Annotated in this window: 37 protein-coding genes and 1 riboswitch (1 of these 38 running past the window's edge); of the genes, 21 read left to right on the forward strand and 16 right to left on the reverse strand. The window is 63.0% G+C overall.

All coding sequences use genetic code 11. The features are described from left to right. A protein-coding gene (locus CQ020_RS18575; RefSeq protein ID WP_105693186.1) for an HAD family hydrolase crosses the window boundary here: on the forward strand, positions 1-694 show its 3' portion. 11 nt of this gene lie to the left of the window's left edge; 694 of the gene's 705 nt are visible here — the last part of the coding sequence; the start codon falls outside the window, past its left edge; the stop codon is at positions 692-694. Between the two features lie 40 nt (positions 695-734). On the opposite strand, the gene CQ020_RS18580 is transcribed toward CQ020_RS18575, so the two are convergent. Both CQ020_RS18580 and CQ020_RS18585 read right to left on the reverse strand, forming a co-directional pair. Beyond that, positions 735-1,118 (reverse strand): hypothetical protein, encoded by a 384-nt coding sequence (locus tag CQ020_RS18580; RefSeq protein WP_105693187.1) that lies wholly within the window; start codon positions 1,116-1,118, stop codon positions 735-737. Between the two features lie 125 nt (positions 1,119-1,243). Further along, complete coding sequence (locus CQ020_RS18585) at positions 1,244-1,855, reverse strand: NADPH-dependent FMN reductase (protein ID WP_105693188.1); 612 nt, start codon at positions 1,853-1,855, stop codon at positions 1,244-1,246. 186 nt (positions 1,856-2,041) lie between these two features. Here CQ020_RS18585 and CQ020_RS18590 point away from each other — a divergent pair, with 186 nt between their 5' ends. From CQ020_RS18590 to CQ020_RS18615, 6 genes are all read left to right on the forward strand, one after another. Beyond that, entirely contained in the window at positions 2,042-3,238 is a 1,197-nt protein-coding gene (locus tag CQ020_RS18590; protein WP_105693189.1) for a Re/Si-specific NAD(P)(+) transhydrogenase subunit alpha, read from the forward strand. Further along, on the forward strand, positions 3,238-3,588 hold the full coding sequence (locus tag CQ020_RS18595) for an NAD(P) transhydrogenase subunit alpha (protein ID WP_105693190.1): 351 nt from the start codon (positions 3,238-3,240) through the stop codon (positions 3,586-3,588). The genes CQ020_RS18590 and CQ020_RS18595 overlap by 1 nt, the downstream gene beginning before the upstream one ends. After that, complete coding sequence (locus tag CQ020_RS18600) at positions 3,585-4,958, forward strand: NAD(P)(+) transhydrogenase (Re/Si-specific) subunit beta (RefSeq protein ID WP_024818679.1); 1,374 nt, start codon at positions 3,585-3,587, stop codon at positions 4,956-4,958. The genes CQ020_RS18595 and CQ020_RS18600 overlap by 4 nt, the downstream gene beginning before the upstream one ends. 239 nt (positions 4,959-5,197) lie before the next feature. Continuing rightward, positions 5,198-6,376 (forward strand): Cmx/CmrA family chloramphenicol efflux MFS transporter, encoded by a 1,179-nt coding sequence (locus CQ020_RS18605; RefSeq protein WP_105693191.1) that lies wholly within the window; start codon positions 5,198-5,200, stop codon positions 6,374-6,376. 181 nt (positions 6,377-6,557) lie between these two features. Beyond that, complete coding sequence (locus tag CQ020_RS18610) at positions 6,558-6,812, forward strand: hypothetical protein (protein WP_258142080.1); 255 nt, start codon at positions 6,558-6,560, stop codon at positions 6,810-6,812. Positions 6,813-6,960: 148 nt separating this feature from the next. Further along, positions 6,961-7,308 carry a hypothetical protein gene (locus tag CQ020_RS18615; protein ID WP_105693192.1) on the forward strand — a complete coding sequence of 116 codons (348 nt, stop codon included), beginning with the start codon at positions 6,961-6,963 and terminating at the stop codon, positions 7,306-7,308. A gap of 95 nt (positions 7,309-7,403) precedes the next feature. Here CQ020_RS18615 and CQ020_RS18620 read toward each other — a convergent pair whose 3' ends face one another. From CQ020_RS18620 to speB, 6 genes are all read right to left on the reverse strand, one after another. Beyond that, positions 7,404-8,315 (reverse strand): amino acid-binding protein, encoded by a 912-nt coding sequence (locus CQ020_RS18620; protein ID WP_105693193.1) that lies wholly within the window; start codon positions 8,313-8,315, stop codon positions 7,404-7,406. A gap of 244 nt (positions 8,316-8,559) precedes the next feature. Further along, a complete protein-coding gene (gene mscL, locus CQ020_RS18625; protein ID WP_105693194.1) occupies positions 8,560-9,024 on the reverse strand; it encodes a large conductance mechanosensitive channel protein MscL in 465 nt (154 codons plus the stop codon). Between the two features lie 182 nt (positions 9,025-9,206). Continuing rightward, positions 9,207-10,499 (reverse strand): D-arabinono-1,4-lactone oxidase, encoded by a 1,293-nt coding sequence (locus CQ020_RS18630; protein ID WP_105693195.1) that lies wholly within the window; start codon positions 10,497-10,499, stop codon positions 9,207-9,209. Between the two features lie 29 nt (positions 10,500-10,528). Further along, positions 10,529-12,058, reverse strand: coding sequence for an aldehyde dehydrogenase family protein (locus tag CQ020_RS18635; RefSeq protein WP_181151952.1), 1,530 nt, complete (start codon positions 12,056-12,058; stop codon positions 10,529-10,531). A gap of 58 nt (positions 12,059-12,116) precedes the next feature. Next, positions 12,117-13,556 (reverse strand): cytosine permease, encoded by a 1,440-nt coding sequence (locus CQ020_RS18640; RefSeq protein WP_105693196.1) that lies wholly within the window; start codon positions 13,554-13,556, stop codon positions 12,117-12,119. Beyond that, a complete protein-coding gene (gene speB / locus CQ020_RS18645; protein WP_181151953.1) occupies positions 13,553-14,575 on the reverse strand; it encodes an agmatinase in 1,023 nt (340 codons plus the stop codon). The genes CQ020_RS18640 and speB overlap by 4 nt, the downstream gene beginning before the upstream one ends. Positions 14,576-14,762: 187 nt before the next feature. Between speB and CQ020_RS18650 the strand changes: the two genes are divergently transcribed. The 12 genes from CQ020_RS18650 to CQ020_RS18705 all read left to right on the forward strand — a co-directional run bounded on the left by CQ020_RS18650 (position 14,763) and on the right by CQ020_RS18705 (position 29,533). Next, positions 14,763-16,277: a PucR family transcriptional regulator gene (locus tag CQ020_RS18650; protein ID WP_105693198.1), complete on the forward strand. Its 1,515-nt coding sequence runs from the start codon at positions 14,763-14,765 to the stop codon at positions 16,275-16,277. 75 nt (positions 16,278-16,352) lie between these two features. Then, positions 16,353-16,451: riboswitch (glycine riboswitch) on the forward strand. A gap of 149 nt (positions 16,452-16,600) precedes the next feature. Further along, positions 16,601-19,471, forward strand: coding sequence for an aminomethyl-transferring glycine dehydrogenase (gene gcvP, locus CQ020_RS18655; protein ID WP_105693219.1), 2,871 nt, complete (start codon positions 16,601-16,603; stop codon positions 19,469-19,471). Positions 19,472-19,482: 11 nt separating this feature from the next. Next, on the forward strand, positions 19,483-20,619 hold the full coding sequence (gene gcvT / locus CQ020_RS18660; protein ID WP_105693199.1) for a glycine cleavage system aminomethyltransferase GcvT: 1,137 nt from the start codon (positions 19,483-19,485) through the stop codon (positions 20,617-20,619). A gap of 207 nt (positions 20,620-20,826) precedes the next feature. Continuing rightward, on the forward strand, positions 20,827-21,210 hold the full coding sequence (gene gcvH / locus CQ020_RS18665; RefSeq protein WP_105693200.1) for a glycine cleavage system protein GcvH: 384 nt from the start codon (positions 20,827-20,829) through the stop codon (positions 21,208-21,210). Beyond that, a complete protein-coding gene (gene glyA / locus CQ020_RS18670; protein ID WP_105693201.1) occupies positions 21,207-22,526 on the forward strand; it encodes a serine hydroxymethyltransferase in 1,320 nt (439 codons plus the stop codon). The genes gcvH and glyA overlap by 4 nt, the downstream gene beginning before the upstream one ends. A 789-nt stretch (positions 22,527-23,315) precedes the next feature. Further along, positions 23,316-24,716 (forward strand): L-serine ammonia-lyase, encoded by a 1,401-nt coding sequence (locus tag CQ020_RS18675; RefSeq protein WP_105693202.1) that lies wholly within the window; start codon positions 23,316-23,318, stop codon positions 24,714-24,716. A gap of 53 nt (positions 24,717-24,769) precedes the next feature. Further along, complete coding sequence (gene lipA / locus CQ020_RS18680; protein WP_024820499.1) at positions 24,770-25,789, forward strand: lipoyl synthase; 1,020 nt, start codon at positions 24,770-24,772, stop codon at positions 25,787-25,789. A 258-nt stretch (positions 25,790-26,047) separates the two neighbouring features. Next, on the forward strand, positions 26,048-27,085 hold the full coding sequence (locus CQ020_RS18685; RefSeq protein ID WP_105693220.1) for an FUSC family protein: 1,038 nt from the start codon (positions 26,048-26,050) through the stop codon (positions 27,083-27,085). Between the two features lie 75 nt (positions 27,086-27,160). Continuing rightward, positions 27,161-27,679 carry a MarR family winged helix-turn-helix transcriptional regulator gene (locus tag CQ020_RS18690; protein WP_105693203.1) on the forward strand — a complete coding sequence of 173 codons (519 nt, stop codon included), beginning with the start codon at positions 27,161-27,163 and terminating at the stop codon, positions 27,677-27,679. An 80-nt stretch (positions 27,680-27,759) separates the two neighbouring features. Further along, positions 27,760-28,170, forward strand: coding sequence for a hypothetical protein (locus CQ020_RS18695; RefSeq protein WP_105693204.1), 411 nt, complete (start codon positions 27,760-27,762; stop codon positions 28,168-28,170). Continuing rightward, positions 28,167-29,198 (forward strand): serine/threonine-protein kinase, encoded by a 1,032-nt coding sequence (locus CQ020_RS18700; RefSeq protein ID WP_105693205.1) that lies wholly within the window; start codon positions 28,167-28,169, stop codon positions 29,196-29,198. The genes CQ020_RS18695 and CQ020_RS18700 overlap by 4 nt, the downstream gene beginning before the upstream one ends. Positions 29,199-29,272: 74 nt before the next feature. Continuing rightward, the gene (locus CQ020_RS18705) at positions 29,273-29,533 is read left to right on the forward strand and encodes a GlsB/YeaQ/YmgE family stress response membrane protein (protein WP_105693206.1); all 261 of its coding nucleotides are present in this window, start codon (positions 29,273-29,275) and stop codon (positions 29,531-29,533) included. Between the two features lie 100 nt (positions 29,534-29,633). Here the strand turns inward: CQ020_RS18705 and CQ020_RS18710 are convergent, their stop codons facing one another. The 4 genes from CQ020_RS18710 to CQ020_RS18725 all read right to left on the reverse strand — a co-directional run bounded on the left by CQ020_RS18710 (position 29,634) and on the right by CQ020_RS18725 (position 37,455). Beyond that, entirely contained in the window at positions 29,634-31,145 is a 1,512-nt protein-coding gene (locus CQ020_RS18710) for a leucyl aminopeptidase (protein ID WP_105693207.1), read from the reverse strand. Continuing rightward, a complete protein-coding gene (locus CQ020_RS18715) occupies positions 31,142-32,866 on the reverse strand; it encodes an MFS transporter (RefSeq protein ID WP_105693208.1) in 1,725 nt (574 codons plus the stop codon). Before CQ020_RS18715 ends, CQ020_RS18710 begins: the two co-directional genes overlap by 4 nt. 31 nt (positions 32,867-32,897) lie before the next feature. Then, positions 32,898-34,718, reverse strand: a complete 1,821-nt coding sequence (locus tag CQ020_RS18720; RefSeq protein ID WP_374955210.1) for an SLC13 family permease — start codon at positions 34,716-34,718, stop codon at positions 32,898-32,900. Positions 34,719-34,818: 100 nt separating this feature from the next. Then, positions 34,819-37,455, reverse strand: a complete 2,637-nt coding sequence (locus tag CQ020_RS18725) for a LuxR C-terminal-related transcriptional regulator (RefSeq protein ID WP_105693221.1) — start codon at positions 37,453-37,455, stop codon at positions 34,819-34,821. A 128-nt stretch (positions 37,456-37,583) separates the two neighbouring features. On the opposite strand from CQ020_RS18725, the gene CQ020_RS18730 reads away from it, so the two are divergent. Continuing rightward, positions 37,584-38,180 carry a DedA family protein gene (locus CQ020_RS18730; protein ID WP_258142083.1) on the forward strand — a complete coding sequence of 199 codons (597 nt, stop codon included), beginning with the start codon at positions 37,584-37,586 and terminating at the stop codon, positions 38,178-38,180. Between the two features lie 164 nt (positions 38,181-38,344). On the opposite strand, the gene cls is transcribed toward CQ020_RS18730, so the two are convergent. From cls to CQ020_RS18745, 3 genes are read right to left on the reverse strand one after another with little or no spacing between them, the layout of a single operon-like run. Then, the gene (gene cls, locus CQ020_RS18735) at positions 38,345-39,832 is read right to left on the reverse strand and encodes a cardiolipin synthase (protein WP_105693210.1); all 1,488 of its coding nucleotides are present in this window, start codon (positions 39,830-39,832) and stop codon (positions 38,345-38,347) included. A 6-nt stretch (positions 39,833-39,838) separates the two neighbouring features. Continuing rightward, positions 39,839-40,903, reverse strand: a complete 1,065-nt coding sequence (locus CQ020_RS18740) for an AI-2E family transporter (RefSeq protein ID WP_105693211.1) — start codon at positions 40,901-40,903, stop codon at positions 39,839-39,841. Positions 40,904-40,947: 44 nt separating this feature from the next. Then, positions 40,948-41,325, reverse strand: coding sequence for a membrane protein (locus tag CQ020_RS18745; protein ID WP_024818649.1), 378 nt, complete (start codon positions 41,323-41,325; stop codon positions 40,948-40,950). A gap of 325 nt (positions 41,326-41,650) precedes the next feature. On the opposite strand from CQ020_RS18745, the gene CQ020_RS18750 reads away from it, so the two are divergent. Further along, complete coding sequence (locus CQ020_RS18750; RefSeq protein ID WP_105693212.1) at positions 41,651-43,078, forward strand: hypothetical protein; 1,428 nt, start codon at positions 41,651-41,653, stop codon at positions 43,076-43,078. A gap of 12 nt (positions 43,079-43,090) precedes the next feature. Here the strand turns inward: CQ020_RS18750 and CQ020_RS18755 are convergent, their stop codons facing one another. Beyond that, positions 43,091-43,846, reverse strand: a complete 756-nt coding sequence (locus CQ020_RS18755) for a ZIP family metal transporter (RefSeq protein ID WP_105693213.1) — start codon at positions 43,844-43,846, stop codon at positions 43,091-43,093. Positions 43,847-44,059: the final 213 nt, after the last annotated feature.

Consider the following 44,059-nt stretch of genomic DNA (forward strand, 5'->3'; position numbering starts at 1 on the left):
TTCAACATCACAAAAGAAGCGCGGAGTCCTCTTTGACGTGGACGGGACGCTCATCGACTCCAGTTACTTCCACGCCTTGGCGTGGTGGCAGGCGTTCCGACGCGAAGGACTGGACATCGAAATGTCCGCCATCCACCGGCGCGTCGGCATGGGCGGCGACAAACTGATCGAAAGCCTGGTCCCTGACTGCCCGGAGGGCATGCAGGAAGAACTGAAGTCCGCACACGGCGCCGTATTCTCAACGTTCTGGCCCACGCTGCGGCCTTTCGAATCAGTCCAGGACCTCCTGGCTGCCTGCTCCCATGCCGGACTGGCCGTGGGGCTGGCATCATCAGCTCAGGACCGCGACCTGGAGGTGAGCCGCCACATCCTGGATGCCGGTTCCTCCATCGACGCATGGACCAGTTCCAACGATGCCAAGGAGAGCAAACCCGCTCCGGACATCCTGCTTGCCTGCCTGGACAAGCTTGGACTCACACCGGAGGGCGCCGTCTTTGTTGGCGATGCAGTCTGGGACGTGAAGGCCGGCGCCGCTATTGGCGTGCCCGTCATTGCCCTCACCTGCGGTGGAATCAGTGAAGCCGAACTGCGCGACGCAGGTGCCGCGGAAGTCTATGACAACCCACGGCACCTGTTGGAGCACCTGGAAGCCAGCATCATCGGCAAGCTGATGACGGGGGAGCGGGACGCCTAACGTCCATCCGGGCGCCGGACGTGGCGTCCAGCGGGCGCATCTAGCGCGGCTCGTCGCTGATGCCCTTGTCCCGCCCGCGCCGGTTCCGCAGGGTCCAAATGATCAGTGCGATGATGATGACCGCCGCGACTCCCGCCAGAACCCAAGGCACGACGTCGGTGCGAGTCTGTTCTTGCTGCTCGGTCTCGCTGGTGCCTGGATTGGCCGGCCCCGTGCCGGCGGGATTTGAGACGTCGGTGGTCGGCTCTGCTGTGGGTGTCGCCGTAGACGGTCCGGAGGGGTTGCTGGGTTCGGGTGATGGGGTGCTGGTGGCGGCTACGCTGCCCTGCGTCACCACGGCTGCGTTCGCTGCAACGGTGGTGGAGAGTGAAGTCCCGGCTAAAAGGGTCACAGCAAGGGTGGTCATGGCCAATCTGCGAAGCATGGTTCCTCCTGGTTATTAGCATGATTTCTCACATAGTAAGCATACTGATCAACCGGAATTATGGATGCTGTTTGGCCGGTGCCGCCGGCCGCTTGTAGGCGTGGCAAGCGGCACCCGACGAAGCGTTACCGCGTGAGCTTGGCGGAATCCGGTTCCGGATCGCCGATGTGGCCAGGCGCGTTGGCCGCGAGGACACGCTGTACAAACGCGCTGTATTCCTCCATGTAGTGCCGCAGAAGCCCGGCCGTTCCTTCGTCCTTAACTGAACCGTCGTCGTCGTACGCGTCTGCGACGAAGCGGATGTAAGCCTCAGGTGCATTCAGCTGCGGCGCGTCCAGGAAGCTCAACACGCTGCGCATGGACGACTGCATCACGGCCGTTCCGATGCCACCTGGCGATGCGCCGATGATTCCGGTGGGCTTGCGCGCGAATGAATTGGTGCCCCACGGGCGTGAACCCCAGTCGATGGCATTCTTCAAGGCGCCCGGAATGGAGCGGTTGTACTCGGGGGAGATGAACAGGATGCCGTCCGACGCGGCGATGGCATCCTTCAAATCCCGCCCAGCCGGTGGGAAATCGGCGTCGTAATCCGAGCTGTACAAGGGAAGGTCTTTGATGGCGATCTCATGGAACTCAAGTTCCGGCGGCGCCACACTGATGAGGGCCTTGGAGAGGACCCGGTTGATGGAATTGCTTGCCAGGCTTCCGACGAAGTAACCGATTTTGAAGGTGTCCATAGTGGCGTTCCTTTCCGACGGCACGGCCGGAACCGGCTCGTCGACGGTGTGGTTGCTGGTTGGTCCCAGCTTCCACCGACCCTAGTGGACTTATGCACATAGCGCAGCCCCTACTCCCGCCCGGCCCCTCGCAGTCATAGACTCATGCCAACTGAGTTCTGGAGGGTTCCGGAAAAGGGGTGGCGGGTGAAGGCAGGCATAGCGCGCGAGGCGCTCGACGGTGAGCGACGTGTTGCCGCAACGCCGGAAACGGTGAAGCAACTGGTGGGGCTGGGACTAGAGGTTGAGCTGGAGTCCGGGGCCGGCCTGGCTTCAGGCCATAGCGACGATGATTATCGGCAGGCAGGCGCCTCCGTAGTACAGTCCCTGGACCTCGGGACCCTGGATGTTTACTGCCACGTGCGCCCCATGGAGCCGTCGACGGCGGCAGCTCTCCGCCGGGGTTCGGTCACCGTCGGCCTGGGGTCGCCGTCCTCGGAGCTGCCCACTGTGCGGGCGCTCGCCGCCAGCGGTATTACCTCTTTTGCCTTGGAACTGGTTCCACGAATATCCCGCGCCCAGTCCATGGATGCGCTCACCTCGCAGGCCCTGGTGGCAGGGTATCGCTGTGTGCTTGAGGCCGCCACGCGGTTGCCCCGGTTCTTCCCGCTGTACATGACGGCAGCGGGGACCATTCCACCCGCCCGTGTGCTGGTGCTCGGGGCCGGGGTGGCCGGCCTGCAGGCTATTGGAACTGCCAAAAGGCTCGGCGCCCGGGTCTCCGCCAACGACATCCGCCCGGCCTCGGCGGACGAAGTCGCATCCATGGGCGGAACGTTCATCAAGCTGGACCTGGAAACCGCAGAAGCATCCGGAGGATATGCCAGGGAGCTTAGTGCTGACCGGGGTGCCCTGCAGCGGGCCCTTTTGGCGCCGCACGTAGCTCAGGCCGACGTCCTGATTACCACTGCTGCCGTACCTGGACGGCGCGCCCCGCTTTTGGTGACGCGCCAGATGGTCCAGGGGATGCGGCCGGGATCCGTGGTGGTGGATCTGGCAGCCGAATCCGGCGGGAACGTTGAAGGAAGCATCCCCGGCCAGGACATCCCCATCCCTACGGGCGACGGCCAAGGCACAGTGACACTCGTGGGCATCAAGGATGCGGCGTCGGCGATGCCCGCTGATGCCTCGCGGCTGTTCGCAAAGAACGTGGCCAACCTCCTGGCCCTCGTGACTCGGGACGGCGCGGTGTCCCCGGACTTCTCGGATGAAGTGGTGGCCGGAACATGCCTGACCCACGACGGCCACGTCCGGCACGCACCCACTGCGGAAGCACTTGCGGCGCTCGCAGGGGAGACTGCGAATCCTGGCAGCGACCGGCCTGGCAGTGAAGGAGCGCGCTGATGGATGGCATGAGTTTGCTGACGATCACTGTCTTGGCGGTGTTCGTGGGTTTTGAAGTCGTTTCCAAGGTCTCCAGCACCTTGCATACGCCGCTCATGTCAGGCGCCAACGCGATCCACGGCATCATTCTGGTGGGCGCCATCATCGTCGCAGGGCAGGCTGCCGACCCTTGGGTGTTGGTGGTGGCACTGCTGGCGGTTGTCCTTGCCACGGCCAACCTCGTGGGCGGTTTCGTGGTGACCGACCGGATGCTGGAGATGTTCCGCGGACGGCAACGGCCGCCGTCGAACGCTGTTGTTCCTGAAGATCGCGGCTCCGTGGAGCCGGTCAAGAAGGAGGGCCGGCAATGACGCTTCTCAATCCCACCTGGACGGCGCTTCTGTACCTCGCCGCGGCGGCCTGCTTCATCCTCGCCCTGAAGGGCCTGAATTCGCCACGGACTGCCCGGCGGGGGAACCTGATTGGGGCATTTGGTGCCCTGCTGGCTGTGGTGACGGTGTTTGTCTCCGTGAAACTGGACAACATTCCTTGGATTCTTGGGGCCATAGCTGTGGGATCGGGCGTCGCTGCGCCGGTGGCCCGCCGGGTGCAAATGACGCAGATGCCCCAGCTCGTGGCCCTCTTCAACGGTGTGGGCGGTGGCGCTGCGGCCCTCGTGGCGTTGCTGGAACTCTCTCATACGGGTGATCCGTGGGTTCGCCTGGCCATCGTCTTCACGCTGCTGGTGGGTGCGGTGTCCTTCGCCGGGTCCGGGGTAACTTTCGCCAAACTTCAAGGGCTCATGACTACCCGGCCCGTGACGTTCCCCGGGCTGCCAGCCCTGATGGCCGTGGTGCTGCTGGCCGCCGTGGGCGCCGGGGTGGTGGTGATCCTGAACGGCTCCTTGGTATTGGCACTGGTCCTGCTGCTTTTGGGTCTTGCTGCCGGAATCCTGTTGGTGCTCCCCGTGGGTGGCGCTGATGTACCGATTGTCATTTCGCTCCTGAATGCCTTCACTGGCCTGGCCGTCGCGGCATCCGGACTGGTGCTGGGCAATGTCCTCCTGGTGGTGGCCGGCACGCTGGTGGGGGCTTCGGGCACCATCCTGACCCGGGCCATGGCTGCCGCGATGGGACGCAGCGTCGCGGGCATCATGTTCGGGGCCTTCAAGGGTGGATCCACCGCGGGCTCGACTGCCGTGAGCGAGCGGCCCGTACGATCCTCCAGCGCGGAAGACGTGGCAGTGTTACTCGGCTATGCGCAGCGGGTGATCATCGTTCCGGGATACGGCCTCGCCGTCGCCCAGGGTCAGCACACTGCCGCTGAGCTTGCCTTGGCCCTGGAAGCACGGGGAATTGAGGTTGACTTTGCTATCCATCCTGTGGCCGGCCGCATGCCGGGCCATATGAACGTGCTCCTTGCGGAGGCCAATGTGCCGTATGAGTCCTTGAAGGAGATGAGCGACATCAACTCCGAGTTCAAGACCACCGATGTGGCCCTGGTGGTGGGCGCCAATGATGTTGTGAACCCCGCGGCCAAGACCACCTCCGGGTCGCCGATCTACGGAATGCCCATTTTGGAAGTCGCTGACGCCCGGCAGGTAGTGTTCCTCAAGCGTTCCATGCGCCCCGGGTTTGCCGGTATAGAGAACGAACTGTTGTATGAGCCCCAAACCACCCTGCTATTTGGTGATGCAAAAGACTCCTTGACCAAGGTCCTGGGGGCGGTGAAGGCGCTCTAGCGGTAGTGTTTGGGACATGTCGAGTCCCGAGTCAGACAAGTCAGGGGTTGCCGGTCACACCGCCAGCCCCTTGAACCACTAGTTGCGACTGAACCACTAGTTGCGACCGAACCACTAGTTGGGTCTGTATCGCTAGTTGCGACGCCCACGTTCTGTGTGGGCGTATGTCTGGCTTATCAGGGGCGCCGGCCGTGGTGACAACAAGAACCATTTGTTGATCTCTCACCTCGGAGTACTCGATGCCTTTTGCTCTCTACATGCTTGCCCTCGCGGTCTTCGTCATGGGCACTTCAGAATTCATGCTCGCGGGATTGCTCCCCGCGATAGCTACCGAACTTGGCGTCCCGGTTGGCACGGCGGGCCTGCTGACCTCGGCGTTCGCGGCCGGCATGGTCATCGGTGCGCCAGTGATGGCGGCCTTTGCCCGCCGCTGGCCACCGCGGCTCACCCTGATCGTCTGCCTTCTGGTGTTCGCGGGAAGCCACGTCCTCGGAGCAATGACACCCGTGTTCTCGATCCTCCTCATCACGCGGGTGCTCAGTGCTTTTGCCAATGCCGGATTCCTCGCCTTGGCCCTGAGCACAGCCACAACGCTCGTGCCAGCGAACCAGAAGGGACGAGCGTTGTCGATCCTCCTTTCCGGCACGACGATCGCAACCGTCGCGGGCGTCCCCGCCGGGGCACTGCTCGGCACAGAGCTGGGTTGGCGAGCCACCTTCTGGGCCATCACCATCCTCTGTGTTCCCGCGCTCCTCGGAGTCATTCGAGGCATCACCAACACTGCAGGCCAAACGGTGGCCGGCGCGTCTTCTCCAAGGCTCCGTGCCGAACTCAGACAGCTGGCGACGCCGCGGCTCATCCTGGCCATGGTGCTCGGAGCGCTGATCAACGGAGGGACCTTTGCGGCATTCACCTTCCTGGCACCCGTCGTGACCCAGACCGCGGGTCTGGCCGAAGGATGGGTGTCCGTGGCCCTGGTGATGTTCGGCATCGGGTCCTTCCTTGGCGTCACCATCGCAGGACGGATGTCAGATCAACGTCCTGGGATGGTGCTCGCAGTCGGTGGACCACTGCTGTTGGCAGGCTGGATCGTGATGGCCTTGGCCGCGTCGCATCCCGCTGCGCTTATGGTCCTCGTCCTCGTCCAGGGCTTCCTGTCCTTCGGCGTCGGCAGCACCGTGATCACGCGTGTGTTGTATGCAGCCTCGGGTGCGCCGACGATGAGCGGTTCGTACGCAACCGCAGCCTTGAATATCGGGGCTGCCGCGGGGCCGGTGCTCGGTGCCTTGGGGCTCGCGACCGGGCTGGGTTTGCTGGCTCCGGTTTGGGTTGCCTCGGCGCTGACCGCGATGGCCCTCCTCATCATCTTTCTCGCCGGGCGCGCGCTCACGGAGACCGATGCGGAGGTCAACCGATGACTTCTCCGTCAGCGTTTCTTACTCGTCGTCCCTTGCCGCATCACCGCCGCTACCGGCTGAGGAGACCTATCTCTCTTCAATCCGGCGACGATTTTCCGTCATGGACTGAGCCGACATTGCACAGGTCTTGTACAGGAACCTTTCAAGGAAAAGTTTGTACAGCAGGCGAGGAGGCATCCATTTGCAGAACGGTAAAGAGGATTCGCTGTTAGGGTCGCGCTTCAATCCGGCGCGGGGCAAGAGGGTGAACAACTGGCGGTTGCTGGTTGGGCAAACGGTCCAGATCTGGGATGGCGACGACGTCCTGGATCAGGGCACGGTGGAAGCGGTCACTGCTGACGGCACGGTGCTGTGGCTCGCTCAAACGGGGGCGACACAACGGCGGCTGGTGATGAAAGAACGCGGCGTGGGCCTCTGGGTCCGGCTCATGAGCTGAGGTCCTGGATTGAATCCCGGGCGACTATCGGGGCTTCTCCGACAGTCCGCGATGGTCTTATGCTGAACCGTACGAGTTGAACGTTATAAAGCTGCGGCGTACGAATTACCGCCTAGGCCGAACCGCCACATCCAAACGAGGTTGCGCCATGACCGTGAAACTCAATAAGAAGGCTTTTGGGCACGCGAAGCACCTGATCCGCGACGGCAAGGTGGTTAAGGACAGCCGCGATGACTGGAGCCAACACGCTCCCGCCACCAAGGATGAAAACGCCTTTCTGGACAAGCATGGTCACGCCGAGTACTCCAAATGGTTTCTGGGCGTGGACGACGACCATCCCGAGGACCAAAAGGGCCACTATAAATTCCCCATCGGCGACTTCAAGAAGATTCATCGCTGTGGAGTGATCTCGGCCGAGAGCAGAGCCGGCCAGTACGACTACGACGACATTCTTGATGCCCTGGGAAAGCTTCTCGAAAAGATTGACGAGGACTGAGTTCCGGTGGGGACGTGAGCGCTCCTGCCCACTTACTTGCATTCGGGGTGTGGTGACGCCGGCGTTTCGCGCGGAATTAGGTGCTTTCCGGTGCACTAACCGGGAGGGACCGTGGAGACGGCAGGAGTGTGCGCCAGGATTTCCGCGAGTTCGGCCAACCTGTGCGCGCGTGCCGATTCGGCGGGCGAAAATGGCTCGCCGGGTCTGGAGAAGAGCAGCGGGCCGTGCCACGCCGTCGGGATTTTGAGGATGTCGCCGGAAGGCCCGACGGCGGCGCTCGCCTCCGGTGTGGGGTGTTCAGGATCGAAGGGAACTACTTTCGCGGACAGGAGCTCGGCAACCACCATCGGGAGCTCCTTAGGGTTCCCCGCAATGCGGGTGGCGAGGCTCAGCGCTTTGGTTTGACCGTCGGCCATGGCCAAAGCAGTGGTGGACCAAACATGTGACTCATGCCCGCCGCCGTCGTTCAGTGCTTTCAGCAGTTCCTGCTCAGTAATTTCGCCCGGCGTGGAGAGAACGAACTCGTCCATCACCCGTTCGCCGGGACCTGTCTGAGCTGAGAGGCCTTTCTGAGCGGAGCCGGTTCCGGTCATCGGGTGGACGTGAAGGCTAAGGATGTTGGCGTCCATTTTGGCGAGGGACTGCGTGACCTTCTGCAGGGACCCCGGCTGGTCCAACAGGACAGTCCGGGCGCGCCACAGGGCTGGAGCGAGGTGAAGCTTGCGTCGCTGACGGAGCGCCGGCGCGTGCAGCCAGCGTCGGAGGACCTTGGCAGCGGACGGTTCAGCCACCCAAATGACCAATACCGTGGCGGTGACTGCCAGCAGCAGGACCTTGGCCACGTAGGGCAGATGGGTTCCAACCACTGCCGCATGGACCAGCAATTCGATGGGAAGCATGACCGCGATGTTCGCGAGCGTCAGCCGGGCTTTGGAAGCTTCGGGCAATTGACCGCAGACATCACACAAGAGATCCGCGGTGACGGGAGTGCTCGGATTGGGCTTCATGTTTTCATGCTGCACTGCCCCTGTTTCAATCCCGTTGCCCCGCGGTCACGTTCTGAGGACAGGCAGGTTTCCGTGGAGAGGGGCTGTTTCCAGCGGCGGGCGCCTGCTCCTTCCCGGTTGGTGCGCGCGTCGCCGGGCCGGAAACGCAAGAACCCGGCGTTCTCGCGGGGAGAACGCCGGGCTCAGGCCAAGCAACTGGGAAGGAACGCTCGCAACGAGCTGCCCGTCCTGGGTGTTGCCAGTTCTAGTGGGTGCGGTCGGAATCGAAGTCCGCGTCCACATCGGAAGCGTGGCCTGCGTTGCGGGCGGCAGCGGCATCCTTCAACAGATCGCGGATTTCGGCCAGAAGTGCGGTGTCTGCCGGCAACGGCTCTTCTTCCGGCTCCTCAGTGGAGAGGCGGTCTTTGACCAGAGAATTGATCTTGTTCATGGGCGCTACGAAAATGAAGTAGACCACGGCAGCGGTGATCACGAAGGTCACCAGCGCGGTCAGTACAGCGCCGAAATCGACGAACGTAGCGGGGTTGTTTTCCCAGATCTTGAAGCCCAGGCCCTCGGCGTTCATGCCACCGGCGGCGGCGATCACTGGGTTGATGATGTGGTTGGTGAAGGCTCCGACCAGCGCAGTGAACGCACTGCCGATAACGACGGCGATGGCCAGCTCGATCACGTTGCCGCGAAGTATGAAGTCCTTGAAACCCTTAAACATGGATGGTCCTCCGATTGGGTGCGGGTGTCTGCCTCAGCAGAGATCAAACTACCACTCGGAGGTTTCCAGGGCGTGTAACCGGGAGGTGAGAGAGGGTTGGCTGGAAGGGGCCGGGATGTGAGAGAGGGCTGGTTCTCTCACATCCCGGCAGGCAATCAGGCCCCCAGGCAGAGCAGTACTCGTCAGGCGAGCAGCGCCCGCGTGTGGTCGTTGAGGAACATTCCGCGGGGATCGAACTCCCGACGAACCTGGATGAACGTGTCCAGCTCCGGGTACAGGTGTTCCAGGCGGCTACGGGTCATGAAATGGATCTTTCCCCAATGGGCGCGGGGTTCGAATTCCTGCAGCACGGCGTCGGCGTCCCGGAAGAACTGCCAGTAGTCGGTCCCGGGCTCGGTGGTGAGGGTGATGACGGTGCTGTCGCGGCCCTGGAACTGGGACATGTAGGCGTCGTCGGACTTCACCCAGCGGACCTCCACGGGATACTTCTGCTCTGGGTACTTGTTGCGGATCAGGTCCTGGATGGCCTCGACGGCCACCAAGCCGTCTTCGCTGCGAACAAAGTATTCAAGTTCGTGGAACTGCGTGGTGAAGCCGCCCGGGTAGATCCGGTAGGAACGGTCCAGTCGGGCACCCTCCACGGAGGAGAGTTCGCTTTCATCCTGGACGGAAGCCACGTTGTACCGCTTGGTGTAACTGCGGCCACCCATGCTGTGATCCGGGGAACCGGGGAGGTCCAGGAGTTCACACGAGTCGTCCTCCGGGCACCACAGGAAGGAGTAATGCCGGTTGTCATCAATATCGGCCTGCCACGTGGAGGTGGTTTCCGCCCACGTTGGGTAAGTGATCTGTTCCTGCAGGTAGTAGCTGTCCTCCACGGCCAACTCGACTTCCAGGAAGATCCCCAACGTTCCAAGGGCTGTCTGTGCGGCACGGAGTTCCCGCAGCTGGCCTTCGCCGATCTCCACGATCTCGCCATAGCCGTTGATCAGCTTCACCCAGCGCAGCTTGGAGGAGAAGCTGCCCAGGTCCTTACCGGAGCCGTGGGTGCTGGTGGCCAGCGCCCCTGCGATCTGCTGTTTGTCGATGTCGCCCTGGTTGCTGAGCGCCAGTCCCTTGTCCCACAAAGCGTCCCCGAACGCATTGATGGTGGTGCCGGCCAGTGCGCGGGCTCGGCGCCCCACGCGATCAGTCCCGGTGATGGCAGAGAGCCCGGACATGTCCATCAGGACCCCGCCGGTCTGAACCAACGGTGAGGACGAGTGCCCTGAACCGACCGCCCGCACAGGCAAGCCTTCACGGATGGCGAAACGGACGGCGTCGAGGGCTTCTTGTTCATTCCTGGGCCGCACGGTGAAGGCCGGCGTCGCGCTCTGGTTACCGCCCCAGTTGGTCCACGTGACGTCCGTGGTGAAAGGGACTGTGGGAGTGGCTGCGGCCGATGCGCCCGATCCCCGGGAAACATGAGTGGTCATGGTGAAAGCTCCGTTGCTTGTCTGTACGCTTACGCGCCGTGGTTGATCATGACGTGCTTGGTGCGCGAGTAGTCATCCAAGGCGTAGAGCGAGAGGTCGCGGCCGTAGCCGGAACCCTTGAACCCGCCCCACGGTACCTCGCACGCCAGGACCAAGTGCGCATTGACCCACACGGTGCCGAAGTCCAACTGCTTGGGAATGCGGAGCGAAAGGCTTGAATCGCGCGTCCATACGGAGGCCGACAATCCGTAGGGGCTCTCATTGGCGCGGGTCACGGCTTCCTCGGTGGAGCTGAACGTTTCCACGGTGACCACGGGGCCGAAGATTTCGTGCGTGGCGATGTGCGCCCCGGCCGGGACGTTGCTGATGACCGTTGGCTCGATGAAGTAGCCGGGGCCCTCCAATGCGGAACCACCAAGAGCGATGTTGAGGCCGGCGGCGCGGGCTTCTGCCAGGGATTCCTTGACCCGCTCGAAGTGAGGGAGGGAGATCATGGGGCCGATTTCGACGTCGTCGCCCGCCTCGGGACCGCCGATCACCAGGGTGCTGACCTCACGGACCAGGTGTTCGGTGAATTCTTCCGCTACGGACTCGTGAACCAGGACGCAGCAGGCAGCGCCGCAGTCCTGGCCGGCGTTCCAGAACCCTGCATTTCTCACACCGGCAGCTGCGGCGCGGAGGTCGGCGTCGGGGAAGACGACAACAGGAGCCTTGCCGCCGAGTTCCAAGTGGACGCGCTTCACGGACTTCGCGGCGGTTTCGGCCACTGCCTGGCCGCTGACGACGCTTCCGGTGAGAGCCACCAACGCAATGTCCGGGTGTTCGGAGAGCCTCTGCCCTACCGTCCGTCCTCGGCCTGTGACCACGTTGAGGATGCCATCAGGAATGCGTCCGGCCAGCACTTCCACCAGTTTCAACGTGGACAGCGGGGTCTGCTCGGACGGCTTGATGACAATGCTGTTGCCGGCTGCGAGGATGGGCGCGATCTTCCACGCGGCCATCAGCAGCGGGTAGTTCCACGGAGTGATGACGCCCACCACGCCCACGGGTTCGCGGAGAATCACTGAGGTGTGGTCCGTGGCGTAGTCGCCGCCGGCCATGGAAGTCAGGGTGCGCGAGGCGCCGGCCATGAAGCGGAAGGTGTCGATGGTGCTGGAGACATCGTCCTCGGACACGGCCTGCGGCTTGCCGGTGTTGGCCGACTCGATGACCTGAAACGCTTCCCGGTTCTCCTCAACGATGTTCGCGATGAGGTTCAGGACATCCGCGCGCTCCTTCGGGGTGGTGGCACCCCAGGTCTTTTGGGCCACGACGGCGGCAGCAACGGCGGCGTCCACATCACCGGCGGTTCCCGCCTGGACGGAGGCGATGACCCGCTCCGTGGTGGGATCCACGACGTCGATCAGCAGGCCCGTGGAGCCTGGGACGAAGGATCCGTTGATGAAGTGCCCCGCCGGAGCAAGCGGCAGAGGAAGGACACTGTCGATATCTGGAGAACCGGAGGAGCGTCGGACGGTGAAGGGCTGGACGGTGAACTGTTCGGTCTGGGTGGCAGTCATGGTGATTCGCTTTCAGGGGAGGTCTGGTCAGGGGAGGGGCTGGTCAGATGAAGTCTGGTCAGATGAGGTCTGCGGCGAGGGCAGATGAGGGAAAGGGGGCGGCTTCTGTCTTCTTGCCGAAGACCCTGGCCGCGACGTAATAAAGGGGAGCGACCACCACGAGGCCGACGATCCAGGAGATGTCCACGCCGCCCAGCGCCGCGGCCAACGGACCTGTGTAGATGGCGGTTGCCGAGAATGGCACCTGGATCGCCGCGCCTGCTATATAGGATCCGATGGCGACCCAATTGAACCGCCCGTACACACCGCCGTCGCGCTTGAAGAAGTCTTCAACTCGGTACTCGCCGTGCCGCAGAAGGTAGTAGTCCACCAGGTTGATGGCCGTCCAAGGGACCAGGACGTACATCAGGAAGGAGAGAAAGTTGGTGTAGAAGAGGATGAAGTTGTCGCGGGCAAAGAGGGCGATGGAGACGGCGACGACGAAGAGGATGATCGCGGCGATGCTGCGGGTCTTGGCGCGTGGCAGCCAGCTTGGCTTGAACGTCTGCCCGATGGTGAGGATGCACAGGACGCCGCAGTACAGGTTCATGGCGTTAGACGCCGCGACGCCCAGGCAGAAGATTCCGACGATGATCAGCGTCCACGGCTGAAGCAGGGCTCCCAGGCTGCCGACGATTTCGACGTCGCCGGTGCTCATGGAGACGGCCAAAGTGCCTACCAAGGCGCCGAGGATCATGGGGAAGAGGGTTCCCAGGACACAGCCTGAATAGGAGGCCCAGAAAGCGGGAGCGGAACCCGTGCCTTGCGGCATGTAACGCGAGTAGTCAGAGACGTAGGGCGCGTAAGCCAGCTGCCACAGGGCCGAGACGGAGATGGTGCCCATGAAGCCCACCCAGTTGAAGTTGCCCGTCTCCAGGAAGTTGGCGGGCAGTCCGTGGACCACCAGGATCCAACCGAACGCCAGCAACAAGGCCAATCCGGCCGCGACGCTGAGGACACGTGCATAGGCGTGGATGAGACGGTAACCGAAGATGGTCGCGATCACGCTCACCACCCCAATGATGATGATGCCCGCGTCAACACTGATGCCCGGGCTGACGGCGGCCATCGCTTCGCCTCCAAACACCAGGTTCGCTGCGAAGAACCCGACGTACATGACAACCACGATGACCACGATCAACAGAGCCCCGAAAGAACCGAACTGGCCGCGGGTCTGGATCATCTGCGCCACGCCCAGTTGCGGGCCCTGGGCCGAGTGCAGCGCCATGAAGATGCCGCCCACCACGTTGCCGATGATGATGCCCACGATCGCCGGAACGAAGCCCAGGCCGAACACCGTGGTGGCGAGTCCGCCGGTCACGATGGTCATGATCATGATGTTGGAGCCGAACCAGATGGTGAAGAGGTCCCTTGCCTTGCCATGGCGCTCGTTGGCCGGGATGGGCTGGATGGTCTTGTCCTCCAGCCGGGGAACTTCAGTTGTTGGGGCGGTGCTCATGACGCACTCCGGGATGCCGAGGCAAGTTCACGGACGGCTGTGGCGTCTGCTTTGCTGCGGTTCACCATCAGGCCCAGCAGATCGAACACCAAGGTGGCGGCCGCGACGGTGGTGATGTCCGCATGGTCGTACGCCGGAGCGACTTCCACGACGTCGGCGCCCACGATGTTGATGCCGTTCAGTCCGCGGAGCAGGGCCAGGAGTTCGCGGGAGTGGAGCCCGCCCATTTCCGGGGTGCCCGTGCCGGGGGCGAATGCGGGGTCCAGGACATCGATGTCGATGGAAACGTACACGGGGGTGTCGCCGAGCCGGTCCTTCACCCGCTGGATGGCTGCCGGAACGCCGATCACGTCCAGGTCCGAGCAACGGATGATCTGGAAGCCGAATTCGTGGTCGCGGAGGAAGTCGTTGCGATCATAGACGGGTCCGCGGATACCCACGTGCATGGACTTGTCCTCCACCAGCAGGCCTTCCTCGAACGCGCGCCGGAAGATGGTTCCATGCGTGATGGGCTGGTCGAAATAGGTGTCCCAAGTGTCCAGGTGTGCGTCGAAGTGCAGCAGCGCCACCGGGCCGTGGACCTTGTTCAACGCCCGCAGCATGGGCAGGGCGATGGTGTGGTCACCGCCGATGGAGATGAGCCGCTTGTCTCCGCTGAGCCCGTTGCCTCCGCTGATCAAAGGCAATGCCTGCTCTTCGATCTCACGGACTGCCCGGGTGATGTCATAGGGGGTGCAGGCGATGTCGCCGGCGTCCACCACTTGGGCTTCGTACACCGGTTCAACGTCGAGCTCCGGGTGGTAGCCGGGACGCAGGAGGCGGGAGGCCTCGCGGACTGCGGCAGGACCGAAACGGGCGCCGGGGCGGAAGGAGGTTCCGCCGTCGAACGGTACGCCGACGATCGCAATGTCGTAGTCCGGGACGCGGTCGATTTGGGGGAGGCGGGCGAAGGTGCCGAGTCCTGCATACCGGGGGACTTTGGTTGCGTCGACAGGGCCGATGGGCTGGTGCGTTGTCATTGACGGATCCTTGGGTTGAGGGGTGCTCGCCGTTGAGCGGGAAGTAAGTAATTCCATTGTTGGTGACGCGGATCACGCCGGATACCGGTACATTGACTACAAATGGTCGAGCCGTTTAGACGAATGTCTAAGTGCCGCTAAAAACGGCGGCCCGGCAGGGCGCGCTGAACAGGAATCGGGGCAAAGTATGGCGATTACCGTTGCGGAACTCATCGCCGAGCCGCAGCTGGGCCTCACCCTCACCGCAGGAGCGGCAGGCCTGGACAACCGGATCACCTGGGCTCACACCTCGGACCTCCCCAGGCTGTGGGAGTGGGTCACCGGTGGGGAGCTCATGATGACCAACGGCCTCTCCATTCCCCCTGATGCGGCCGGCCAAGTAGCGCTCGCCGAAGCGTTGATGGACAGTGGCGCCAGCGCGTTGGCGATCGGCGAAAAGATGCACGCACCGCCGCTCACGGACGAGTTCCTGGAGGCCTGCAACCGGCTCCCGCTGCCCCTGATCAACATCCCGTATCCGCTGCCGTTCATCGCGATAGCCCGTTCGGTGGCCGAATCCTCGCTGCTCGAAGAGTCCCGCCGTTTACGGCAGACAGCCCGCGTTTACGATCTTCTCCGCACCGCCGGAGCGTCCGAGGACCATTGGCAGAGCCTCGTCCAGCGGCTATCAACCGAACTCGACGCCGAACTCTTCGTAGTGGACCGCCGATGCCTCCATCCCTGGCACCCGGACGGCCAATCACTCCCCGTCTTCCTCGCCGAGGAATGGGCACCGTTGTCCGGGCAGGTGGGCCTGGCCGGGAAGAACTTCCAGTGGCACCGCATCCGCGGCAGGCACGTGCTCACCATGGACATTCCCACGCACGCCAACGCGCTCCTGGTGGTGCTGCCCAACAGCGAACCGCACCCGGACGCCGTCGTACTCCTCCACGCGGCGACTGTTCTGGGACTGCAGCTTTCGCGCATCGTTTTGTCGTTGGAAGGCCGCCACCGGCTTGCCGGTGAGTTCCTGCTGCAAGCCATGGATGGGCGTTTGGGCGCGGCCGAGATGGAGAGCCGCCTGGCAGCTTTCGAGGTGACGCCCCAGGATTTCCTGCTCGCCTCCATGACCGCGAACGCCGCGGATAAAGCAGCGGACGACGTCGGCGGGCTGGCTGACGTGCACATCGAACTGTGGCGGCACGGGGTTGCGTCGGCGTCGTTGAAGCGGAACAACAGGCTCCACGTGGTGGTGCCCGCAGGCGTGCCGGACGACGTCTTGGTCCATTGTGCCGGGGCGGACGCCGCGATCGGGATCAGTGCGCCGGCGGACGTTACGGGTATCCAAAGGGCGCTGCAGGAGTCCCTCTGGGCGCTCGGTTCAGCCCGGGCCAACAAGCTGGGGTTGGCCCGCTACGCGGAGGGGCCATCGTGGCTGGGGCTCACCGGTTTCGAGGAAGGGGCCGCGCTGGTCCGGCGTCTCCTCGGCCCGATTTTCGACTACGAGCAGGGCCAGGACGGCGATCTGCTTCTCACGCTGAGGACGTATTTGGACTCGCAACGTTCCTGGCAAAAAACTGCTTCAGCGTTATTCGCGCACCGGCAAACCATCATCTACCGGATCCGGAAAATCGGCGAGCTGACGGGGCTGGACATGGGCGAAACGTCCACCGTTGCCCAGTTGTGGTTCGCGTTGCAGATTCATGAAGCCATGCATCAGTAGCCGCACCTTGCTTGCGCTTTTTCAAAACAACCCGCTATGGTGTGAAGCGTGTCACTCATGGTGATGCAACGCTTTTGATCTGCGGCGGGAGAGTCCTGCCGGTACATCCAGTCAGGCGCCGTAGGAGCAAATCCTCCCCAGGAATCTCTCAGGCCCATGTACCGCCGCGGTTAGGCAACTCTGGAAAGCAGTCCGGGCAACCGGGCTCACCGACGGTGCAAGCAGGAAACCATCCCTGCGGAATCTCTCAGGTCCAATACAGAGCGGGGAGGAACCCCACATCATCGTGGCGCTCACTGGGCGCCTGAATCATGGAGTTCCTCTTGACTGTTCAATCAACCCCCACCGCCTTCGCGGACCGGCACATCGGCGCCCGTCGCCAAGCCGACGTTGACACCATGCTCAAGGCCATCGGCTACGACTCTGTCGACGGCCTGGTAGACGTCGCCGTCCCCGATTCCATCCGCCAGGAAACTGCCCTGAAATTGCAGGACGCCCTCACCGAGGTGCAGGTCCTCGCCGAGCTCCGCAAGCTCGCATCGAAGAACAAGACCGCTGTCCAGATGATCGGGCAGGGCTACTACGACACCGTCACACCGCCCGTTATCCGCCGCAACATCCTCGAAGCTCCCGCCTGGTACACGGCCTACACGCCGTACCAGCCGGAAATTTCCCAGGGTCGCCTCGAAGCTCTCCTGAACTTCCAGACCATGGTGCAGGACCTCACGGGACTGCCCGTCGCCAACGCTTCGCTGCTGGATGAGGCCACCGCCGTGGCCGAGGCTGTGCTGCTCATGCGCCGGGCCAACAAGAACAAGGCTGCAAAGGATGGCAAGACCGTCCTGGACGCTGACCTCCTCCCGCAGACCATCGCCATTGTGAAGGGCCGCGCCGAGGCACTGGGCTTCGAAGTCCAGATTGCTGATCTTTCGGCCGGACTGCCCGACGGCGACATCAACGGCGTCGTCCTGCAGCAGCCCGGCGTTTCCGGCCGCGTGTTCGACCACTCCTCTGTGATTGCTTCTGCGAAGGAGCGCGGCGCGCTGGTCACGGTTGCCGCCGACTTGCTGGCGCTCACGCTCATCACGCCCCCAGGCGAACAAGGTGCGGACATCGCCGTCGGAACCGCGCAGCGCTTCGGCGTCCCGCTGTTCTTCGGCGGCCCGCACGCTGCCTACATGGCCGTCCGTGAAGGCATGGAGCGCACGCTTCCCGGCCGCATCGTGGGTGTCTCCAAGGACAACGCCGGCGTCCCGGCTTACCGACTGGCACTCCAGACCCGTGAGCAGCACATCCGCCGCGAAAAGGCCACGTCCAACATCTGCACCGCGCAGGCTCTCTTGGCGATCGTCGCCTCGATGTACGCGGTTTACCACGGTCCCGAGGGCCTGAAGGCGATCGCCGAGACCGTCCACGGCCACGCCCGCGTTTTGGCTGCGGCCCTGCAGAAGGCCGGCCGCGAACTCGTCTCCGAGGCCTTCTTCGACACCCTCACCGTGCGCGTTCCCGGCAAGGCTGAGAAGGTGATCGCCGCTGCTGAAGCCCGCGGCATCAACCTGCGGCTCATCGATGCGGACACGGTTGGAGTCTCCGTGGATGAAACCACGACGCCGGAGGTCCTCTCTGCGGTAGCCGTCGCCTTTGGCGCCGGTCCGGTGGGCGACGCAGCCGGGTTCGAACTGCCCGCTGATGTCGTCCGCTCGTCCGACTTCCTGCAGCACCCGGTGTTCAACACGCACCGTTCCGAGACGCAGCTGTTGCGCTATATCCGCAAGCTGTCAGACCGGGACCTCGCGCTGGACCGCACCATGATCCCGCTGGGCTCGTGCACCATGAAGCTGAACGCCACCGCTGAGATGGAAGCTATCTCCTGGCCGGAGTTCGCTTCCATCCACCCGTTCGCTCCGGACCACCAGACAGCTGGTTGGCGCGAACTGATCGAGGACCTGGAGGCGGACCTCACGGAGATTACCGGCTACGACCAGGTTTCCATCCAGCCGAATGCCGGTTCCCAAGGTGAGCTTGCCGGTCTGCTGGCGATCCGCGGGTACCACCTGTCCCGCGGTGATGAGCAGCGCAACGTCTGCCTGATTCCGGCGTCGGCCCACGGCACCAACGCGGCGTCCGCTGTGCTGGCCGGGATGAAGGTTGTTGTGGTGGCCACGGCTGCTGACGGCACCATTGACCACGCCGACTTGGCCGCGAAAATCGAGGCCCACAAGGACGTGCTGTCCTGCATCATGATCACTTACCCGTCCACCCACGGTGTGTACGACGCCGATGTCCGCGAAGTCTGCGACGCCATCCACGCAGCCGGCGGCCAGGTGTACGTTGACGGCGCCAACCTCAACGCGCTGGTTGGATTGGCCCAGCCGGGCAAGTTCGGCGGCGACGTTTCACACCTGAACCTGCACAAAACCTTCTGCATCCCGCACGGCGGCGGCGGACCCGGCGTCGGCCCTGTTGCTGCGAAGGCCCACTTGGCTCCGTTCATGCCGGGCGACGCGAACAAAGCGGCGCACGAACCCGGTCATGGCGTCGCGATTTCCGCTTCGCGTTATGGCTCCGCCGGTGTCCTGCCGATTTCCTGGGCGTACGTGAAGCTCATGGGTGGCCAAGGACTCACCGAAGCTACCAAGTCGGCCCTTCTCGCGGCCAACTACGTTGCTTCCCGCCTGGATGAGCACTTCCCCATCCTGTACACGGGCGAGGGCGGACTTGTGGCCCACGAGTGCATCCTGGACCTCCGCGAGTTGACCGCGCGCACCGGCGTGACAGCCGAGGATGTGGCCAAGCGCCTGATCGACTTCGGCTTCCACGCCCCCACCCTGGCGTTCCCGGTGGCGGGGACTTTGATGGTGGAACCCACCGAATCCGAGGACCTGGCCGAGATCGACCGGTTCATCGAAGCCATGATCACCATCCGTGCCGAGATCGAGCAGGTGGCCAGCGGTGATTTCACTGTTGAGAAGTCGCCGCTGCGCAACGCACCGCACACGGCTGCCGCCGTCGTCAGTTCCGACTGGGGGCGTGACTACCCGCGTGAGCAGGCCGCGTTCCCCGTCCACCACCTCAAGCAGGACAAGTACTTCCCGCCGGTCGGCAGGATCGACGGCGCCGCTGGTGACCGGAATCTTGTGTGCTCCTGCCCGCCTCTCGAAGCATTCGAGAACACTTCTGACTTCGAAAACTAAGGACTCCCGACATGTCTGAGAATTACACCGCGCTTTACGAGCAGCACAAAAAGGCCGGCGCATCGTTTACGGACTTTGGTGGCTGGCAGATGCCCCTGAAGTACGAGTCCGAGCTCGCCGAACACCACGCAGTCCGCAAGTCCGCAGGGTTGTTCGACCTCTCCCACATGGGCGAAGTCTGGGTCAGCGGCCCCGAAGCGGGGGCGTTCCTGGACTACGCGCTGGTGGGCAAGTTGTCCGCTGTCGCCGTGGGCAAAGCCAAATACTCGCTGATCTGCAACGCAGACGGCGGCATCATTGACGACCTCATCACCTACCGTCGGCCCTCGCCCGAGGACGGCGTGGACAAGTACTTGGTGGTACCCAACGCGGGCAACGCGAAGGTGGTTGCTGCGGCACTGCTGGAGCGCTCAGCCGGTTTCGACGTCGTGGTGGAAAACGCCTCCGCGGAAACCTCGCTCATCGCCGTGCAGGGCCCGAATGCCGAGGCAATCCTGCTTGAACTGGTCCCGGCAGAGCAGCACACGCTGGTCACCGAATTGAAGTACTACGCGGCCGTGGAGGTCACCATCAACGGGCAGGACCTCCTGCTGGCCCGCACCGGGTACACCGGTGAGGATGGCTTCGAAATCTACCTCCCCAACGTCGATGCGCCTGGCCTGTGGGAAGCGCTGCTCCAAGCCGGCGAAGGCCACGGACTCATCCCCGCCGGACTCGCTGCCCGCGACTCCCTGCGCCTGGAAGCCGGGATGCCCCTCTACGGGAACGAGCTTTCCCGCCACGTCAACGCCTACGCGGCAGGCCTCGGCCCCGTAGTCTCCCTGGCCAAGGAAAGCGACTTCATTGGCCGCGATGCACTGACCGCCATCAAGGCCGCCGGCGTCGGATCCACTCTGGGGCAGAAGCTCGTGGGCCTCAGGGGCACCGGACGTCGCGCCGCCCGCGCCCACTACTCCGTGCTCAAAGACGGCTCCCTGATCGGCGAAGTCACCTCCGGCCAGCCAAGCCCCACCCTCGGTTACCCGATCGCGTTGGCCTATGTCGACGTCGAACATTCCGAGCCCGGCACCATCGTCGACGTCGACCTTCGCGGCAAAGCGGAGCCGTTCGAAGTCGTCGCGCTGCCGTTCTACAAGCGCCAAAAGTAGCCCGGGTCTTCGGGACCGCCGACCTCTGCATGCTCGGTCGCATGGGCGCCCGCTGGACGGACGCGACGCTCCCTTAGACGCATGCTGCTGGTCGCCGGACCCGAACCGTTGTGGATGGTGGCGCTGTTTGAACCCCTAAGCGCTGGGGGATGGGGCACCTGCCGCGGATGATCTTGAAAGTCTTAAGTTAGTGAGAGAAGGAATCTTATGAGCAAGGTAGTTGCTGAATTGAAGTACTCGGCTGAGCACGAGTGGGTTGCTATTGATGGCGACGGGCCTGTGGGGATCGGGATTTCCGCGGTTGCCGCTGATGCCCTGGGCGACATTGTGTATGTGGACCTGCCCGAGGTTGGCTCCACAGTTACCGCAGGCGAGACGTGTGGCGAGGTGGAATCGACGAAGTCGGTGTCCGATCTGTACTCGCCCGTGACCGGTGAGGTGACCGAGATCAACGACGCCGTCGTCGGCGATCCGGCCCTGATCAACAACGATCCCTACGGTGCCGGTTGGCTGTTCAAGGTGGCCGCCACGGAGGAAGGGCCGCTCATGTCGGCCGAAGAATACGCTGCAACGAACGGTGGGGAACTGTGAACCCGGTATCTGTCACTGACTACCAGCAGGTGGTTTCGGCGTCGCTGGATGCCCAGCTGTCCGAGCTGGATCCCGAGATCGCCGCGAAGATCGACGACGAACTGGGTCGCCAGCGCGACGGCCTGGAAATGATCGCCTCCGAGAACCACACCGCCGTGGCCGTGATGCAGGCACAGGGTTCGGTGCTGACCAACAAATACGCTGAAGGCTACCCGGGCAAGCGATACTACGGTGGCTGTGAGCACGTTGATGTGATCGAGCAGCTGGCGATCGACCGCATCAAGGCCCTGTTCGGGGCCGACTACGCGAACGTCCAGCCGCATTCCGGCGCCCAGGCCAACGCCTCGGTGATGCACGCGCTCATCAAGCCCGGCGACACCATCATGGGCCTCAACCTGGCTCACGGCGGCCACCTCACGCACGGCATGCGGATCAACTTCTCCGGCAAGCTCTATAACGTGGTCCCCTACGGCGTCCGCGAGGACACCCACACCGTGGACATGGCCGAGGTTGAGCGCCTGGCGCAGGAGCACAAACCGGCACTGATCGTTGCCGGCTGGTCCGCATATGCGCGGCAGCTGGACTTCGCTGAATTCCGCCGGATTGCCGATTCCGTTGGCGCCTACCTGATGGTGGATATGGCCCACTTCGCGGGCCTGGTGGCCGCCGGACTGCACCCTTCGCCGGTCCCGCACGCCCACGTCACCACGTCCACCACGCACAAGACGCTCGCTGGTCCGCGCGGCGGCATCATCCTCTCCAACGACGCCGACATCGCCAAGAAGATCAACTCGGCCGTGTTCCCGGGCCAACAGGGCGGACCGCTCGAGCACGTCATCGCCGGCAAGGCCGTGGCGTTCAAGATCGCAGCTTCCGAGGAGTTCCGTGAGCGTCAGGAACGTGTTCTGGCCGGGGCCCGGATCCTCGCCGAGCGACTCGTTCAGCCCGACGTCGCAGCCAAGGGCATCTCCGTTGTCTCCGGTGGCACCGATGTCCACTTGGTGCTCGTGGACCTGCGCAACTGCGAACTCGACGGCCAGCAAGCCGAAGACCGCCTCGCCGCGATCGACATCACCGTCAACCGCAACGCCGTCCCGTTCGACCCCCGCCCGCCCATGGTCACCTCCGGCCTCAGGATCGGCACCCCGGCCTTGGCTACGCGCGGATTCGGCGAAGCAGCCTTCCGCGAGGTTGCTGACATCATCGCCGAGGTACTGATCGCCGACGCCGATGCGGACCTTTCCGGGCTGCGTCACCGCGTTGAGGTTCTAGCTGCGGCACACCCGTTGTACCCGGGGGTTGCGAACCTGGGCTGAGTGTCCTCGGCTTGGTTGGTCGGGGTTGCCCGGGCTCTCCCGGCGGGGTCGGCAAGCTCCGCGGGTTCGGGTTGGTCCGGCTCGCCCGGTGGTCCGGCATCCTCCGCGGGCTCGGTCGCTGAGGATGCCGCTGGGCGGACGCGAAGCTCCCTTGGACGCCCGCTTCCGGACGCCGACCACTGGGCGGACTGATCGGGCCTTCGGTTTGGGGCCGCATTGCTGGCCGATTCGGGGGTTCCCTGCGGGATGTGCCGTGCGCACGGCATGTTGAGCAGTGAACCCCCGGAATGGCGAGGGGCAGGCCGGAGTGGGCATCCGGGTTCGTTTGTTTGAGGAATGGGCCTGGCTGCCGAGGGTGTTCCTACGGGCAGGGGTGGTTTGGGAATGTGGTGGTCGTCCTGGCCGATTCGGGGGTTCCCTGCGGGATGTGCCGTGCGCACGGCATGTTGAGCAGTGAACCCCCGGAATGGGCGGGCATCCGGGTTCGTTTGTTTGAGGAATGGGCCTGGCTGCCGAGGGTGGTCGTTGGGTGCGGTTGGTTTGGGAATGTGGTGGTCGTCCTGGCCGATTCGGGGGTTCCCTGCGGGATGTGCCGTGCGCACGGCATGTTGGGCAGCGAACCCCCGTAATGGCGAGGGGTAGGCCGAGGGGGCCGGAGTGAGTAGCCGGGTTCGTGGGCTTGTTGGGCTGGGTTAGTTGATCTGGGTTAGTTGATCTGGGTTTGAGGGTCCGCTCCGTTTGTTGGGGGCGGGGCGGGTTCTATTCGTTGTACGTCGTTAGGAAATCACCATGGCCGTTGGGGTCTTTGATCTGTTCTCTGTGGGTATTGGTCCGTCGAGTTCTCATACTGTGGGGCCGATGCGGGCTGGGGCGGTGTTTGCTGCTGAGCTGCGTGAGTCTGGCGTGCTCGATTCCGTCGCGGCGCTACGGGTTGATCTCTACGGTTCCTTGGCCGCGACGGGCAAGGGACACGGGACCTTCACTGCTGTGCTTCTCGGGCTCGAAGGGTTTGAACCCGAGAAGATCCTGCCCGACGAGGTGGAGGAGCGGTTGGCTTCCATTGCTGACACGGGGAAGCTCAACCTGGCTGGCGGGACCCTCCTCGAGTACGCCTTGGAGGACATGGTTCTGCATCCGTTGACGGTGTTGCCGCGGCATACGAACGGGATGAAGTTCGCTGTCAGTGATGCTGAGGGGAACGTTCTCAAGGAGGCGACGTTCTTTTCGGTGGGTGGTGGGTTCATTGTCCGGGAGGGTGAGGAAGACGCGGCCCTTGAGGATCTTGAGGAGTCGAAGAAGGAGTTGCCGTTGCCGTTCAGGACGGCGGCGGAGTTGTTGGGCCGGTGCGCGTCCAAGGGGCTGGGTATCAGCGACATCATGTTCATCAACGAGCGTGCCAGCCGGTCTGAGGAGGAGATCCGTGAGGGTTTGTTGCATATTTGGTCGGTGATGGAGGCCTGTGTTGAGACCTCGTTGAAGCGTGAGGGTGTGTTGCCGGGTGGTTTGCGGGTTCGTCGTCGTGCACCTGACTGGTTGGAGCGGCTCCTGAAGGAGGACAAGGACCGGAACGATCCGAAGTATTGGCAGGAGTGGGTGAATCTGATCGCGTTGGCGGTCAATGAGGAGAACGCGACTGGTGGGCGGGTGGTGACGGCGCCGACGAATGGTGCGGCGGGGATTATTCCGGCGGTGTTGTATTACGCGTTGAATTATGCGCCGGGGATGGACAAGGCCACGCAGCAGGATCGGGATGATGTGGTGGTGAAGTTTTTGCTCGCGGCGGGTGCTGTGGGTGTGTTGTATAAGGAGCAGGCGTCTATTTCGGGTGCTGAGGTGGGGTGTCAGGGTGAGGTGGGGTCGGCGTCGTCGATGGCTGCTGCTGGTTTGGCTGAGGTGATGGGTGGTACGCCGGGTCAGGTGGAGAATGCTGCGGAGATTGCGATGGAGCATAATCTGGGGTTGACGTGTGATCCGATCGGGGGGTTGGTGCAGATTCCGTGTATTGAGCGGAATGCGATCGCGGCGGCGAAGGCGATTAATGCTACGAAGATGGCGTTGTGGGGTGATGGGACGCATCGGGTGTCGTTGGATGAGGTGATCGTGACGATGCGTGAGACGGGCAAGGACATGTCCACTAAGTACAAGGAAACCGCGATGGGCGGACTGGCCGTCAACGTCGTCGAATGCTAAGCAACACAAGCGCCCGCACACAGACCCTCTGATAACAAACAAGAAGGAACGTCATGACACTCGCACCTGAAGGCCGTAAGTTGCTGCGCGTTGAGCAGCGTAACTCGGCGGTCCCGGTTGAACGTAAGCCTGAGTGGATCAAGGCCAAGGTCCAGATGGGGCCGGAGTTTGTTCAGCTCAAGAACCTGGTGAAGAAGGAAGGCCTGCACACGGTGTGTGAGGAGGCCGGTTGCCCGAACATTTTTGAGTGCTGGGAAGACAAGGAAGCGACGTTCCTGATCGGCGGGTCCGAGTGCACCCGGCGCTGTGATTTCTGCCAGATCGATACTGGTAAACCCTCCCCGGTGGATATGTTCGAGCCCACCAAGGTGGCCCGCAGTGTCCAGGCGATGCAGTTGCGGTACGCGACGGTGACCGGGGTGGCCCGTGATGACCTGGCCGATGAGGGTGTGTGGTTGTACGCCGAAACGGTCCGGAAGATCCACGAACTGAACCCGGGCACCGGGGTGGAGTTGCTGATCCCTGATTTTTCCGGCAAGCCCGAGCACATCGCGGCGATCTGTGATTCCAAGCCCGAGGTGTTCGCCCACAACGTGGAGACCGTGCCGAGGATTTTCAAGCGGATCCGTCCGGCGTTCCGGTACGAACGGTCCCTGGATGTCATTACGCAGGGCCGGGATTTGGGCATGGTGACCAAGTCCAACCTGATCCTGGGCATGGGCGAGACCCGCGAGGAAATCTCCGAAGCACTGCGGGACCTGCACGGGGCCGGGTGTGACTTGATCACCATCACCCAGTACCTGCGCCCGTCCGAGCGGCACTTGCCGGTGGACCGGTGGGTCAAGCCCCAGGAATTCGTTGACCTTCAGGAAGAAGCCCAGGAGATCGGCTTCCTCGGCGTCATGTCTGGCCCGTTGGTGCGGTCCTCCTACCGTGCCGGGCGTTTGTGGGCCACCGCGATGCGTAAGAAGGGCCGCGACATCCCCGCCGAACTCGCCCACATCGCCGACGGCATCCAGGACTCCGGAACCACCCGCCAAGAAGCCTCCACCATCCTCGCCGCACACGGCTAAACACCACTCGCGGCACCACCCAAGCAGCACGCCCCGTTAAGCAGCACACGCAGCCAAGAACACCAGAGACTCCCACAGCCGGTCTAGGCAGCCTGCGGCCCCAATATCACGTGATGAGGGGCACTATCTGCCCACAATTCCGGGGTTGCCCAAAAAGCCGGGCGTAACCTTGAAGCGGACGCCAGCGCCGCCGTCGTACGTTTGATCCTGCGACGAAAGGCGAGCTGCCACTTGAAGGCTGTAGCGGAAATTTTCACGATGGGTCCTGGAAACAAGGACCACCATCCCGCCCTCCGCTGCGCTGTAGGTGTGTTTGTTCCGCTGATTACGTTGACGCTGTTGGGGCGACTGGATCTTGCCGTGTTTGCGTCGTTTGGTGCGTTCACCGGAATTTATGGCCGGAACGAGCCCCATAGCGTTCGTTTCCGGAGCCAGTTGCGCGCTGGTGGCTTCATGCTTTTCATCATTCTCCTGGCCACGCTCATGGCCCGCCTGGCTCAAGCCGGAGGCATCGACGGTGCAGCTTATTCCTGGCTGCTGACGGCAGCCACCACTCTTGTGGCTGGCGCGTGCTCCGTGGTGGTGGCAGCGTGGAGGCTCCGCCCGGGCGGCTCACTCTTTCACATCTTCGCCTTCGCTGCCATTGCCTCGATCGCCGCGCAGCCGCCCCTCTGGGAAGCCCTGGCGGTGGCGGTGGGGACTACGGTCTTTTGCCTGCTGATCGGTATGTCATCGCGGGTGCTCAAAAGCCACAGAACACCGTGGAAACGGCCGCCACCCATCCGGCACACCGCAGCTGAGCGTCGGGCAATCTGGCTCGAAGGCGGCGGCTACTTGGTGGCGGCCGGTTTGGCAGGAACCATCGCAACGTTGGTGGGGGAGCGGCTCGGTTTCGGGCACACCTACTGGGCCATGGTGGCGGCGGTAGTCCCGCTGGTGGGTCACTCCACCCGGCACAGGGTGAGCCGTGGAATCCAAAGGATCGCCGGAACGGTGATCGGGTTGTTCCTGCTGGCTGGCATTCTCTGGCTGAATCCGGCGCCGTGGGCCATGGTTTTGGTCATTGCGGCGTGCCAATTCGGGGCGGAAATGTTCATTGCGCGCCAGTACTTGGTGGCGCAGGTTTTCGTGACGCCGCTGGCCTTGATTGCCACGCTGTTGGCGGCGCCGGTTGATCCTGCTTTGCTGCTGCGTGACCGCATCATCGAGACCGTCATTGGTGCCGCCGTCGGCGTTGCCGTGGTGGTGGCTCCGGCTGTCTGGCGGCGATTGCGGGCAAGTGAACCGGGTGCATAGCGCCACGGCAAACTGAGGTGGTCGGCGCCGCGGGAACAAATCACCTAGGATCGATTGGTTAGACAAGCGAGATACATGTCTACCAAAGGACTGGTGATGAGCGACAAAAGTGAACGTCAGGGCTATTGGTACGGGCTGGAAAGCCGCAAGCAGATGGGCGCCGTGGACGTCCTGAATGCCCTCAGGGACTACCGCTCGGCCGAAGCTGACATGCGGCGGCGAACCCAGGCTTCCATGGGCATGGGCGAAACGGACCTCATGGCTCTCAGGTATCTGCTGGAGGCTGAGCGCGCGGGAAGGGAGGTTGGGCCCAAGGAGCTGACGGTGCGCCTGGGGATGACCTCCGCTTCCATGACTTCCTTGGTGGACCGTCTGGTCAGGTCCGGATATGTCACCCGCGAGCCGCACCCCACTGATCGGCGAGCACTTATTCTCAAGCCCACCCCGGGATCGGACCAAGAGGTCCGCAGCACTTTGGGTGATATGCATACCCGGATGATGGAGGTCGCGGGGACCCTTAATCCTGAGGAATCGGCAGTGGTGGTGGACTTCCTCAGGCGTATGCGCGGCGCGGTTGACAGCGTAGCCACGTAACCCCGGCTGGACTTTAAGTAGTAAGTACACATATAACTAGATAGCCAAGCTACTTACTAGTAAATGTGTGGGAGAGAACGATGACAGTCGCGCTGCGTGAACCCAGCTCCACACCAGTGGCTGAAAACACCGTGGACATCGAGGAAATCGTCACGGAACAGGTTATTCCCCAGGGGCCCGTCCACTGCGGTTCCCATATGGCCATCTCCGCCGGACCATCCTACGACGCCATGCAGTGGGTCGCCGTGGAACCGATCTGGCCAGAGTGGGCCTGCGGGTGCGGCTTCCGCATGGACATCGACGCCCTGGATCCCGTGAGCGGCGTATGGATCGCGGCTCTCCGCCGCCAGAGCCTGCAGCACGAACTGGAAATCGCCCAGAACACGCTGGAGCTGGCCTTCAAAAAAGCGGTCGACGCCGGTGTCGACCCTCGCGCTCTGGCCGAGGTGACCGGAGTCCCGGGCACCGAAATCGACTCCCTCCTTCAGTGACGCTCCTTGAACGGGCGGCCGTCCGCGCTGATCGCGGGGCCGTCTGCACTGAACGCTGGGCTGCAGCTGAACCCGCTGCCGCAACTGGCACGAATCGAGGGCCTGTAACTGCACGGGCAAACGCTGGCCAGCCGGACGTGGTGCTTGGAGGCCGCTACCGGCTCGGCGCTCGACTGGGTGGAGGCTCGGAGGCGTACGTCAACGAGGCATGGGACCTGGACGCGGGCAGGGCAGTAGCGGTCAAGATTTTCAGGTCAACCGACTCCACGGATGACGCTCCTTTTCGGCGCGAGCTCGACATCCATGGACGCCTGAGGCATAAGAATATTGTCCGGATCCTGAACTCGGGAGACGGCGGGGACACGGGACACTCGGCAGACGGCGGATACTCGGCAGACGGCGGATACTCGGCAGACGGCGGAGACACCGGAGACTCTGCTCATCCAGCCGGCCACAACCAGGAAAGCCGCAACTACGTGGTGATGGAGTTGGTGGGCGGCAAGGACCTGCGGCGGATCCTGCAGGACAGGCCCGCGTCTCCGGAGCAAGCGGCTGCGTGGATGACTGACATTGCCCGGGCCTTGACCCACGTTCATCGCAGGGGGATTGTGCATAACGACATCAAGCCCGGCAACATCCTTGTGGACTTCGCCTCGGAGCCGCAGGGGCTTGGAATCGCGAAACTGGCCGACTTTGGAATTGCCCTCAACGGGCGTCACCCGGCGCCCAACTCCTCCTCGGGCACACCGCAGTATCTCAGCCCTGAAGAGGTATGCGGCGGGCCGTCCACATCCGCGAGCGACATCTATTCACTGGGCCTGGTTGCCCTTGAATGCCTGACCGGAACCAAGGCGTTCCCAGGCCCTCCCCTGGAGTCCATGGTGGCAAGGACTCTCGGGGAACCCCGAATTCCCGGCACGGTGCGGAGGCGCTGGTCCATGGTGCTTCATGCCATGACTGACCCCCGCCCTGCCGGCAGGCCGTCTGCCAGCCAAGCCGTCGGTATGCTCCGACGCCTCAGCTGGTAGCCAACAATCAGGCAGATAGCGGCATGCGTCCTTATGCCGAACTGGGGCCTCCTTTATGAAAGAGAGAATGAAAAATGGGATTCATCGGTTGGATCGTTTTGGGTTTGATTGCCGGAGCCATCGCAAAGGCCATCAAGCCCGGTAAGCAGGGTGGCGGCTGGATCTCCACGATGCTCCTCGGCATCGTGGGAGCGGTTTTGGGTGGCTGGATTGGCAGCGCACTCTTCAAGGTGGGCATCAACGAGTTCTGGTCGCTCTCCACCTGGCTGCTCGCCATCGGTGGCGCACTGCTGGTCCTCATCATCTGGGGACTGGTCACGCGCAAGAAGGCGTAACTATCCCGCAACACTAGAGGCCCCCGCCCTGCAGTTCTGCAGTGTGGGGGCCTCTTTGCTGTCTGTGCGTCAGCGCCATCACGACCCGTGGAGGTACTGGCTACCCGGCTGAGTAGCCGAGTGCCAGTTCGATCAGAAGGCGGGTGCCGAAGCCTGTGGCCCCTTTGCTCCGCCATGCGTCGTCCTTGTCGGACTGCATGGTGCCGGCAATGTCGATGTGAGCCCAGGGAGTTTCCCCTACGAATTCGGCCAGAAACAACGCAGCTGTGGTGGAACCCGCGTAGGGTCCGCCTAGATTGGAGATGTCAGCAACATCGGAATCCAGTTGGGGACGGTAGGCCCGTTCCAAAGGTAGCTGCCACACTTGCTCGTCAGCACGGCTGCCGGATTCCAGAACGCGGTCCACCAGGGCCTGATCGTTGCCGAACACCGGTGCAGTGAGCTGCCCCAAGGACATCAGGGCGGCACCAGTGAGGGTGGCGATATCAACAATCCCGTCCACCTCGTCCTCCACGGCCAACGTCAGGGCATCGCACATCACCAGGCGACCTTCGGCGTCGGTATTCTTCACCTCGATGGTGAGGCCGCTGCGGGTGGTGAGGACGTCCCCCAATTTGTACGCCGAACCGGAGGGCATATTGTCCGTGCACATCAGGAATCCCGTGACGGCGGCCCTGCAGCCGAGGTCGCGGAGGGCGGTAAAGACCGCCAGGACTGCCGCCGCCCCGCCCATGTCCATTTTCATGAGCAGGTGCATGGGGTCGCTGGGTTTGAGGCTCACACCGCCGGAGTCGTACATGATGCCCTTGCCCACCAGGCCGAGGTGGCCGGTGGGGGAGCCGTCAGGCCTGTAGCTGAGTTTGATCATGCGGGGTTCCTGGGCGCTGCCGGCGTTCACGCCGAGGAGGCCTCCGCACCGGAGGCCGATGAGTTGTTCCTTGGTGAACTCCTCCACTGTGAAACCGAACCGTTTGCCAAGTTCCTGGGACACCTCACCCAAACCCGCGGCCGTGAGGTGGCTGGGCGGTGCGTTGCACAGATCGCGGGCGATGGCGGTGGCCCGCACTTTCACGCGCCCCACGGTCAGCCCCCGTTCCGCGGCCGCCCTGTCTATGCCTGGGGCCAGGAACTGAACCTCGCTCAGTGCCTTCTGCTTGCTCTTGCTCTTCAGCGTTTCGTAGCTGTAGCGCGCCAGAAGTACCCCCTCCGCCAAAACCTGACCCAGGTGTTCGGCGTCGATCCCCGCAGTATCGGAAAGTTCGAATCCAAGGCGCGTGTGGCGCTGGGTGGCGCGGACCAGTGCGGCTGCAGCTTTACGCCAACCATCAGCGTCCAGCGAACCCGGCTTACCGCCACCAACGGCAACCACCAGCGTGCCCGAGGCGTTGGCCAACTGCAGGGTGGTTCCGGGTTTGCCGTCGAAGCCTGCACTCTCCAACGTTTCCCGGTGCAGTCCGACCGACGCCGGGACGTCACCTTCGGAGGGGACCACCACGCCTATGGCATCGAGCTGATCGAAGCCATCAACGTAGTGCAGCTCAGTTTCGTCACCCTCTAGGGACGGGACAGCCGTGAAAACTTCAGGGATCAGTTTGTAAGGTTCGTGGTTCACCGTTTCGCCCGTTCTGTTGTTGTAGGTGCGGTTGCCGTTGACGCAGCAGTTGCCGTTGACGCGGCCGGCTCCGGAATGGCATCCGGATCGTCTGGTTCAAGTTGCTCAGGCAGGTCACCTTTCATCCGGCCGGGCATACGGCCCGCCGGGACGATCGCCAGCAAGGCGAGCCCGGACAATCCAAGGAGGGAGATCTGCAGGGCGCGGAGCCGCGCTTCCTCGTTGACTTCGATCGCGGCAGCCAGCTCGGAGGGGCTGCTCACCCGGTCACCGATGACTCCCTCCACCTGGGTATTGGTCAGGAAGTCGGCCTCGTTGACGTTCACTTTGTAGATCAGCTCCTGCGATACTTCCGGATGCGCGGCGGCACCGCTGGCGATGAGGGAGGAGAGCATTCCGACGGCGAACGCGCTCGCCACCGCGATGCCCACGCTGCCGGAGAGGTTGTGGACCAGCCCACGCCAGGCACCGACGTCGCCGGCCAACTCGCGCGGAACCGCGCTGAGCAGCGTGTTGAACACCAGTGCGACGATTGCGCCTTGGCCGAGCCCCAGCAGGATCAGGCCCAGCACCACAAACAGCTGGCCCCAGTCGTTCCGGATGGTGAAGGCGAGCAGGACCAGCGCTCCGGCCACCACCACGAAGCCGGCTTGGGCGATGATGCGTGGCGGGAATTTGTCGTACAGGAAAGCCACAAAGGTGCTCGCGAGGAAGATGGACAAGGTGTACGGGATGATCGAGAACGAGGTCTCAATGCTGGAGCGTCCTTGCACGATCTGCATGTACAGGGGAATCAGGAAGTTCGCGGCAGTTCCCACGAACAGCATGATGGCCATGCAGGCAGTGACCGCGAGTTCGGAGCTGGAGGCGAGAACCCTGAGGTCAAAGATGCGCGGCAGCTTGGCGTCCTGACGTTTCCGGATCCACATGAAGAAGACCTGCCCGGCGATTGCTCCGAGAAGGATCAGGAGCGGCGCGGGCGAGAGCCCCAGGATGTCGAAGGGTGCCTGGCTTGTGGCGAACCAGGTACCCCAGGCGGACAAGCCGCTGAAACCGAAGCTGAGAAAAATGACGGCCACTGCGGCGATGATCGAGCCGGTCCAGTCGATTTTCAGCTTTGGTTGTGCCGGGACGGTCTTGAGTTTGAAGCTCAGCAGCAGGTTGATGGCGCCGAGGACCACCATGAGGCCGAACGAGTAGCGCCAGCCGATGGTCGTTGCGAACCAACCGGCAATCAGAAGTGCCAGGACACCCGCTGCCGGGATGGCTGCAGCCAGGAGGCCGATGGCCTTTGCTTGCTGCTGGTCCTTGTAATTCGTGGCGATAAAGACCGTGAGGGCGGGTGCAATCAGTGCAATGACAGCGCCCGAAGATGCCTGGGCAATGAACAGCATGGCGGGACTGAGGCTGAGTGCCACACCGGCCATGGCGGCAGCATGGATGGCGACGGCGATCTGGAACACCTTACGCGTTCCGAACCGGGCGCCCAGCTTCGCTCCCAACAGGATGAAAGCCGCCATCGAAAACGTTCCGGCAGTGATGGCGGTGCCCACGGATGTTGCTGCTGTGTCCAGGTCGGTGGTGATGCCCTGCATTGAAACCGTCAAGGCGTTCACGGCGAAGGACGCCTGGATCTGGGTGAGGACCACCACGATCAGGGGCAGCCATGAAGCCGCCTTGACGGGTGGTGGGGTTGCTTTGGTGGTTTGATCACTGGCCATGGTGTGCTCCGTTGGTTGCGTGGGTTTTTGGTTATTGATTCTGAAGCGGCCAGAACACCGGTACCAGCAGAATGGCCACGGCAGCGTAGAGGGCCATGATCGCCAGCCCGAACTTCCAGTAATCGCCGAATCGGTAGCCTGCCGGCTGCATGATCATCATGTTGGCCGGAGTAGCCACCGGCGTCAGCAACGCAGCAGAGGATGCCACGGACACGCACATCAGCACGGCGTACGGGTTGATGGATGACTCCTGGGCCACGGAGAGGGCAATGGGGATGATGATCAGCGCCGTGGCAGTATTGCTGATCAACTGCCCCAGGACGGCGGTAACCACGAACAGTCCAACCAGCAACAACAAGGGGCCGCCGCCGCCCACCACCGACACCATGCCTTCAGCCAGGATCTCTGCGGTGCCCGTGGCCGTGATGGCTGTGGACAGCGGGATCATTCCTGCCACCAGGATGAGCGTGGTCCACGCCATGGAACGGTGGGCCTGCTGCATGGTAACCACGCGGAGTACCACCATGGCCAAGGCAGCCAGGAGTGCCGCTACCGGCGCAGGAACCAGGTTGGTGGCCAACAGGACCACCATAATTCCGACGACGATCAGCGCAGGTGTGGCGCGGGGCCCCAACGGGACCGTCTGCCTGCGGATGGTGTCCGGCGAGTCCACCAGCAACACGTTGTGATCCACAGTGTGCTGGTCCAAAGCAGACCAGGTTCCCTGAAGAAGAAGCCTGTCGCCGGCAGTGATGAGAGTGCGTCCGGACGATTCCGGCTCGCCCGGATGGTGATGAGCCAACACCACAAGATCGCCGCTGGCCGTCACCATGCCCGGGTAAGCCTCCGTGCCAACCAGATTCGACCTGGGTGCAACCACAACCTCGGCCACTCCGTAGTTGCTGCTGATGAGTCCGCACGTAGCATCGTCATCCTGTGTCAAGCCGTGTCGGGATGCCAGAGCGTCAATGGTCTGCTGCCCACCGCGCACCACAATCTCATCACCCTGTTCAAACACGGTGTTCCCGGACGGCTTGCCGTCCGAGCCCTGCACGCTGATGAGGTGGAGGTGACCGCCGTCGTGCTCGTCCTGAAGGCACCCAACAGGCTGGCCCACCAAAGCCGAACCGGCCGGAATGCTGAGCCGGCTCAGCCCATCGCCACCCAGGTAATGGTTCATGAGCGTCTCACTATGGGAACCCAGATCCTTCGGGAGTGCCTCCGGGGTCCTGGTGGGCAAAAGCTTCGGCCCCAGCCAAAGGGTCAAGGCGATGGTTCCCAACAACAGCGGAAGCCCCACCAGCCCAAACTCAAAGAACCCGATCCCGGTACCGGTGGTTTCCAGCGCCGCGTTGAGAATGAGGATATTCACCGGTGAACCGGTCAGGATCAACAACGACCCCGCATGTGCGGCGAAGGCCATGGGCATCAGCAGCTCCGAAGGCCGCCGGCCCAGGCGAACCGCCAGCACCACCACCATGGGAAGCAAAGCGGCAACTGCCCCATTGACGCTGATGAGCGCGGTCAGCAAGGCCGTAAGAACCATCATCAACACCATCAGCCGGGTGCGGCTCGTCCCCGAAAACCTGATCAGCAGACTTCCCAGCCACGTAGTAACGCCCGCGGCATCAATGGCCTCTGCCACCACGAACAGCGCAGCGATCAACACCAGGGTCCCGGATCCGAAACCGGCGAACGTATCGTCCAACCCCACAATGCCGGTGCCATACAAGGCCAAGGCCGCTCCGAGTGCCACCACTTCCACTGGCAGGCGGTTCCACACGAACGCAGCAATCACCACGACGAGCACCAGCAACGTGACGGTGACGTCTGTCATGAGTGCCTTCGGCAACCCGCAGGATATTTTGCCAGCATTCTTTCAGACTAGATCCGGGTTCCCGCCGCAGGGTCACCCCATTTAGGTGAGTGATGGGCGTTTTCCGAGGTCACGCCTAGGGTAGATACCCGGTCTTATAGGCCGCTGCCACCGCATCGTGCCGTGAACCGGCCCCCAGCTTCGAATAGATAATGCGAATGTGCGTCTTCACCGTGTTCACGGACAAATGGAGTTCCGCTGCCATCTGTTCCTGCGACAAATGCGACGGAAGAAGAGTCAGGACCTCACGCTCCCTGGGAGTCAACGACTGCGCTCGCCGGGCGTCGCTGGGAGGCCTTAAAGCAAACAGTCGCTGGGCAAGTGCTTCCCGTGGTCCGTAGGCGCCCACCCTTTCCATCAGAAGATCGATCACTTCCGGGGGAGCGATTGCCAGAGGGCGGAGCACGTCCAGCTCGTCGGCCGTATGGAGGGCTTCTTCCAGGATTTTGCCGGCCAGCGTCCGTCGTCCCGTCCGGATGGCCATGGAACATTCCAGGACGTTCACGTGGAGCCGGGTCCACTCCAGCACCGGCTTCACTGCGCCGGTGTGCAGCGGCCGGAGGCGGTCAGTGGCGGCGTCGAAACGGCTGATCCCGGCCGGCCCTTGGGCGCGCAGGAGGCACAGCTCACCTGTTCCCGGGAGACGTTCCTCAGCCCATTCCAGAACTTCGCGGGCATGATCAGCATGGCCCAACCCCAGGGCAGCTGTGTGCTCAATGACCGCGATGCATGCGCCCAGAGGGTGGGCAAACACGTGATCCCCGCTGATGTGCAGCCTGGCTTGCCGCAGGCCTTCGAGGGCATTGCGCCTATCCCCGGAATCCAAGTGCGCTGTTTCTGTGATTATTTCCAAGGTGGCTCGCATGGCAGCCCCGACTCCCTTGGAGGAAGACCCGAGTTGTCCGAGGTCCGAAAGACCTGCCGCAGCGCATTGCAGGGCCTCGGTCGGGTCAGCGCGGAGAAGTGCAGCCGAGGCATGCATCAACGCTCCGACGGACCTGCCGGCACCGGCCGTCCACATTTGTGCTGGAAGCTTTTCCTCAGCGAGGCCCAGAAATTCACAGGAACGGCGGAGATGGCCCTGCATCGAGTAAATGGCGGCGAGTTTGAGGTAGACCTTGCCGGCCAAGTAGGCGTTGCCTGCCTCCGTGGCTTCGATCAGGGCCGCGGAAGCTTCGTTCTCCGCGGTTCCGTACCTCCCTGCCACCAATGCGGCGGTGACCGCAACCATCCGCGCCTCGATCCGGACATCGCTTTGCCTCGATAACCGGAGCGCGGCGTGGTCCACGGTGGCCTGTGGGTCCTGGCCCTGCCACCCATCGCTGAACCAGGAAAGGCGTGCTGTCGCCAACGCCTGCAACTCGCGGAGCTCGGGAGGTGCATCATAAGCCCGGCTTCGGTTGGCCGCCGCCATATAGCGGGTAGCGGTAGTGGGCTGACGACTTTCCAGGTGCGCCAGCGCGGCAACCACGCAGAGCTTGGGGCTCACAGCGAAGAGCGCGTCGGGCAAAGCCGCGATCGCACGGCGGACCTGCATGACTTCACCTGATCCCAAGAGCGCGGCGCCGTGTCGTTCAAGGATGCCACCGATCAGATCGTTGTCCGCGGAGTCCCTCGCGTGCCTGAGGGCCGCAACAGGCTCGCCGGCGTGCTCATGCCACTGCGCAGCAATCCGACTGAAGCGGCGAAGCTCGTCCGGCTGCTTCCGGGCCAATCCGGCCCTGAAGTACGCACGGATCAAGGGGTGGGCCAGGAACACCTTCCGCCCGCTGCCTGCCGACTCCACGATTCCCCGGTCATCGGCCAAGCTGGAGAGCACGCTTCCGGCGCTCCTGTTGCCTGCAAGGGTGTTGGCCTGTGCGGCGACCACCACGCGGCACACGCTGGTGCTGGAAAGCACATGCCGTTCTTCACAGGAAAGAGCCCGGAAGATCTGGTGGTCCAGGTAGTCGGAGAGTTGCCGGTTGTTCGCGGCGAGGTCTCCCAAAGGGGCGTCGGGATTGGCGGCTTCGCGCAGGTAACGCAAGGCCAGGACTACACAAGCTGGCCAGCCGGCGGTCTGCCTGAAAAGCTCACGCAGCTGATGCATCCCCATGAGGGTGGTTGTCTTTGCGGCCAGAACGTTGATGTCGTCCAGGGTGAAGGCGAGGTCTTTGGTACCCAACTCCACCACGCGTCCGCTCAAACGGGCAGGTCCCGGATCAACGGTGGAACTGTCCCGGTAAGCCAACGCCAGTTGAAGATGCAGGCCTGCTTGGTTGAGCAGGGCGGGAATCCAGTAATCGCGTTCATCCGGAGCGAAGCCGTCCACTCCATCGATCACCAGGCGAATTGTGGAGCCGGATGCAGCCAGTGTTTGGGTGAGCTCTCCCAGAACATCCGCAGCACTATCTTCGGCTCCCGAAAATAGCCGCAGAGTACCCGGCGGAATGGCAGGGCATCGCCGGAGTGCCTGCAATATGGCGGGCCACAGCGCTTCCCGGTTGTGTTGGTCGGGGCTGAGCCACGCGACGTTGTGAGCCTGGCCTTCCAGCCACTGGGTCAGGAGCACTGTTTTTCCGAACCCGGCGGGGGCACAGATCAGGACGGTGTCGGCCGTGCAGTCAAGCTTGGCCACTTGTCGGGAGCGAGCCAGCATGGCCAAAGGCGGCCGGGGGACCGGAGTTGGCTTCAGGCTCAAGAGGTCCGGGCGGGTACCACCTTGGTCGTCCACACCTTCAGTGTAGGGGCGGGGCATCGAGGATTCACCCGGTAAAGGCGATCCGCGTGGCGGCGGTAGGACGTAAGGATGAACTTGGCGGCCGTGAGACGCTTGGACGAGGCCCGGAGAGGGGTTTCACCATGCAGGCTTTTAAGGACATCATGAGTGCCGCGGACTCCGGATGGGTCTACCCACTCGGGGCGATATTTGTGGCGTTCTCGGCGATTCTCCCGCCAATTCCCACAACGTCCTTGTTTGTGGCATTGGGCGCGCTCTCAGCCACGGACAACCTTCCCAACGGGTTCCTGTTGGTGGCAGCCATGCTTGCCGGTGCCGTGGCCGGTGACTTGGGCGCCTACGAATTAGTACGCCGCAGGGATATGGCCAACTGGAAGATACTCCAGGGCCCCCGAACCCAGAAAGCCCTGCACGCTTCCCGGGAGCGGTTGGCCAAGCACGCAGCCTCGTGGGTCCTGACGTCCAGGTTCGTTCCTTTGGGGCGTTTGACCATGAATGTGGCCAGTGCCATCACCCCGGTTCCGCGTGGCAGGTTCATCCTGTATTCAGTGGCTGCGGGCATCCTGTGGTCCGCCTACTCCGTGGGCATTGGTGCCCTCTCCGGGCTTCTGCCGGGGCTCTCCACTGAGTTCGCAGTTGTCATTGCCATTGCATTCTCATTGCTGCTGGGGCGGGGAATCAGCGCCGGAGTCACCTGGTATCTGCAGCTGGATGACTGACTTAACCCGGCTGGGCTATGTTGACCAGCTGCGCTGACTTGACCCGGCTGCGATGTGTTTGACCAGCTGCGCTGTGTTTGACCAGCTGCGATGTGTTTGACCAGCTGCGCTACGGCGACAGCCGCAGATACTGCGCGCGTAATTAACTACTCGCGCGTAATTAACTACTGGAGCGAGGACGTCAGCCGCGCCAGGTTGTCCAAGGCTACGTGGCCCACTGGCCGCCGAAGCCAATCTTCCAGCAGCAGTTCGGTGCTGGCAGCGCGGTAGCTGTCCTCGACAGCGCGCATTTGGTCCACTATTGAGCGCCCGTGGACCAGTACGGAGACTTCCATATTGAGGCTGAAGGACCGGACATCCATGTTGCTTGAGCCGATCACAGCGACGTCGTAGTCCACCGTAAAATGCTTGGCGTGCAGGACTTGCGGGGCCTTGTACAAGTAGATCCGGACGCCGGCCCGCAGCAACACCTCGTAGTAGGAACGTTGCGCGTGGTAGACCATGGCTTGGTCGCCCACTTCGGAAACGAAGAGCTCCACACTGAGGCCGCGGGAGGCCGCGGTGATGATGGCCAACTGGATGGCCTCGTCCGGGACGAAGTAGGGGCTGGTGATGCTGACGCGGTGCTCGGCCTTGTAGATCAGCGTGGTGTAGAGCTTGAGATTGTTGTCATTGTCGAAACTGGGCCCGCTGGGAAGGACTTGGGCGTCGATGAGCTCCGGCGCGGAACCAAGAACCACAGGGGACGTGTCCAACGGCAGCAGAGTCTCGGATTCGCTGTACCAATCAGTGACGAACACTGCGTCCAGCTCCCGAACCACCGGACCTTCCAGCCGGACCATTAGCTCGTGCCATTGGAGGCCCCGCTTGATGTTGCTTTTCTTGTTGTAGGACGCATCAATGAGGTTTTGCGATCCCGTGTAACCCACCTTCCCGTCCACCACCATCAGCTTGCGGTGATTGCGCAGGTCCGGGCGCTGCCATTGTCCTTTGAAGGGACGCAAAGGGAGCATGGCATGCCATTGAGCGCCCATTCCGTCAAAGGACCGCAGCATGTCCTTGTACGTGGGATCGCGGACCGCCGCCAAATGATCGAAGAGGACCCTTACCGCCACACCACGCCTGCAAGCCCTGGCCATGGCATCAAAGAACGGCTCCGTGGTGGGGTCCAGCGCCAGAATATAGAACTCCACATGGACATACTCCGTGGCGGTATCGATGTCCGCGATCATGCGATCGAAGCAACCCTTGTAGTCCTCCAACAACTCGGCCCGGTTGCCGCCCACCATGGGCAGCGCGCCGAGCCTGAGGTTGAGTTCGACGGCGGAGCGCAGCCAGGTGGGCCAGTCCTCACTGTGGCTCACTGTTGAGAGGCCAGGTGTCCGTGCCAGCATGAGCTCGTTGACAGCGCGCTGCTTCTCCCGCCGGGCCTTGGGAAGTTTGCCGCGGCCCACCAGCAGGAAAGCCACCATTCCCAGGTAAGGGATGAAGATGATCGCCAACACCCAGGCAATGGCAGAGGACGGCCGCCTGTTGGCTGAGACCATCACCGCGGCGATTGAACCGAGCACGATGTGGAGCGCCAACAAGATCAAGGCGACAGCATCGGCGTCGTGCAGTAGCTCTTGGAAACTACGCAGTACTTCTTGCATGCCGCGCTACTTGGCGTTCTGCTGCGGTATGACCACTTTTTTGATGATCAGCAGAATCGATGCTGTGGTGGGGCACGCTATCAGCGCCCCCAGCAGCCCCAAGAGCGTGCCGCCCACCATGGCCCCTATAAGGACCAGGGAGCCGGGGATGCTGATCGCTTTTCCCACCACCCGGGGAGTCAGAATGTAGGCCTCCACCTGCATGTAGACCAGCATCACGAGGAAAACCACCAGAGCTGTTGCCGGAGAGGTAAAAAGCGAAACGACCGTGATGATTGCGGTGCTGATCGCGCTGCCCACCAAAGGTATGAGGGTGATGGGAAATGCCAGCACCGCAAGGACTGCCGCGTACCTGACCCCGGCCACGGAGAGGACAATAAAGGTGAAAACAGCGTTGAGCAGGGCAAGAATTGACATGCCGCTCAAGTATTTGCCAACTGACGCAATAATTGTTTCAGAGATGTCCGCGAATGATTCCCGGCGGGAAGCCGGAACCAGTGCATAAAGGCTCGATTTCATAACCTCATGGCCGGCCACAAAGTAGAGCGTCAGGACTACTACGAACACCACGGCAAAGGCACCATTGACTACGTTGTAGCCCACCTGCACCGCGCCGCCACCAATAGCAAGCCACACATTCGGATCCGCCGCCGAGGTTTCCAGCCAGTCCAGCAGCGGGGTCAACGCGCCACCCAGCGAACCGTTGAAATCGCGGAACCATTCCTGGTCTCCCACCGCGTCGAAGCTGGAGGGAAGAACCCGCACAAGCGCGGCGCCCTCCTCCACCAGGATGGGAACAATGAAGCGGATCAGCACCACAACCACCACCAAAAATCCCACCGCTACGACTAGAACTGCGCCGCCGCGGGAAAGTTTCCAGCGTTCCAGCCAACGAACCAGGGGATAGAGCCCCAGCGAGATGAACAGCGCGGCAAAGATCAAGGTCAGCGAATACCGCAGCGTGATGACTGCGGAGCCCAAAGCCAGGGCAACCAATACACCGAGCGCCGCGATAAGCCCGAATCTGAACGGCCCGCCTTCCAGGAGCGGGAATGCCTTCAATCGCCTCATGCGGTCCCTTTCGGCGGTACGTGAACGGAGGACCGTAGCCCGGATCAGGCCAAAGCGATCTCCTTGAGGCGAGCGTACTCGGCTTCGTTAATATCTCCAGCAGCAAGCAGCGCTTTTGCAGCTTCGATTTGCTGAGTGGGTGTTTGGGCCCCGGCAACTTCGCGGATGTAGTTCTCAGCCTCCTCCACCGATTCCCGGACCCGAATCTCGCCACGCAGAGCCATGCCTTTTCCGCGCATGATGACGTAGATCAATGCAGAGATAAAGGGAGCCACGAAAAGGCATAGGATCCACAAAGCTTTAATGCCACCGCTCAGGGCTTTATCGCGGAGAAGATCGGAAATGATCTGAAAGAGGAGGATCAAATAGGCAATAAAGAAAAATGCGACAATGATGCTCCACAACGATTCCAAAAAGCTCATGGCGTCTTTCCCATCGTTCGTTCGGCCCCGGGCTGGACCGCCGTCATCCGAAAATGCTTCATCCCACAAGGGAACCGCTCCCCGGCAGGCCACAACACCATTCTCGATTCGCCCGCCCCCAAGTGCGCGTGCCTTCAGGGGTTCGGTGACGATTGGACAGAAAGATCACCCACTAAGGGTGAGCGTGCGTGGTTGGGGCCTGACGACGGGTGTGGCGTGCCCACTCGTCGGTCACAAATCCCCCGCAGCACCGCGGCTGAGGTCCGCATCCGGAGGTCAGTTAAGCTGCTCAGAGCCACGCCACTCCGCACGCATAGGGCCACCAATGACGCACTCTTTCGCAGCCGACCACGCCACCCCGCGCTCGGAAAAACAGTCGGAAACCCAACCGGGAATTCAGCCGGGAACCCAGCCGGAAATGCGCTCGGAAAGTCGTTGGGAGGATCCCTCGAAACCCCCGCTCGAATGCCGCGCCGAACGCGACACCGAGTACGGTGCCGAACGTTCCGCCGCAGGTACTGCCCTGGGATCGTTCGGAGTAGTGGCCGTCGTCGGCGTGTTCGCACTTCTCCTCCACATGCTTGGGCAGCATTCGCCGCGGGTGGGACCTGGCTACGCAGGCTGGGCGCAAGGGACCACTGATAACCCTCTGGCCGCCCTGCGCTGGTTCTTCGGCGACATGACCGAGCCCCTGTTCTACAAGTCCGATCTCGCTGCGCTGGGACTCCTCGCCGGTGCCGCGGCCGCATGGTGGGTTGGCCGACGAGGCCGGAGATGGGCAGGCACGCTGAGTAACAATTCCGGGCTGTGGCCCTGGGTCGTGGCTTCCGCGTCGCTCAGTTTGATGCTATCCAACCTGGTGTTCGGCTGGGTGCTCGACGACGGGTGGCAGCCCACGTTCGTGCCGTTCGTCTGCGTTGCTCCCGCCATGGTCCTTCTCTACGGAGCGGGGTGGAGGACCTGCATCACCGGCGCGGTCCTGGGGACAGCCACCACCACACCGTTGGCTTTGCTGTTCATCCGCACCGTTTCAGAACCTCTTGGCCTGCCACCCGTGGTGGCAAGCGTGGCCGCAATGTCAGTGGGCTCGGCCATCTCGTTCCTGATCGCCCGGCGGCTGCCGTGGCTCGTCTTGCGGGAGACCCGGCAGACTCGGCAGACTCGGCAGACCTGGCAGACCCGGGTGACCCGGCAGACTCGGGAGACCCGGCAGACTCGGGAGACCCGCGAGGTTCGCCCGACGGCGCAAGCGGAGCTGCCGCCGTCGAGTCTCAACCGAAACATCCCGGCCGACGCTGCCTGGGCCGCGCGCCGGGTACTTAAGGACTTCACGGAAACACACTTTTTTGCCAACGAACTCGCCGGGGCCTGCCTGATCCTGGCGGTAGCCGCGGCTTTTGTCCTCAACCCGGGACTGCCGTCGTACGGGACGGGCCTGCTGCCGCACATATTGTTTGCCCAAGCGTTGACGTCGGCCATTGGGGTCACGCTCTGGCGCGGCTGGTACCGCGACGGCGGGTGGGCGGCCACCTACGCGTCCGTGGTGTCGGTTGCCCCGGCGGCGGTCCTGGCGTACGACGGCTCCTGGCAGGGAATGGTAGGTGGGGCCGTGATGGGCGCCGTCCTCGCTCCGCCTCTGGCCCGGGCAATTTCCGCGCGGCTGCCCGCCGGCTTCCACCCGGTCATCGGCAACACAGCCGCCATGGCAATCTCGACGGCGGTTGCGTTGACAGTGCTTGGGCTGCTGCCGTAGTTCACCTGTCAGTCAGCCGCCGACGTGATGAATGGTGAACGCACTCAGAAAGCCGACGGCGGCCGTTAGCCCGGTCAGGTTGTGGTGCTCCTCGAAGGCCTCGGGGATCATGGTGTCGGAAAGCATGGCCAGAATTCCGCCAGCGGCGATGGCGGTAATGAACGCGATCACGCTCTCTGGAGCATTTTCCAAGGCGGTGTATCCCAGCAGTGCGGCAAGCCCGCTGAACACTGCAATGCCGGCCCAGGTGCCAAAGACGTAGGCGGGGCTGCGGCCGGCCTTCTTCATCCCCGCTGTGCTGGACAAACCCTCCGGGACGTTCGAAATGAAGACGGCGGCGAGCATGGCCGGACTCACTGCCCCACCGGCGAGGAGGCCAACGCCAAGGACCACTGATTCCGGAATGCCGTCAATAAGGGCACCTACTGCTATGGCCGTGCCGCTTCCGGGGGAGTCCTTCTCCGAAGGCTGGGTGCCTCCCGAACGTTTCCGATGCTTGGCCCCAGCCCGGGCCAGCAGGACGTTGGAGCCCACAAAGATCACGGCGCCCAGGAGGAAGCCCAAGATGGTGGGGAGCAACCCGCCGCCCTCCACGGCCTCATCAACCAGTTCGAACGCCAACGCAGAGATCAAGACGCCGGCGCCGAAGGCCATCACCGTGGAGACGAGTTTGGGCGGCACTTTCCAGATCCAGGCTATGCCCGCCCCGAGGACCAGGGCACCGCCAGCCAACGTTCCCCACATCAAGGCCTGTAACCACATTGGCATTTGTCCCGCCCTTCCATCGGCCGTGCATGTGCATCATGAAGTGTTCCACATGGGGGCTGTATGGATCTTCCGATACTGCTTGATTGGCCTGCGTTCCAAGAGGCCTGCGTTCGATTGGCATGCGCTTGAATTCGCCTGCGGGAGTCTTGAGGTTTTCCTGAGGAAGTGTTGCGGGTATGCAGGATTTGTTCTTGATCCGGGCCCGGCACAGTA

Origin of the sequence: Arthrobacter sp. MYb23, from assembly GCF_002979775.1 — a bacterium.
In the GTDB taxonomy this organism is placed as follows: domain Bacteria; phylum Actinomycetota; class Actinomycetes; order Actinomycetales; family Micrococcaceae; genus Arthrobacter.

Coding starts and splice junctions, on each gene's coding strand:
- CQ020_RS18580 (WP_105693187.1), bottom strand. CDS start 1,118: ATGCTTCGCAGATTGGCCATGACCACCCTTGCTGTGACCCTTTTAGCC.
- CQ020_RS18585 (WP_105693188.1), bottom strand. CDS start 1,855: ATGGACACCTTCAAAATCGGTTACTTCGTCGGAAGCCTGGCAAGCAAT.
- CQ020_RS18595 (WP_105693190.1), top strand. CDS start 3,238: ATGGATGGCATGAGTTTGCTGACGATCACTGTCTTGGCGGTGTTCGTG.
- CQ020_RS18600 (WP_024818679.1), top strand. CDS start 3,585: ATGACGCTTCTCAATCCCACCTGGACGGCGCTTCTGTACCTCGCCGCG.
- CQ020_RS18605 (WP_105693191.1), top strand. CDS start 5,198: ATGCCTTTTGCTCTCTACATGCTTGCCCTCGCGGTCTTCGTCATGGGC.
- CQ020_RS18615 (WP_105693192.1), top strand. CDS start 6,961: ATGACCGTGAAACTCAATAAGAAGGCTTTTGGGCACGCGAAGCACCTG.
- CQ020_RS18620 (WP_105693193.1), bottom strand. CDS start 8,315: ATGAAGCCCAATCCGAGCACTCCCGTCACCGCGGATCTCTTGTGTGAT.
- mscL (WP_105693194.1), bottom strand. CDS start 9,024: ATGTTTAAGGGTTTCAAGGACTTCATACTTCGCGGCAACGTGATCGAG.
- CQ020_RS18630 (WP_105693195.1), bottom strand. CDS start 10,499: ATGACCACTCATGTTTCCCGGGGATCGGGCGCATCGGCCGCAGCCACT.
- CQ020_RS18635 (WP_181151952.1), bottom strand. CDS start 12,058: ATGACTGCCACCCAGACCGAACAGTTCACCGTCCAGCCCTTCACCGTC.
- CQ020_RS18640 (WP_105693196.1), bottom strand. CDS start 13,556: ATGAGCACCGCCCCAACAACTGAAGTTCCCCGGCTGGAGGACAAGACC.
- speB (WP_181151953.1), bottom strand. CDS start 14,575: ATGACAACGCACCAGCCCATCGGCCCTGTCGACGCAACCAAAGTCCCC.
- CQ020_RS18650 (WP_105693198.1), top strand. CDS start 14,763: ATGGCGATTACCGTTGCGGAACTCATCGCCGAGCCGCAGCTGGGCCTC.
- gcvT (WP_105693199.1), top strand. CDS start 19,483: ATGTCTGAGAATTACACCGCGCTTTACGAGCAGCACAAAAAGGCCGGC.
- gcvH (WP_105693200.1), top strand. CDS start 20,827: ATGAGCAAGGTAGTTGCTGAATTGAAGTACTCGGCTGAGCACGAGTGG.
- CQ020_RS18675 (WP_105693202.1), top strand. CDS start 23,316: ATGGCCGTTGGGGTCTTTGATCTGTTCTCTGTGGGTATTGGTCCGTCG.
- lipA (WP_024820499.1), top strand. CDS start 24,770: ATGACACTCGCACCTGAAGGCCGTAAGTTGCTGCGCGTTGAGCAGCGT.
- CQ020_RS18685 (WP_105693220.1), top strand. CDS start 26,048: ATGGGTCCTGGAAACAAGGACCACCATCCCGCCCTCCGCTGCGCTGTA.
- CQ020_RS18690 (WP_105693203.1), top strand. CDS start 27,161: ATGTCTACCAAAGGACTGGTGATGAGCGACAAAAGTGAACGTCAGGGC.
- CQ020_RS18695 (WP_105693204.1), top strand. CDS start 27,760: ATGACAGTCGCGCTGCGTGAACCCAGCTCCACACCAGTGGCTGAAAAC.
- CQ020_RS18705 (WP_105693206.1), top strand. CDS start 29,273: ATGGGATTCATCGGTTGGATCGTTTTGGGTTTGATTGCCGGAGCCATC.
- CQ020_RS18715 (WP_105693208.1), bottom strand. CDS start 32,866: ATGGCCAGTGATCAAACCACCAAAGCAACCCCACCACCCGTCAAGGCG.
- CQ020_RS18730 (WP_258142083.1), top strand. CDS start 37,584: ATGCAGGCTTTTAAGGACATCATGAGTGCCGCGGACTCCGGATGGGTC.
- cls (WP_105693210.1), bottom strand. CDS start 39,832: ATGCAAGAAGTACTGCGTAGTTTCCAAGAGCTACTGCACGACGCCGAT.
- CQ020_RS18740 (WP_105693211.1), bottom strand. CDS start 40,903: ATGAGGCGATTGAAGGCATTCCCGCTCCTGGAAGGCGGGCCGTTCAGA.
- CQ020_RS18745 (WP_024818649.1), bottom strand. CDS start 41,325: ATGAGCTTTTTGGAATCGTTGTGGAGCATCATTGTCGCATTTTTCTTT.
- CQ020_RS18750 (WP_105693212.1), top strand. CDS start 41,651: ATGACGCACTCTTTCGCAGCCGACCACGCCACCCCGCGCTCGGAAAAA.
- CQ020_RS18755 (WP_105693213.1), bottom strand. CDS start 43,846: ATGCCAATGTGGTTACAGGCCTTGATGTGGGGAACGTTGGCTGGCGGT.